The organism is Pseudomonas sp. BN515 (genome assembly GCF_029873155.1).
In the GTDB taxonomy this organism is placed as follows: Bacteria; Pseudomonadota; Gammaproteobacteria; order Pseudomonadales; family Pseudomonadaceae; genus Metapseudomonas.
The window spans coordinates 167973-208480 of the sequence record NZ_SSOH01000072.1 but is presented as its reverse complement, the minus strand read 5'-3'; the positions used below and the strand labels follow the sequence as shown (position 1 = coordinate 208480).

The following is a 40508-nucleotide window of genomic DNA, read 5'->3' as shown; positions in this document are numbered from 1 at the left end:
CTGCTGGACGTCGACCAGATCTCCGAGATCATCGCCGTTGAAAGCGCCGACACCTTCAAGCGTCCGATCTACGCCGGCAACGCCATCGCCACCGTGCAGTCCTCGGCTGCCGTGAAGGTGATCACCGTGCGTACCACTGGTTTCGACGCCGCTGCCGCTGAAGGCGGTTCCGCCGCTGTTGAAGCCGTGGGCACCGTGTCTGACGCCGGCAAGTCCGCCTTCGTTGGCGAAGAACTGGCCAAGTCCGACCGTCCGGAACTGACCGCAGCCAAGATCGTCGTCTCCGGCGGCCGCGGCATGCAGAACGGCGACAACTTCAAGCACCTGTACGCCCTGGCCGACAAGCTGGGCGCGGCTGTTGGTGCGTCCCGTGCCGCCGTCGACGCCGGCTTCGTGCCGAACGACATGCAGGTCGGTCAGACCGGCAAGATCGTTGCCCCGCAGCTGTACATCGCCGTGGGCATCTCCGGTGCCATCCAGCACCTGGCCGGTATGAAAGACTCCAAGGTCATCGTCGCGATCAACAAGGACGAAGAAGCCCCGATCTTCCAGGTGGCTGACTACGGCCTGGTGGCTGACCTGTTCGAAGCCGTACCGGAACTGGAAAAGCTGCTGTAATAGCGCTTTCCGGCTCGCTGTACTGAAAACCCGCTCTTCGGAGCGGGTTTTTTTATGGCTATGTCTGAATTAGCTGCAAGAGCCTTGTAGGAGTTAGCTTGCCAGCGAAAAGGGACCATTCGCTGGCAAGCCAGCTCCTACGGGCAATACAGCTACTTGTAACCCTTAATGCAGACACAGCATTTTTACTGTCTGTCAGCCACGGCTAGCGTCGAGGAACGCCTGGTAGTGACGGGCGGTTTCCTCGGGCCGCTCGATCATGGGCGCGTGGCCGCAGTCCCGCATGATCACCACACTGGGTTTCTTCAGTAGCGGCTTCATCACCTCGATGCTGGACACATCCAGCACCCGGTCGCGATCGCCCCAGAGCAGCAGGGTAGGGGCTTCGATTCGCGGCAGTTCGGGCTCCAGCGGAACGTAGCGCTCGCGAAGCTGGCGGAAGACTTCGTCGTAGTGGGCCTCGTTGGCCATGGACTGCTCGGCCAGGTAGGACTTCACCGACTCAGGCAGGGGCGGCGGCTCGACGAAGACGAAATCCAGCATGCGCTGGAAGTCTCCGGCACTGCGCACCACCAGCGGATTGGGCTGGCCGCTTTCGATCAAGTTGAACAGCTCGCTCTTGTTCGGCGCCGTGATGCCGCCGTTGTCGAACATTGCCAGGCTGCGCACCTGCTGCGGGTAGCGGGCCGCGAAGAGGCCGGCGATATGGCCGCCCATGGAGTTCCCTACCAGGTGCACCTTGCCCAGCTCCAGCGTCTTGATGAAGGACTCCAGGCGCTCGGCCTGGGTGCCGACGTCGTAGCTGCCTGCTGGCCGGTCGCTGTCGCCAAAGCCGGGCAGGTCCAGGGCGATGACGTGATAGCGCTGGGTGAAATGGCGGGCGAATCGCAGCCAGTTGTCCTTGTTGGCGCCGAATCCATGAATCATCACGATGGTTTCGCCCTTGGCCGGGCCGCCCTCGTAGTAATGGATGCTAAGATCGCCCAGCGCGACCTGCCGCTCCGACAAGCCGGCGAGCTGGCGTTCCACCAGGCGCACGCTGGCGGTCAGCGTAGCGGGAGAGAAGTAGAGGGTTGCCGCCGCAGCCGCCAGCAGCATGACGACTACGATGATGAATTTCTTCATGGCCTGTCCTTATCACGAATAGTTCTAGAAGCCGCCTGTACGCTAGCATGAAGCTCGTTCCAGGCGATGCCGCCCACGCTGCGGCCAATCGAATGTCCAGTCCGGGAAACCTCAGATGCCAAGATTCCACCGCTCGTTCCTTCTCCTCGTGCTGTGCCTGCTTCCTGGACTCGGGCAGGCGGCCGGGAAATGCGAGCGCCTGGTGGCCACCGGCAATCCCGAGTACCCGCCCTACCTCTGGCGTGATCCGGAGAACCCCAAGCAACTGATAGGCGCCAATGCCGACCTGCTCAAGCAGATCGCCAAGGAGCTCGGGCTGAAGGTGGAAATCCTCTACACCGGTCCCTGGTCCCGCGCCCAGGATGAAGTCCGCACCGGCCGGGTCGATCTGATCGCCGGAGCCTTCCTCACGCTTCCGCGCCTGGAAACCATGGACTACGTGCATCCGGCGTTTCTCGAAACCCAGAGCGTCGTCTGGGTTAAGCGCGACAAGGCATTCCCCTACAGCGGCTGGGACGACCTGCGCAGCCACACCGGTGGCACCCTGGTGAAGAACAGCTTCGGCCAAGCCTTCGACCAGTTTGCCAGGGAAAACCTCAAGCTCGAGGAGGTCCCCAGCCTGACCCAGGCCTACCAGAAGCTTCTGCTTGAGCGCACCGAGTACGTGCTCTATGAGCGCTACCCCGGCCTGGTGCTGGCCGACACCCTTGGCATGGCCGACGATCTGGTCGCCCTGGAACCGCCGATTTCCAGTGAAGGTCTGTACCTGACCCTGTCCCACAACTCGGCCTGCAACGATCCCTGGCTGCGCGGACAGTTGGCCAAAAAGATGACAGAATTGGTCGCCGCCGGAGTGCCGGAAACCCTGCTGCAGCGCAACCTGGAACGCTGGAAGGCACTGCAGATGCAACCGGTCGCCACGCCCGAATGATTAGGAACCCTCTAGTGAGCAAGACACCCCTGTTTGCAGCCGGCCTGGCTGTGCTGGCCCTGGCCGGCTGCGCCAACGACCCGGCACCCATCGAACAGATGCGCCTGACCCACAAGGCGGTGGAGCAGGCCACGGCCGTTGGCGCCACCGATCAGATCGAGGAAATGAAGCTTGCCCAGGAGAAGCTCGCCCTGGCCGAGAAGAACATGGGCGAGCAGGACTACAAGCGCGCTCGCATCCTCGCCGAGGAAGCCGAACTGGACGCGCGCCTGGCCGAGGCCAAGGTACTGACCAAGAAGAGCCAGGACCAGTTGGCCGAGCTGACGTCGCGGATCAATCGCCTGCGCAAGCAGTTGGGAGATGTGCAGTGAAGCGGACTCATGCTTTGACCGCCGGCCTGTTGATCGGCCTCGGCCTGCTTGGCGGTTGCGCCAACCAGCAGCAGACCGAACAGAGCCTGGAGCAGGCCCGGCAGATGTTCCAGAAGGTCAAGGAGGACCAGAGCGTCCTCAGCGCCGCACCCAAGGACGTGATCCGGGCCGGCGAATCCCTGGCCCGCGCCGAGCGACTGTCCAGCTACTGGGGCAACGATGTCGACGTCGTCCATTACGCCTACCTGAGCCAGCGCTACAGCGAAATCGCCAGCCAGAACAGCGAGCAGAGCCAGAACCAGGCCCGTGCCGCCAAGCTGCAACTGGAACGCGAGCGCCTGCAACTGGCACTGCGTGAAGCCAAGATGCTCAGCGTTCAGCAGCAGGGCAAATGGCTGGAAGAGCAGATGATCGCCCTGGCCGCCACCGAAACCGATCGCGGACTGGTGATGACCCTGGGTGACGTGCTGTTCGATACCGGTCACGCCGACCTCAAGGCTTCGGCCAACCGCACCGTGCTCAAGCTGGTGCAGTTCCTCCAGCTCAACCCGCGGCGCGTCGTGCGCATCGAGGGCTACACCGACAGCAGCGGCACCAAGCCGGATAACCTCAGGCTTTCCGCTGACCGCGCGCAAGCGGTGGCCGACGCCCTGGTCGACCTCGGCATCGATGCCAAGCGCATCCAGGTCCAGGGCTACGGCGAGGCCTTCCCGGTGGCGGAAAACGCTTCCAACCGGGGCAGAGCGCAGAACCGTCGCGTGGAGATCGTCTTTTCCAACGAGAAGGGCGAACTCGGCCCGGCACGCTGATGCCTGAAACGAAGGGCCCCGGTTGCCGTTCGGCACCGGGGCTTTTTAGTGCCTGGACAAATTCACTGTAATGCCCACAATTTCCCGATCTGTACCGGTGCAGTTACAGAGTGTTCGGATAGTGTTTCGGTCCAGTGATACAGGTGCCGCCTACATGACCAATCTGTTGCTTTACCAGCGCATCGCCCAGCAACTGGCCGATGACATTCGCCGTGGCGTCTACCAGCCCGGCGAACGCGTACCCTCGGTGCGCAAGCTCAGCTCCCAGCTCAATGTCAGCCACGCCACGGTGCTGCAGGCCTACGCCAGCCTGGAAGACCAGGGGCTGATCCGCGCTCGCCCGCAGTCCGGTTTCTACGTGCACCAGACGCCGGCCCTGACCGCATCCACCCCGGATATCGCCCGTGTCGAACGCCCGGGCCTCGTCACCCGTGCCAGCATCATCCAGCAGGTACTGGCCGAATCCCGCCGCGAAGGTGTGTTCCCACTGGGCGCGGCGGTTCCCCATGTCGATTACCTGCCGGTGCGCACCCTGCACCAGCAACTGGCCAAGGTCACCCGTTTCCATAGCCCGCGCGCCTTCAGCTACATGTTCAGCCCTGGCTTCGAACCGCTGCGTCGCCAGGTGGCCATCCGCATGCGCGATGCCGGCGTGGTGGTGGACCCGAGCGAAGTGGTGATCACCCACGGCTGCGTGGACGCCCTGCAGATGAGCTTGCGGGTGCTGACCCGTCCCGGCGACCTGATCGCCACCGAGTCGCCGACCTATTACGGCCTGCTGCAACTGGCCGACCTGCTCGGTCTGAAGGTGATCGAGATTCCCAGCGACCCCACCACCGGCATCAGCCTGGAGGCCCTGCAACTGGCCGCCAACCAGTGGCCGATCAAGGCGCTGGTGTTGACTGCGCGGCTGAGCAATCCCCTGGGTGGCACCATCCCCGAAGAGCGCCAGAAGCAGCTGCTGCGCCTCTCCTCGGACTTCGACATCCAGATCATCGAAGACGATATCTACGGCGAGCTGATGTTCGACCAGGGGCCGTCCAAGGCGATCAAGGCCTACGACCTCGATGACCGGGTGATCTACTGTTCCAGCTTCTCCAAGACCCTGTCGCCCGGTGTGCGCATCGGCTGGATGATCGCCGGCAAGTACCAGGCGGAAATCCAGCGCCTGCAGACCTTCAGCACCCACTCGGCGTGCAGCGTTACCCAGATGGGGGTGGCCGCCTACCTGGAGAACGGCGGTTACGACCGGCACCTGCGCTACATCCGCCAGGAGTACCGGAAGAACCTCACCGCATTCCAACTGGGCGTGCAGCAGTACTTCCCCGAAGGCACCCAGATCACCCGTCCCAATGGCGGCTTCATCCTCTGGATCAGCCTGCCGGCCAAGGTGAACACCAAAGACCTGCACGTGCGCGCCCTGCAGCAGGGCATCAGCATTGCGCCGGGGCTGATCTTCAGTAACACCGAGCAGTTCAACCACTGCGTGCGGCTGAACTGCGGCATCCCGTGGAACCGTGAGGCCGAACGGGCCATCATGACCCTCGGCATGCTGGCCAAGCAGCTCTGCCAGGAGGCCGGTCTGTAGGGGCGAATTCATTTGAACCTGGGAAGCCACGTCCTGAGAACGTGGTCATGAGTCATCGGCTCTGCCTGTGACGATTCAAATGCTCGGACTGGCAGGATGACGCCGATCCGGTAGGGTGCGCCGTGCGCACCAGCGGTTTGGTGCGGTGCCGAAGGTGATTCTGAAGTCGGTGCGCACAGCGCACCCTACGATCCAGACCGAGTCAAAGAGGTCGGCCTTGTGTTTGGTAGGCTCGCCCCCGTTCAAGAATCCACGCAGCCTTAACCCGTTTGGCAAGGCGCCTCCGTCTACTGGTGCGAATGGCTCATTCGTTCCCAGGAGGCGTCCCATGTCCAGCCACAGTTTCCTTCAGCACCAACCCCTGGCCGCCGGCTTCACCGCCGGCCTGCTGCTGGCCCTGGCCGCCTGCAGTGCGCAGGATGCGTCTGCACCCGCCAGCGGCAAGGCCGAGGCGCCGCCGCCCGCATCGATCCAGGTCGAGCCTGAACTGCGCGAGGAGAGCAAGGCCAGTGCGCCGGCATCCATGGCCAAGCGCGCCGATTACGCCGCCGAGGTGCAGCAGATGCCCATGATCGCGCCCGCCCCCATGACGGATGCGTTGCAGCCGGGCTATCGCGATGTTCCTCGCGAGCAGTACCAGCATCTTCCCGATAACCCGGTCCACGTGGTTGTCAGCGATCCGGTATCCACCTTCAGCATCGATGTCGACACCGGCAGCTACGCCAATGTGCGGCGCTTCCTGAACGGCGGGCAGCTGCCGCCGGCCGATGCCGTGCGGCTGGAGGAGATGGTCAACTACTTCCCGTACCACTATCCGCTGCCGGAAGGCGACGTGCCCTTCGGCATCGGTATCGAGCAGGCGCAGACCCCCTGGAATCCGCAAACCCGCCTGTTGCGCGTGGCGATAAAGGCCTCCGACAGCAGCGTCGAACAACTGCCCCCGGCCAACCTGGTATTCCTGGTGGACGTCTCGGGTTCCATGGACCGCCGCGAAGGCCTGCCCATGGTGCAGGGCACCCTCAAGCTCTTGGTGGACCAGTTGCGCCCGCAGGATCGAGTCTCCCTGGTCACCTATGCCGGGGAGGCGAGGGTGGTACTGGGCTCCACGCCCGGCAACGAGAAGGCGAAGATCCGCGCGGCCATCGAACAGCTGAGCGCTGGCGGCTCCACGGCGGGCGAGTCGGGCATCCAGCTGGCCTATGCCGAAGCGCAGAAGGGCCTGATCCCGGAAGGCATCAACCGCATCCTCCTGGCCACCGACGGCGACTTCAATGTTGGCATCAGCGATTTCGATAGCCTCAAGCAACTGGCCGCGCAGAAGCGCAAGGGCGGGGTTTCCCTGACCACCCTGGGCTTCGGCGTGGACAACTACAACGAGCGGTTGATGGAGCAATTGGCCGACGCCGGCGACGGCAACTACGCCTACATCGACAACCTGCGCGAAGCGCGCAAGGTGTTGGTGGACCAGCTCGGCTCCACCCTGTCGGTGGTGGCGCGGGACGTGAAACTGCAGCTGGAGTTCAACCCCGCTGAAGTGAGTGAGTACCGCCTGCTGGGCTATGAAAATCGTGCTCTGAAGCGGGAAGACTTCAGCAATGACAAGGTGGATGCCGGCGAGATCGGGGCCGGGCATACCATCACCGCGCTCTACGAGGTCGTGCCCGCCGGTGCCAAGGGCTGGCTGGAGCCGCTGCGCTACCAGAGCGCCGCGAAAGCCGAAGGCAAGGCCGGCGAGCTGGCCTGGCTGCGGGTGCGCTACAAGGCACCGGGCTCGGAGCAGAGCCGCTTGCTGGAGCGTCCCATCGCAGCCGGCAAGGCCATCCCGCTGGAGCAGGCCAGCGAGGACCTGCGTTTCGCCGCTGCGGTTGCGGCCTTCGCCCAGCAACTCAAGGGTGGTCAGTACACCGGCGACTTCGGTCTGGCCGACAGCGCCGGGCTGGCCCGTGGAGCCCGTGGCGACGATCGCTTCGGCCTGCGCGGCGAGTTCGTGCAACTGGTGGAACTCGCGCAAAGCTTGCAATGATCGCCCGTGCTACCATCAGATTTTACAGCCCTGTCTGATGGTGGCTCCCCATGCCCTATGCCGTGCCGTACCTACGTTTCAGCCACGTTTCCCAGCGGGCGGGATCGACTGTAGAGCGTCAGGAAGAAATGATTGGTAAGTGGCTGGCGGCGAATCCTGACTACACGCTGTTTACGCAGACGTTCAAGGACTTAGGCCGCTCTGGCTTCAAGGGCGCCCACCTCAAGCACAACTTCGGCAAGTTGCTACAGGCTGTCCGCGATGGGGCGATAAAGCCCGGTGATGTGATCCTGATTGAAGCCATTGATAGGGCAGGGCGCCTTGAGCCTCTGGAGATGTTCCCGCTTTTCTCAGAAATCGTGTTGGCGGGTGTCACCATCATTACGCTGGACGATGGCGCCCGGTACGACAGGGAATCGGTGAATAATCACAACCTGTTCCAACTGATCGGCAAGATTCAGCAGGCTTACAACTACAGTGCCACGCTGTCCCGCCGTGTACGGGAGAGCTACGTAAGTCGCCAGAAGAAAGCGAAGGATGGCGAGAAGGTCAAAATCCGCACGCCGATATGGCTCGATAAGGATGGCAAGCTGATCGATGATCTGGCCCCCCTGATTCGCCAATCCTTCGAAGACTTCGCCACGGGGATTGGCGAAAAACGCATTCACGCGCGTATCGCTGACAAGCATCCGCTGTTGGCCAAGCTGGACCCCACCACAATCCGCCGTTGGATGGGCCTGAAGGTTGCCATTGGTTATTGGGGCGATATCCCGGACGCTTTCCCGCCTGTCATTGATAGGGAGCTGTTCTACCGGGTACAGCAGCGGCTGAAACCTAATGCCAACGCTCCTACACCCGCAGCAGCGAGGAAGTATCTGCTGGCTGGCTTGGTACGGTGTGGCGTGTGTGGTGCGAATGCCACGGTGAAGGCTAACAAAGGCAAGGGGACGTTCTTCGTTTGCGGTAGGCGCCACCGCATTGGCCAGTTAGGTTGCACCAACAACACGTCGGTTCCGTATCTCCTATTCGATCAAATACGAAAATGGACCTCGGTTCCGTACGTGCAGGCGGCACTCAAACGTCAGCAGCTTTCAGAAAGTCAGAAGCAGGCCATCGTGGTCCGTGGTGAGTTGGATGATATCAACCAGCGTCTCGCCAACCTGTACGAGCTTGCGGAGCTTCGTATGACGGACCAGTTAAAACGTCGTATTCAGGTGTTGGTCGAAGCTCAGGATGAGAAGCAAGGCCGATTGAATTTCTTGGAGAGCGATAGCTCGCACATTGAGCCGGTCTTTGCACATGACGTAGGCGTATCTTTGGAATTTCTCGACGGTATGCGGCTGAACGCCATGCTGAAATCGGTGGATTACGCCATCGGTTTCTTCCCTGATGGCAGCATCACGGCCCCCAGCCCAAGCGGGGAAGACGTCATCAGTTACGCATACGCGGGGTATGCCCCTAAGCCCGCCATGTATCTGCTGGACACACCAGACGGGCGCCGGGAGTTCCCCAATCCATCCTCCAAGAAGCACCAGCCAAAGCCAAAGCTTGACGCTGCCGAGCCTCCCGAGTCGTAATGAAGGGCAGGGCGTTCATTGATAAAAGCCTATCGAAATGTATAGACAGATCTGTCTATTTCGTGCTACCCTAGGATTCCCCGCCAGCGTTAGCGAGGGGTAGGGAGTAGACCTGAATTCGCCCCGGCTGGGGCCAGTCCTCCCGGCTGCTAGCCCCCATCCTCTCCAATCTGCTTACAGTCAGTAGCCACAGGCGTTCCAGCCCGTTTCGCTAAAACGCAGCATAATTATCAACGTTGTATCAACGCCCCTGCGGGGATACCCCAATAGACAATTTAATAAGCCGTGGCTACGGCCAGTCACAGCCTGCGGCTAGCCGCTGTTTCTATGAATAAATACATTCCTGTATAAATTCATGCATTCCAGTTTCTATTAAAAATAAGGCTGCCAGCAGCATGACAACTGGCCGTGGCCACGGTTATTAACGTAAACTTCTAAACAATAAAAAAGTTAGAAAATAGTTGCTTTGTTTGCGTAATAATGATTGACAAATTGCACTTCTCATGCGAGAATATACATATGGGCTGGAGAAAAGTTTAAACAACTTCCTAGCCTCCTTCCGTAATACCAGCCCCACTCCGGGGCAACTCTCCTAGAATGAATTCTACAACCGGGCTTAATTCGGCCTCCATAGCACTTCGCCTGTAGTGCGGTTGGTAAATAGGTAGGGGAACTCCTTAGCGTGCCTTTATCAGCGGCATTCCCCGTAGCTGATAAACAGACCTGCGGTTAGCTCCGTCAGAACAACCCCGGCTGTGGTTGGGTCAAAACAGCGTCTAACCCTTCAACCGATACAAACCGGACATAGTTTGTAACTCCGCCGTGGCAAAACAAAAAGGGCACAAATGCGTGCCCTTTTTGTTCGTCTGGAGATTATGTAAATACATATTAAATAATTCAAAGGAGCCGTATATGGCCGTAGTAGTAAAAAATTGTGCATGCTGCGGGAAGCCAATTATAGCCCGTCGCAGCACGCGTAAGTTCTGTTCAACTTACTGCCAAGTTAAAGTGTTTCGTCACGAACAGCGTAAACGTAAATTGGCTGATGAAGCGGAGCTAATCCGCCAATTTGAAGAATCCCAGCTTGCAGGGGTAACAAATGGATAATTACCCCCGCTATTTGGTGATTGATCGATCTACCGGCTATGTAACCCATGCCATCGTATCAACCACAGTTCCAGTAAATTCCCCGTCCACATTGTTTGTATTAGCGGACTACGTAATGTTGCATCGCTTCAATGATGCAGTGGAAGCAGGGGAACAGATACATATAAACAAAATTCAACCACACACAATCTAACCAATCCCTAAGCGAGAGAGATAATATGACCTATACATAGAGAAACCCATGGCAAGTTATTTTCATATAAATTCACCCTCGAATTTAATCGTTGGCGTAATCGCCAGCAGCTACACCCCCACAGATACCAAAGTTGATAGGTTTATCCTAGCCACTGACAAGGCTCTGGATAAATACTACAAATGGTTGAAAACCAATTCCGAAGTCCTTCCCGATCTTGGCGAACTGATGATTATGTCGCCAACTGTTCACGATGCTGTGATTGACGGTAGGTCCGCCAAAGTAACTCCGCAAAGAATTTCTTACAGAGCGCCACAGCCTGAACGTGTAATTGATCGGGCTGCGTCCATCGCCAAATTTATTGCTGATAATCCCGGCTGCGATGAACACGAGTTACACCACGAATTCAACTGTGGATTGGTAGCTGGTCGTCAGTATCTCGCCCAATACGCTTGAACGTATTTCCTAGCTTACCGAGTCTTAAAACATGCAGTCCAAGGGGTTGCCCATCCTGCAAGTTTTACACGTCTACAAGCCCCGGATAACGGGGATTTAAACCTCGGAATTTGACGATTCCCCGACTATCTTGGAGTAAAACAATGAAGAAACACTATTTAGTGTATTCCAGTGTGGGAAGTGTTTACTTCGTACATTTGGAAGTAAAAGGCCGACACAGCATCAAGGACGTTGAAGATATGGTGTTGCACGTAGGCCCACGCTTAGGCACACGCCTAGAAGTGGTGGAGGTTAGTAAATGGCAGATTGCCGAATACTATTATCTAAAACAATTTTACGGAGACGATGGCGTTCCCGTTGAAATCTTGGCGATTCCTGATAGTCGCCCAAAATTAAGGTTAGTGAGATGAAATCCCTGACAACGTATTTGATTAAACACGTTCTCAGCGGCTGTTATGTTGCTGTAATCGAATCGCTCTTACCGCCAAAGCCTAGGGACGATTACGAATACATCGCTGTAACCCCTGAAACTGCCCGTAAATTCCAGAGACTCCAAGATAGACGTGGTAATGCTTGGATTCAACCTGACCAATTTTTAATTAAACCAATTTATACACTTTATTCTATTTAAGGAAATTCCTATGACACTTGTAAATTTCAACTTTGACGCTAATCAGCTCAAAGCCCTGCAAGAAACCGCCAAACTGAACTATCTAACCGATGAAGACAGCCCTATCAAAAAAGGGGCAATCGTAATTTGCTCCGGCGATTACGGGCAGCAGTTCCTACAAAAATATGCCAACATGATTAAGGCGGGCTACACCATTCCCGAAGGGAAACTAGCTGAACTATTCACTGTTTCCCACGGCTATAGTTACTGCTACCTGATTAAACCCCAGAAACTCCAATCCGCAGACCTGAAAGTAATTTATGCGGCAGTGGAAGAGGCTTACCGGGCTGAATTGGTACAGAAGAAAGCAGAGCATGTTGAACAGGTAGCCCGTGCCTCTGTGGCAATGAAGCTTCGCCAGCGTGAAGAAGAGAAAGCACGTCAGGAAGCCGAAGAGTTAGCCGCTGCAAGGGCAGAAGTCGAAGCCCTGTACGCCGAAGAATTGGAAGCGGCTAAAGCGGCCATTGAAAGCGAAGCTGCGTAATGGACGTTAAAGAAATCCTGCTGGCTAAATATGGAAAGCCAGACAGCGTGAACAAAGGGCCGGAGAAATCCGGCCTTGTTGTTAAAGCAGTCGATATTCCAAGGATTCAACTTGTAATGTCGACTGACGATTTTACGGCAGAAGAAATTTTCAAAGCATGTGGTGAATTCAACAGGGCTAACCCTAGATACATGAATAGCAGCTACACATTATTAACAGATTGGACATTGCCCACAGGCCACATTTTGAAGGCCGGTAGTTGGGTGTTTAGGTTAGATAATTTATGAGTTTAGAAAAAAATATTGCAACGCTAACAGGCACGCTAAAGTTCCACATCGACCAATCTGGTTTACAACGTTATCAAGTGATGCTGAATCAGCTACAGCAACGCATGGTTGGTATTGGTCATCTAGCTAAAAAGCTGGAGCGTCAGCTAGGGATTTTCCCGAAGTTAAATCTACAAAAGCAACTCCAGCAACAGCAGCGGTTAACCCGTGAGCAATTTCAGGCCACTTTACAAAACGGTAAGTTACAGGCCGTCCAGCAACAGCAAGCGTTAAAGGCCGCTGAACAACAAGCCAAGTTGGCAGAGCGTCAGCATAAAGCCAACATCGCGGCTGGCAAGGCAGCGGCACAGGAACAACGTAACGCGGCCCAGCAGCAGCGATTTAGCCTACAGGCCGAAGCCCAGCGTTTACGTATTGCCCAAGAAGCCCAGCGCCTCCAAACACGACATTCCCAAGCAGCAGCCGCAGCCAGTCGGGCCAGCGTTGCCCACCTTCGGGCAGAGCAAGCCTTACAGCGTGCCAATGCTCTTATTCAACCGCGTGTAAACGCCCTTACAAGCCGTTTAGGCGTGTTTGGCCATGCTGGGGCTGGTGGTGGTGTAGGGGCCGGCATTGGCGGCATGTTAGGCGGTTTCTCCGCCGCACAGGCCGGAGCTTTGGGGCTAGCCGCAGCATTCTCCACCGCCGTCATTGGCTTGAAGGCGTTTACAGATGCCGCCGTGGATGCTGGCGGTAAAGGCGCCGCTAGAAAGGCGCAATACAACGCAATTTTTAACAACGACAAGGGCCAGATTGAAGCCGCTGATAAGCGATTTATGGAGCTTGCCGACTTCCTTGGGGTGAATGCCCAAGAGCTTTCCCCTTCGTATACGTCCAGTCTCCAAAATATGACGGACGCGGGTATGACTGCCGATAAGTCGCAGGGCTTCCTAGGCGGACTATTAAAGTTTGCGAAAGGCTCCAACGTCAACACGGAAAGCCAGCAGTTAATCCTGAAAGCCATCGGCCAGAGTTTGAGCAAGGGACAGCTTATGTCCGAAGAGTGGAAATCACAGGTTGCTGAATCTCTTCCCGGTTCCAATAGGTTAGCGGCGCTCTCGTGGCAGGATGTACAGGGTGGTAAATTGACGGGGCAAAGAGCCGCTAAGGCATTCTCCGATGATATGGAAGACGCCAAGATTAAGGGCAACAAGCTTTTAGAATTCTTGGATGCACTGGGTAAACGCCTTGAGAAAGAAGCTAATCGAGGCGGAAAACTCGACACTGCAAGAAATAGTCACGAGTCGTATTTAAATCGTCGTGAGAACGCCAAGAATGAAGCCCTTGAGGCCGCATACAAGTATAACGACGGCCAGTTGGCCAAGAGCCGTAAACAGCTTGATGAAAGCATGGTGAAACTTTGGAAAGAAGCCACACCGTTTATCGAAAGAGCTGGGGCCGCTGGCGCCAAGCTTCTAGATAGTATGGACGGGACAACACGTATTGTTTCGGAATTGCTGGCATATTTTAACGGTAAGCCAAACGCTTTTAGTGACTTCCTAGCACCAGAAGACGCGGAACGCCTACGCGGTCTGTTGAATGAAGTAGTTGGTTTGTCCCGTAACCTTGGCGTGTTGGTTGGTGACATTGCGAAGGGCTGGCAGTTAATTTTCCAAGAAATGGAGAAGGCTGGCGTATTCGACACAATGTTGCAGAGTTTGCAAGACAGCCTAACCGCTACAAATAAAATCTTGGAAGGTTTACACGCCATTACGGAAGGTAAGTGGGAAATTGGCTTTAAGATAGTTATGGAGAACTTCAAAAACTCTCCCGCCAATCTGGTAAACAACCAAGTCCAATCCGCTAAGGCTAATCCGTCTACAAGCTTCGCTGAGCGTCTTGGTAAAACAGATTGGGCACAGCGTGTATTCGGTGGGGCTAACGTAATGCCACATATGCCAGAAGATGAGCAGACAAGCCGTAGTGATAAGCTGACGCAGTTTATTCAAGAAATCTCGCAGAAGTCTTTCCAGCTTCCACCTAACGTAGCTGCCAATATGTCAAGGGTGGAACAGCCATCGCCGCTATTGTCTCCAGTACCTACAGCTACCAGCAATACTACAACAAATAACTTTGGCGATATTGTTGTGAATGTCGAAGGCTCCGGCCTGAACGAACAGCAGCTAGCCCAAGCGGTTAGGTCTGGTGTTCACGGTGAAATGCAGAAGGCATTTAGGGGCTTGCAACAATGGAACCCCGAAGACGAATAAAACCGGGTAGGGGATACGTGCAGTATCCCCGCCCCTTCTCCATGGAATAAAAAATGAATTATTTGAAAATAGCCTTGCTCTGGCTTGCGTTGGTAATTTGCCCGCAACTTATTACGCTAAAAGTCGCAACATTCGTTTTCTCTAGCGAGTCCCACAGTCTGTATCGGCGTGTAGAGTTATTAATCGCTAATAACAATGAACAGCAACGCAATAGGCTAGCCACCATCAGCCAAATGGAAGCAAGGCTAGTAAAATACGATGGCGAATTGCTTGAAGAAGTTGATAAGCGGATTGCTCTGGCAATTCAGCGTCACGAACGAAACAAATATGAGGATTTGAGATGAAACGTTGCACATGCCGCACTTGTGGAGTGCTGTTCTACGTAACCAAAAACCGCCCGTTCTGTTCGGGCAACTGCCGTATGAATTTTAATGAAAAAGGAGCCAACCGTGTCGGGGCTACCAGCGAAGAAACAAACAGCCAGTAAACCACGCAAGAAGTTAAACACTACCAAAAAGTGTAAATCCTGCCGTAAGACTTTCCGTCCATCCACCGCATGGCAGGTGTATTGCAAAGCAGAATGTAAGTCCACACGAAAAGCCACTGATAAACGCAAAGCTATGGATGATTCCAGATTGGAACGCTTCCAGACAAGCGCCTTTGCGTATTACATGGCGGCAGAAGCCCAGCGAGCCGGAACATTAGATATTTTCCACGGCCACACTGTAGAAAGCTTGGTGGAGCTATACGATGTTTATAAATATTATCTGCGGGCTAATGGGTTTGGTGGTGAGGGGCGTTTGTATGCACTGGCCCACGTTCACCCGGTAAAACCAAAAGACAGCGATTACATCGGGCTAGTACATTCTGAAAATATATTTGTGTGTCCAGAACATCCAAACAAAAGCCATGGCAATAAATACTTTGGATATGGCAAGTGTATTCATCGCTCTAAAACGTCCGCTGCTAACTTTGTGTCCGAAGACGAATCCCGTAAAGGCATTATCCGCCGAATCATTCGCTATTTTGGTGAGGGTGTAGTTACAGAGTTTGCTAAGAGAGCCAAGGTACAGCCGACACAGCGTATTAAACGCATTACACAGCTAGAGCTATTCCTTGAAGAACTTGGCCTAACGCTAGACGAACTGCACGAATGCAGCACGGTAAAGCTTGGCCAGCTTCAAGCCCTGCTATCCGGGAAAGAAGTTTATAATTTCTCTACTAGCGGCCTAAGCCAAATTAGCGTGCTTATCCATGAGTTGGAGCGTCATGCTACATCCCGTCCTGATGATATTGCCGCTCTGGTTCCCCTGCTTGAACAATTACAAGAATTTGAAGCTGCTGCATTCATGGTAAATACAGTTCAGGTTCCCCAATCCGTAATCGATAAAGTGGCTATCTTTGGCTGGAAGGTAATGCACGGCCAACAGATGGATTTAGAATATGTACGGGACTTGCTCAAGCCATATTTGAAAGGGATTTGATGAAGGCGAAGCAGGTGTGTAGTAGAGACTTCAATCACAGAACTTTTCAAATACATGCCTCAACGCCAGTAATGGCGGGGCTTCCAGCATATTTGCATGTGTACATTCTGTGGTAGTTCTCTACTCGATTATATAGCGATGGCCATCGCCAGCCCCCTTCATTCAGGAATCATCCATAAGCTACAATGAGCCTTTCCATAGGGAGGGGGCGTTATGGACTTCAACGTATACAGTCGTAAAGGTTGGTTCCGGCTGTGGGTTGTACTTTCTGTTCTGTGGGGGGTATGGCTAGGATACATTGGGTACGCCGAGTTCCCCACTCTCGCCAAAATTGATGCCGCGTACACACGAGACAAGATCGCCATTAATAATGAATGGCAGCGTACTTTGAGCAAGCATGGAGGCCATGACCCGGTGCTAGAATTCGCAGAGAAGCAAGTTGACGAGACTAGGCGATTGGCGGTTCAGAATCTTCAGTCCAATCAGATTGAATATTGCGTAAAGTATCTGGCAATATGGATTGCAACATCCATTGCAGCTTATTGTTCTGTGCTATTATTCGCATGGATCATTCGTGGATTCAGAAAGCAGCAAGCGTAAACAATAAGCCCCGGCCTTGAGTCGGGGCTTTCAGAGGTTTTAACCCTCAAAAATCTGTCCCGCCTTTCGCAATCGTATCAACTACTGATCGTATAGCGCTGGCCAGCGCCTTACTACTACAAGCTGCGACAATGACAAGCCCCGGCCTTGAGCTGGGGCTTTTTTCATTCGGCGGTGTACTTATCCTTAATCATTAACAAGAAAGCTTTTGCGCCTTGGTTGGGGAAGAAGAAGGGAATCTTACTAATGTCCCAGTCTGTGGTTTTTATTTGTGATAAGGCATCCGGTTCTTCTTCGGGCCAGTTTATAAAGCTGTAAATTGCATAAACCGAATTTGGCTCAAGTTTATAGCCTATATAGAAAGTGGGAGCTTTTGAGGCTGAGAAGATTTTTTCAGGATCAAATAGGTCATAAAACTTTCTACGCCAGTGCGCTAACTCGCTGCCATACATCGCTTTGAAGCCGTCCGACTTAATCTTGGTGCCTAACTCTTGGGCAGCCAGTAGTAGCCTTGCACAATCAATCCAAGCTTGGCGGTTAGTTTTGGGGCGGGCGTATTGGTCATCCGTAATCGCTTCAAAAGCCCGCTCCAAACAGACGATGGCTTGCCGGTTGTAGCTTTCATCGTCCCGAAGCTGCCACTCCTTCCGCATAGCTTGGTTTTGCTGAATCACGTTCAACATCAGGCCGCCGAAGCTAAGGGCCGCAAGGATCGTTGCCAAGGTTCCGCCGATGTAATCACCAAACTGGCCCCAATGGGCGGGGTCGTCGCTCCATAAGTGATTATGGAAGTTCAAAATCCACGGCAGGGCAGTTACAAGTGTGGCCAGTACCAGAACGCCAAGGCCAATCCAAATCCAAGTTCGTTTGTTTTCCATCCCTAATCCTTATCAGCCGTGGAACAGGGCTCCACTGTCCCTGTAAACATTCGCCATGGTAGCCGGGAGCTAGTACGCAGCCCAGCGTTTACGGGAGCTGGTGTAGCGGATTGCCCAGCTTGGGCGTGCTTTTCGCAGTTAATTTTCAAAATCGCTCCAGATAATCCAAACGCATCCCGATTTGCCGAAAACACTGTTGCTCAAAAAAAGAACAGCCCTAGCCGTCCTACATGACAACGGCAGGAATGGGGGCGATAGCTGAAAGGGGGAGGTTGCTAGCCGTTATCTGTATGCATTGGGGTAAACCCTGACGACTACACACGGCTGAATACAAAGTCCGTATTCAATAGAGTTGATTTTGGAAATGAATACAGCCATACTCGCCACATCTAGAGGCAAATGAATACAGGGGGCAGGGAAATGGCACAGGTCGGATATGTACGGGTTAGCTCGGTAGACCAGAACACGGAACGTCAGTTGGATGGCGTACAGGTTGATAAGACATTCACGGATAAGGCATCCGGTAAAGATGTAATCCGCCCCCAGCTTCAAGCCATGCTGGAATACGTTCGGGAAGGGGACACTATCCACGTCCATTCGATTGATCGTCTGGCCCGTTCCCTTGCCGATCTACTGTCCCTAGTCGAATCCCTAAATGCCAAGGGCATCCACATCCGCTTCCACAAAGAACAGCTTGAGTTCACAGGGGAGAACAGCCCTATGCAAAAGCTGATGTTGTCGATGATGGGGAGCTTCGCAGAGTTCGAACGTTCGATGATTCGGGAACGCCAGCGGGAAGGCATCGCTAAGGCCAAGGATGCTGGCGTGTACAAAGGTCGCGTTAAGAAGGTGGATGATGATGCTATCCGGGCTGCTATCGCTGGTGGTTCGTCGTTCCGTCAGGCTGCGAAAGACTTGAATGTAAGCCTGTCCACAGTACAGCGAGCAATGAAGGGATAAGCCCCGTTATACGCCCCACAGAAGGCCGCCAGAGTGTGGCCTTTGTCATTTGTAGTATCCCTGAGTGGGGAAGACGTTCCACGTCTTCTAGACGCCTTCCAAGGCCGCTCACGCCTGTCGATATTATGAGAAAACAAACGTTTCCATTGGCCCCCTTTGCGGGGTGTTAAGCGCCTAGGAGAGAGCCTTGATACTTTTCCGGCCTGAATTCCAAACGCTAAAAAATGGGGCTGTTTTCTGCCGGGGCGGGACAAGGAATTTGCCGGGGAAAAGGGGGTTAGGTTTGGCAGGGGAATGCCCGCTGTAGGGCAAAAAACACAAGGGCGCCATCATCGTGATGAAGTTGCTCGGGGTTCTCCGTCATGAATTTCACAACAATTCTCGCCACCTGTATCCCTGATACTGGTTGCTCAGGTAGACAAGTCTGCGCCCTTTTGGGAAGGCCCGGATTGGTTAGCCCGCGTAGGGATGTCACGCCATTGATTACTCCGAGGCAATACCCTGCACTAAACGAATCGCCTTCCGCCCCGTTGCTATCCGTAAAGCGAATCATGGACTGACAGTGTTGGAGTAACTCGTTCCCATCCGCCATTGCCCCGGTTGCCCACACCAGCCCAACCAACCCTGCAACAATTCCTTTCATCTGCTGTCTCCTTGATGGTGTAGTGATTTCAGTGTGCCAGCCGGTCACAGGGGGCAGCAACACGGACGTTAACCCGTTCTGTCACCATGCTTCGTCTCAAAGGAAACGGTGTTTCAGGGCGGTTTTATGATTGGTAGTAACAGCGGCGATTATTGGTTGCAAACTCCTGCCCCATCCCACGCGCGGAAGGAATGACGTGAACGCGACTCTCACGGATGACGACGCCGCCTTGCTGCGGCGTTACCGGAATGGCGATGCCGAGGCCTTTGGCGTGCTTTACGCGCGCCATCGCCTCGGCCTCTACCGTTTTCTCTGCGGCCTGTGCGGCGACGGCGCGCTGGCCGAGGAAATCTTCCAGGAGACCTGGCTGAACCTGATCCGCAGCGAGTCATCGCCACTCGGGCAGGCCAGCTTCAAGACCTGGCTCTACCAGATCGCCCGCAATCGCCTGATCGACCATTGGCGCAAGCACGGCCGCCTCCAGGGCCGTGAAGAAGCCTTCGATGAGACGTTGCACGGCGAGGCGCTGCCGGGAGAGAGCCCGGACCCCGAGCGGGAACTTTCCCTCAGCCAGGACCAGCAGCGCCTGCGCGCGGCCCTGGACGAACTGCCGGGTGAGCAGCGCGAGGTATTCCTGCTGCGCGCCCACGGTGACCTGGAACTGACCGAGATCGCCGAACTTACCCGCACCCCCGCAGAGACGGTGAAGAGCCGTCTGCGCTATGCGTTGCAGAAGTTGCGTCGGCTGTTGGCCGACCCGGCTGCGGCCGAGGAGGTATCCGCATGAACCAAGACCCGCACAAGCCGGACGCCATGGAACGGGAACTGCTCGAACACTATCGCCGCCACAGCCACGATGAACCGTCGGCGTCGCTGGACCAGCGCATCCTCGCCGCGGCGGCTGCCCAGGCCGCCCAGAACCGGCCTGAACGTCGCCCGTCGTTCGGTGAGCGTCTGCACACCTGGCTGTTTGGCGCTGGCGGCCGGCAGCGTTGGACAGTCGCCGTGGCCGGCTTCGCTACCCTGGGCATTGGCCTGAGCCTGACCCTGCGCACCCAGGACGAGGCCCAGCAGCGCTTCGACGCGCCGCCTGCCAGCCCCGCGCAGTACTCCGCGCCGGCCCCGGCCGCCGCGCCCATGTCCAGAGCCGCACCGGCCACGCTCGCCAGCCCCCCGGCCCAGGCTGAGAAGAAGGCGTCGGCCATGGCCGATAGCGTCAGTGAAGAGGCTCGGCAGGCGGAGTCCATGCACCTGGAGAAGGCGGCACCCAAGACGGAGATGGCCAAGGCCAAGGCGGCGGCGCCTGCCGAACTCGACGCTGACCTGCGCCGCGTGCTGGAACTGGAGAAGGCGGGTAAGCGCGAGGAAGTGCACAAGCTGCTGGACGAGCTGCAGGCGCGCTATCCGCAGCGAGATATCGCGGCAGAACTGCGTGCGCTGGAAGGGGAGCGTTGAAGGCGATCACGGCGGACTTGCCACGATGCTGGCCAAGGTGGAGCATTGCGCCATCTTCGCCCTGGCAAGTGCTTTCATGCGTTCGATTCATCTGCTTTGTGCCGCTGTGGCACTGACCCTGCTGGCGGCCTGCGACAAGGAAGCGCCGTCCCAGCCCCAAACGCCTCCGGCGCCGCCGCCGCTGACTTCCAGCCCGGCGCCGGAGCCGACCGCGCCCGTGGAGCCGCCGCCCGCGCCTGAGTCCAAGCCGACTCCACCGCCGCCCGCGCCGACACCGAAACCCGCGCCAACGCCTCCCGCCCCGGCCAAGCCGGCCGAACCGGCGGCAGAGTCGGCTGCCACGGCCCCGCTGCCCGCAGCCAAGCTCGACCTCAGCCTGCCGAAGGATCTGGTGGATCAGTTGCAGCCGACCGAGGCAGCGGCCGACCTGCCTGACCAGCAGCTATTGCCGCAGATGTTCGTGGAAAAACCCGTCCCGGAAAGCCCGTTCCAGCTCAATGGCAAACTGATCACCAATGAGCGGGAAGACGATTACTGGCGTTCGGTGGAAGGCGCCGAGCTGCAGTTCGAGTTCAAGCGCTGATCGCGTGGTCATGCCTGGCTTTTGAGTAGGAGCGAGCTTGCTCGCGAAAGGCCAGGCTCAAAAGCTTCGCGAGCAAGCTCGCTCCTACAAAATCGCAACTCCCTTCAGCCTCGTAGGGTGGATGGCGCTTTTCCATCCACCAGCGTCGCATTGCCGGGCCGCGAATGGTGGACCGGTGAAGCGTGCTCCGCTCTACGGCTGGGTTTTGAGTAGGAGCGAGCTTGCTCGCGAAGAGGCCAGGCCCAAAGGGTTCGCGAGCAAGCTCGCTCCTACAGAATCACAAAACCCTTTTCAGAAACGATAGTCTCCGCGCTGGATCGCCTGATACAGCGGCCCGTCCAGCGGGCGGAAATGGGCTTCGCCGGGCAACCGGGCGAAGAGGGGCTCGTTCACCGCATCCGGGTCGTAGGCCTGCTTCTTCAGGTCCGTCTTCCTGTACTTGAAGGTGCCCGTGGTCTCCACTTCCGCCAGCAGGCGCACGAACAGCGGTGAGGCGTAGGCCGGCAGTTCGCGATCCAGGTGAACGGCCAGGGCCTGGCCATCCAGCTGCGCGCCACTGCCCAGGCGCAGGGCGGCCATGCCGCAACGACCGTTGGTGCCGGGAATCTCCACGCCGTAGACCACCGCATCTTCCACGCCGGGGAAGGCGCCGAGGGCGTTTTCGACCTCGGTGGTGGAGACGTTCTCGCCTTTCCAGCGGAAGGTGTCGCCGAGGCGGTCGACGAACTGCGCGTGCTTGCAGCCGATGCCGCGCATCAGGTCGCCGGTGTTGAACCAGGCGTCACCCTTCTTGAACACATCCCGCAGGATCACCGCTTCGCTCTTGGCCGGGTCGGTGTAGCCGTCGAAGGGCCACTTGTCGCTGATTTCGCTGATCAGCAGGCCCGTTTCGCCCTTGCCGACTTCTTCCATCAGGCCCCGGTGGTCCCGTAGCGGACGGTCGTTTTCCAGGTCATAGCGGACGATGGCGAAGGTGGCCGGCGAAAAGCCCACCGTATTGTCGAAGTTGAACACGTTGGTGAAGCCGATGTTGCCCTCGCTGGAGGCGTAGAACTCCATCACCCGTTCGATGCCGAAGCGCGTCTTGAACTCGGCCCAGATCGACGGGCGCAGGCCGTTGCCGATCATGCAGGTCAGGCTGTTGCCCTGTTCCTCGGGGCAGGGCGGCTGGTTCAGCAGGTAGCGGCAGAGCTCGCCGATGTAGCCGAAGCAGGTGGCCTGATAGCGGGCCACGTCCTTCCAGAAGTTGCTGGCGGAGAACTTGCGGCGCAGGGCGATGGCGGCGCCACCGGCCAGCACCGAGGCCCAGCTCACGGTGACCGCGTTGTTGTGGTAGCAGGGCAGGGTCAGATAGAAGACGTCGTTCTCGCCGAGGCCCAGGCCCGAGTGGCCGAAACCACCGAAGGCCTTGATCCACTTGCCATGGCTGAGGATGGACGCCTTGGGCAGGCCGGTGGTGCCCGAGGTGTAGATGTAGAAGCAGGCGTCCTTGAGGCGGACCTGGCCGGTTTCCACCGGGTTGTCGCTGGACTGACCCAAGGCCAGGCGCATCAGGTTCTGCCAGCCGGGTGGGGTGTCGCCGGGGGCGGTCAGGCAGTCACCATCGGCCACCCAGTAGCAGCGGCGGGCATCCTCCAGTTCAGCGCGGACTTCGTCGAAAGCGCCGCGCAGTTCCTCCCCCACCACAAAGTGCCGGGCCTTGACCAGGTTGAGGCTGTGGCTCAGCACCTTGCCGCGCTGGGTGGTGTTCACCAGGGCGGCGATGGCACCCAGCTTGGCCAGGGCACCAAGAACCGCCAGCACTTCGATGCGGTTCTCCAGCATCACCGCCACGACGCTGCCGTGTGCCACGCCTTCGGCTTTCAGGGCGTGGGCCAGGCGATTGCTCCAGGCATTGAAGTCGGCATAGCTGATCCGGCGTTGTTCATCGATCACGGCCGGGCGCTCGGGGTACAGCCGCGCAGCGCGTTCCAGAGCCCAACCCAGGGACAACGCCTTTTCGCGGTTGCGGATGCCGGTGTAGTAGAGGCCCAGCACCATGCGCGGCAAGCGCGGAAGGTTGGCCGGCAGGCGGGCGATGAAGCTCAGCGGAGAGATCAGATCGACTTGGCTCATGGTTCTCGCGTGTTGTCGTTGTTGTACGCAGATGTGCCCCTGACTCTAGAGCGGTCGACCGGGCCCCGCCATGACCCTGGCGCGGCGGGGGAAGGGCAGATGGGCAAATGGTGGTGGCGGTGGCGAACAACTGTTGTAGGGGCGAATTCATTCGCCAAACAGTCCGCAGGACTGCCCGGCACGGCATGGGGCTGCTGCGCAGCCCTTGGCGAATGAATTCGCCCCTACAGGCTCATCGGCTGCCGCGCGGAATCAGTCCAGGAACAGATCCGGCACCAGCGAGCCGCCCTGCGGGTCGTAGCGGTACTGCTCGAAGTCGGTCTGGCCCTGTTCGCGCAGGATTTCTTCGTCGATCAGCAGGCGGCCAGTGATGCTGCGACCCTGGCTTGCCAGGATGGCGTAGGCGGCGTCGGCCATGATCGCGGGCGTGCGTGCGCGCTTGAAGGCGTCGCGGCTACCCAGTTCGAACTCGATGGCGGCGGTGGCGATCATGGTTTGCGGCCAGAGCGAGTTGACGCTGATACCGTACTTCTTGAACTCCTCGCTCATGCCCAGCGTGAGCATGCTCATGCCGTACTTGGTGACGGTGTAGGGGCCGTGCTGGGCAAACCATTTGGGTGCGAGGTTGAGTGGTGGTGAAAGGTTGATGATGTGGCTGTTGGCGCTTTGCTTCAGAAAGGGCAATGCGGCCTGGCTGCAGACCATCACCGCGCGGGTGTTGATCTGATACATCAGGTCGAAGCGTTTGGGGTCCAGGCGTTCTACGCCCACCAGCTTGATGGCGCCGGCATTGTTGATCAGGGCATCGATGCCGCCGAAGTGTTCGGCGGCCTTGGTCATGGCCTCGCGCACGGCGTTCTCGTCGCGCACGTCCAGTTGCAGGGGCAGGGCCTTGCCGCCGGCGGCGTCCACTTCCTCGGCGACGCTGAAGATGGTGCCGGGGAGTTTCGGATGGGGCTCGGCGCTTTTGGCGGCGATGACGATATTGGCGCCATCGGCGGCGGCGCGCAGGGCAATCTCGCGGCCGATGCCACGGCTGGCGCCGGTGATGAACAGGGTTTTGCCGGAAAGGGACATTGCGTTGCTCCTGTTGTGATTCTTATTTTGTTCAGGGGGCAGTTCGCGAGCAGAGCTCGCTCCTACGGAAAGCATTCGGTTACAGGGCTTCCTCGACTTCCACCAGCAACTGGCGGCTCTTCACCTGGTCGCCGCGGCTGACCTGGACGCGGCGGATCACGCCGTCCACGCCGGCCTTCAGCGGGTGCTCCATCTTCATGGCTTCCAGCACCACCAGCAGTTGGCCCTTGCCGACCCGATCACCCTCGCTCACCAGCACCTCGACGATGGCGCCATCCATGGGCGCCTTCACCGTGCCGGAGGCGGCGCCGGCCTGTCCGCCAGCGGGCTCGTGGGTGATGTCCTGCAGTTCCAGGTTACCGTTCTGGCCGAACAGCCAAAGCTGCGTGGCCTGTTGGTGGTAGGCGACGCGGCGACGGATGCCGTCCAGTTCCATCACTGCCCAGCGGCCATCGGCGCTCACCAGGCGGACTGCAACTTCGGTGTCATTCACCCTTGCCAGCAGGCGCGGTTGCTGGCCGGCGTCTTGCACCGCCAGTTCCACGCCGTGCTTCTGCTCGCCCTGGCGCAGAACCAGGCGCCAGGGCGCGCTGCCGGCGCTGCGCCAGCCGGCGAGGCCACCCTGGTGGGCACTGGCGGCGGCAGAGGTCTGGTAGAGCAGGGTGGCGGCCATCGCCAGCTCGGCCGGAGATGCTGCCTGCGGTGTCAGGCTCGGGTCGGCGCCGAAGGTTTCGCCGATGAAGGCGGTGGTGGCTTCCCCGGCGGCGAACTGCGGGTGGCGCAACAGATTGGCGAGGAAGCGCTGGTTGCCCTTCACGCCGAGGAGCACACAATCCTCCACGGCGCGAGCCAGCTTGCGCCGGGCTTCCTCGCGGGTAGCGCCCCAGGCGATTACCTTCGCCAGCATGGGGTCGTAGAAGGGCGTCACGGCCTGGCCTTCCACCAGACCGTGGTCGATTCGGATTCCCTCCAGCTCAGCCGGCTCCCAGCGCAACACGTCGCCGGTCTGGGGCAGGAAGCCCGCAGCCGGGTCTTCGGCGTAGAGGCGCACTTCCATGGCATGGCCGTTGAGGCGGATCTCGTCCTGCTTCAATGGAAGCGGTTGGCCCTCGGCCACGCGAATCTGCCAGGCGACCAGGTCCTGGCCGGTGATCAGTTCGGTCACCGGGTGCTCGACCTGCAGACGGGTGTTCATTTCCAGGAAGTAGAAGGCGCCGCTGGCATCCAGCAGAAATTCCACCGTGCCGGCACCCACGTAGCTCACTGTGCGTGCGGCCTTCACCGCGGCTTCGCCCATGGCCTGGCGCAGTTCGGGCGTCATGACCGGGCAGGGGGCTTCTTCGATGACTTTCTGGTGGCGACGCTGCACGGAGCAGTCCCGCTCGCCCAGGTAGACGAGGTTGCCGTGCTGGTCGCCGAACACCTGGATTTCCACATGGCGCGGCCGGATCACGGCCTTTTCAAGGATCAGCTCGGCGCTGCCGAAGGCATTCAGCGCTTCCGAGCGGGCCGTGCGCAGTTGCGTCGTCAGCTCATCCGCGCCGTTCACCAGGCGCATGCCGCGTCCGCCGCCGCCGGCGCTGGCCTTGATCATCAGTGGGTAGCCGATGCGGGTGGCTTCGCGGGCCAGCGTGGCGTCGTCCTGCTCGGCCCCTTCGTAGCCGGGAATGCACGGCACACCAGCTTCGAGCATGGCCAGCTTGGACAGGCGCTTGCTGCCCATCAGGTGGATGGCATCCACAGTGGGGCCGATGAAGATGATGCCGGCGGCCTCGCAGGCGCGGGCGAATTCGGCGTTCTCGGAGAGGAAGCCATAGCCGGGGTGAACGGCGTCGGCGCCGGTCTTCCGGGCCGCTTCGAGGATGGCTGCGACCGACAGGTAGGATTGCCCCACGGGCGCCGGGCCAATGCACACCGCCTCGTCCGCCAGTTGCACATGGCGAGCGTCGGCGTCGGCTTCGCTATAGACGGCAACGGTGCGATAGCCGAGCGCCCGGGCGGTGCGCATTACCCGGCAGGCGATCTCGCCGCGGTTGGCAATCAGGATCTTGTTGAAGCTGGGCATATTCTCTGGCTCCTCGGATTCTATTCCCCGCTCCCCTTGGGGGAGGGGCCAGGGGTGAGGGAACCACCTGCGCGCGGCGGGATTCCCCTCACCCCAACCCTCTCCCGGCGGGAGAGGGAGTAAAGGCTCACTGCGCCCAGGTGGGCTTGCGCTTCTGCACGAAGGCCAGGGTGCCCTCGGTACCTTCGGGGCCGGTGACGGCAGCGGCGAACTGCTCGGCGGCATGGTCCAGCAGGGCAGCCAGCGGCTCGTCTTCGGTGGCCAGCAGCAGGGCCTTGGTCCGGGCATTGGCACCAGGCGCGCAGCGCCGGATCTGTTCCAGGCTCTCGGCCAGGCGCTGCTCCACGCCGACCGTATCGGCCTCGGCGAAGTGCACCAGGCCCAGGCTCAGGGCCTCGGCGCCATCGAAGCGCGCCGCGGTGAGCGCCAGGCGGCGCGCCTGGGTCAGGCCGATGCGCTTGACCACGAAGGGCGCAATCTGCGCCGGCAGTAGGCCGAGGCTGGTTTCCGGCAGGCCGAACTGGGCGCCGGCGTGGGCGATAGCGATATCGGAGACGCAAGCCAGGCCGAATCCGCCGCCCAGCACCGCGCCTTCGAGCACCGCCACCAGCACCTGGGGCTGCGCCTGGGCTTCCTCCAGCAGGCTGCCGAAGGCACGGTTCAGGTTGCGGTAGGCGTCGTTGCCAGCCGCTCGGGCGCTGGCCATGTCCTTGATATCGCCGCCGGCGCAGAAGTGCCCGCCGGCACCGCGCAGCACCAGGGCGCGCACATCGGAGTCGGCGCGCACGGCAGCCAGAACTGCACGCAGTTCCTCGACCATGGCCAGGCTCATGGCGTTGCGACTGTCCGGCCGGTTGAGGGTGATGTGCAGCACGCCGGCGGCCTGTTCCAGCAGCAGGGTTTCGCAGTTCGGCAATTCATTCATGCCGGCATCCTCGTCAGGGTGTTGCAGGAGCCAGCTTGCTGGCGAAGCTTTCGCCAGCAAGCTGGCTCCTACGGTTCACGATCAACCTTTCTTCTTCCCAGGCAGGGTGCCCATCAGCTTGCAGATGATGCCCAGCATGATTTCGTCGGCGCCGCCGCCAATGGACACCAGGCGGGTATCGCGATAGGCGCGCGATACGTGGTTGTCCCACATGAAGCCCATGCCGCCCCAGTACTGCAGGCAGGCGTCGGTGACTTCGCGGCCGAGGCGGCCGGCCTTGAGCTTGGCCATGGAGGCGAGGCGGGTGACGTCCTTGCCGGTGACGTACAGCTCCACCGCCTGGTAGACCAGCGCGCGCAGGGCTTCGATCTCGGTCATCAGCTCGGCCAGGCGGAAGTGGATCACCTGGTTGTCGATCAGCGGGTTGCCGAAGGTCTTGCGTTCCTTGCAGTAGTCGATGGTGACGTCCACGCAGTGCTCCAGGCCCTTGATCATGTTGGCGGCGCCGAACATGCGTTCTTCCTGGAACTGCAGCATCTGCATCATGAAGCCCGCGCCCTCGTGGCCGATGCGGTAGCGCTGCGGCACCCGGACGTTGTCGAAGAACACCTGGGCGGTCTCGGAACTGCGCATGCCGAGCTTGTCGAGGTGGGCGCTGAGGGTGATGCCAGGGGTGTTCATCGGCACCATGATCAGCGACTTGTTGACGTGCGGCTTGTCGTCCGAGGTGTTGGCCAGCAGGCAGATGAAGTCGGCGCTGGGGGAATTGGTGATCCACATCTTGCTGCCGTTGATCACGTAGTCGCTGCCGTCCTTGCGGGCGGTGGTCTTCATCCCGGCCACGTCCGAGCCGGCGCCCACTTCGGAGACGCCGATGCAGCCGACCATCTCGCCGGCGATGGCCGGGCGCAGGAACTCCTCGCGCAGTTCATCGGAACCGAAGCGCGCCAGGGCCGGGGTGCACATGTCGGTCTGTACGCCGATGGACATGGGAATGCCGCCGCAGTGGATGGTGCCGAACTCTTCGGCAGCGACGATCGAGTAGCTGTAGTCCAGGCCCATGCCGCCGAACTTCTCCGGCTTGGAAATGCCCAGGAGGCCCAACTCGCCCGCCTTCTTGAAGATGTCGTGGATCGGGAAGCGGCCTTCCTTTTCCCACTGGTCGACATGGGGGTTGATCTCCCTGTCGACGAAATTGCGCACCGTGCGGCGAAGCTCTTCATGTTCCTGAGTGAAGATCATCTTTGTTGTTCTCCTTGTAGGGTGCGCCGTGCGCACCAAGATCTTGGGTGGTGCGCGAGGCGCACCCTACCGTCAAAACCGGGCAACGCCGAAGCTGTTGGCCTTGAGTGGACGCACGTCCGCCTCCGCGCAGATATCCAGCAGATAGCCCAGCAGCCGGCGGCTGTCACGGGGGTCGATCAGGCCGTCATCCCAGAGGTTGGCGGTGCCGTAGAGGGCAGTGGACTGGCTCTCGAGCTTCTGCGCGGTCACCTGCTCCAGCATGTCGAGCATCTTCGGGTCGGCCTCCTTGCCCTCCTTGGCGTGTTTTTCCTCGGTGACAATGCGCAGCACCTTGCCGGCCTGGGCGCCGCCCATCACCGCTGTGCGGCTGTTGGGCCAGGCGAAGATGAAGCGCGGGTCCAGGCCACGACCGCACATGGCGTAGTTGCCGGCGCCGTAGGAACCGCCCACCACCAGGGTGATTTTGGGTACACGGGCGTTGGCCACGGCCTGGATCATCTTCGAGCCATGCTTGATCACGCCCAGTTGCTCGGACTCGGTGCCGACCATGAAGCCGGTGGTGTTGTGCAGGAACAGCAGCGGCACGTTGGTCTGCTCGCAGAGCTGGATGAATTGCGCCGCCTTGGCTGCGCCCCGGGGCGTGATGGGGCCGTTGTTGCCAATCAGGCCGCACGGGCGCCCTTCGATACGCAGGTGGCCGCAGACGGTCTGGCTGTCGAATTCGTTCTTGAATGCGAGGAACTCCGAGCCATCGGCGATGCGGGCGATGATCTCGCGTACGTCGTAGGGCTTCTTCGGATCGGCCGGAACCACCCCCAGCAGTTCTTCGGCGCTGTACAGCGGTTCGCGCCATTCGCCCTTGCGCTGGGGTGGCAGTTGCGCGTTCCAGGGCAGCATCGCGAGGATCTCGCGGGCCAGGCGCAGGCCGTCGGCATCGTTCTCCGCCAGGTACTCGGCGGTACCGGCCACCTGGGCGTGCATTTCGGCGCCGCCCAGTTCTTCGTCGCTCGCCACTTCACCGGTGGCGGCCTTGAGCAGGGGCGGGCCGGCGAGGAACATCTTGGCCTTGCCGCGAACCACGATGACGTAGTCCGACAGGCCCGGCTGATAGGCGCCGCCGGCGGTGCTCGAACCGTGCACCACAGTGACCTGGGGGATGCCCATGGCGGAAATCCGTGCCTGGTTGGCGAAGCCGCGCGCGCCCTCGACGAAGATTTCCGCCGCGTAATTGAGGTTGGCGCCACCGCTTTCGGTGAGGGCCACCAGCGGCAGCTTGTTCTCCATGGCGATCTGCTGCAGGCGCAGGGTCTTCTTCAGCCCGGTGGGGGAGATGGTGCCACCCTTGATCGCACTGTTGCTGGCGCTGATCAGGCAACGAATCCCGGAGATGTAGCCGATGCCGGCGATGATGCCGCCGCCGGCCTGGGTGCCGTCCTTGTCGTCGTGCAGCTTGTAGCCGGCCAGGGAGCAGAGTTCGAGGAAAGGGCTGCCCGGGTCCAGCAGCAGGTTCAGGCGTTCGCGGGGCAGCAACTGGCCGCGCTTTTCGAACTTCGGCCGGGCTTCGGCGGCCTTGTCCAGCACCTTCTGCTCTACCTCGCGGAAACTCGCGATGGCGCTGAGCATGGCTGCGCGGTTCTTCGCGAAGTCGTCGCCCTGGGCATCGAGTTGGGATTGGATCGCGGTCATTACTCTTGATCCTTCAACACGTCGGGCAGGAATGCCCGGTGGAACCCGTTGTAGGCCTTGCTCTGGCCGGGCTTGGCCTTGGCCAGGGGGAAGGCACGGCTGCCCTGGCTGGCGGCGCCGTCGATGCGGATGGTGTTGCCGCTGATGAAGGCGGCGCCGGGGGAGAGCAGGAAGACGATGGCGGCGGCCACTTCCGACTCGCTGCCGATGCGCTTGAGCGGCACGTGCTCGCGCAGGGTGGGGATGATGGCTTTGAAGGCGCCTTCGTAGGTGTCCATGCCACTGGAGGCGATCCAGCCGGGCGCCACAGCGTTGACCCGGACTCCCGCGTAGCCCCACTCGATGGCTGCGGTCTTGGTGAAGTTCTCCATGCCGGCGCGGGCGGCGCCGGAATGGCCCATGCCGGGCATGCCGCCCCACATGTCGGCGAGCATGTTGACGATGCTGCCGCCCGTCTTGCTCATCGACTGGTTGAACACCTCGCGGGCCACCAGGAAGCCGCCCACCAGGTTGGTGCGAACCACGGTCTCGAAGCCTTTCTGGCTGATCGAGGCCAGTGGCGCGGGGTACTGGCCGCCGGCGTTATTGACCAAGTGATGGATCGGCCCGCGCTCAGCCAGCACGGTGGCGACCATGGCTTTCACCGCCTCTTCGTCGCGGATGTCACAGGCCTGCCAGCTGGCGCTGCCGCCGTCCTCGCAGATTTCGCCGGCGGTCTTCTCCAGTTTTTCCGCCTTGCGGCCCACCAACACCACATGGGCGCCCAGGGCCGCCAGCTCATGGGCGGTACAACGGCCGATGCCACTGCCGCCACCGGTGACCATGATGGTCTGGCCGCTGAACAGGCCGGGCTTGAATACCGAATCGTATGCCATGGGTTGCGTCCTCAGAGGCTGTCGGCCAGGGCCTGGGGCACCGGCACCGGGAATTCCAGGAGCTGCTGGGCGAAGGCCTTGCCTTGCGGGTCGATGCGCAGGCTGGCCACGCCACCGCCGCCCAGGGCGTTTTCCAGCAGGAAGTTCAGGCTGTGGCTGCCAGGCAGGTACCAGCGCGCCACACGACCGATCTGCGGGTCGAGTACGTGGCCCATCCAGTCGACCACGGCTTCGGGGGTCAGGGCTTCGGCGATCCAGGGCAGGTACTCCGGTTTGCGCGCCATGACGCCGATATTGCTGTGGTTGCCTTTGTCGCCGGAGCGCGCAACCGCCAGTTTCACCAGGGGCACGCTGGCGCTGGCCTGGCCTTCGGCGGCTGGAGGCGCCAGGTCGTCGGCCAGGGCTGTGACGTCGAAGCCGTGCAATTGCGGCAGGTCGCAGGGGCTGCGCTGGCTATCCATTTCCACTTCGAGGTGGCAGGCGGATTTGTCCACCAGGAAGGAAAACAGCCGGATCACCGGGTAGACAGTGGGGCGGCCGCCGACGATGCCGGTCAGGCCCGGCGCCATGCCGGTGGCCGCCTGGGCGATCTCGCGGGAGAACAGCACCAGGGCGTCTTTGCGGCTATGGCTGACGGCGATCTTTATCACCACCTCGCGGCTGTCCTGGCGCTGGCCGTGGGGACCGTAGGTCGCTTCGCTGCCCAGCAGTTCGACGTTCACCTCGCGATAGCGGCCCCAGCCGCGGTCGGCGAAGAGTTCTTCAGTCTTGGCGATGATGGCGCGGCTGACCCGCTCGGCCTTCTTCACCGCGTCGATGCCGGCCAACAGGCAGCTGGCGGTGCAACGGAAACCGTCGGGGTAGGTGGCGCTGACCTTGTATTGCGGCGTCGGCGGCAGGCCACGGGCGCCGAGCACGCGCACCCGGTTGGCCCCGGCCTGTTCCAGGCGGACCTGGGTGAAGTCGCAGACCACGTCGGGGAGCAGGTAGGCGCGCGGGTCGCCGATCTCGTAGAGCATCTGCTCGCCGACTGAGAAAGGCGTAACCAGGCCGCCGGAACCATCCGGCTTGGTCACGCAGAAACTGCCGTCGGCTTCCACTTCGATGAGGGGGAATCCGATGTGTTCGTAGTCAGGCACCGATTCCCAGTCGGTGAAGTTGCCGCCGGTGCACTGGGCGCCACATTCGATCAGGTGGCCGGCGAGGGCGGCTTGGGCCAGCTTGTCGTAGTCGCTCCAGGACCAGCCGAACTCGTGGACCAGGGCGGCGCTGACCACGGCGCTGTCCACCACCCGGCCGGTGATGACGATGTCCGCGCCCTGTTCCAGCGCGGCCACTATGCCCGGCGCGCCCAGGTAGGCATTGATCGAGACGCACATGGGCGGCAACGGGGCGTCGCTGAACATTTCGCGGATGCCGGCCTTGGCCAGTTCGCCCAGCCGTGGCTGCAGGTTATCGCCATGCAGCACGGCGATCTTCAGCGTCACGCCGGCCTTCTCGCAGGCGGCGGCCAGGGCGCTGGCGCAGGCGACCGGGTTCACTCCGCCGGCATTGCTGATCACGCGGATCTTCTTCTGCGCGATGGTCGGCAGCAGGGGCGCCAGGACTTCGACGAAATCGGTGGCGAAGCCGGCGTTCGGGTCCTTCAGGCGAGCGCCGGCCATGATCGACATGGTGATCTCGGCCAGGTAATCGAAGACCAGGTAGTCCAGTGTGGCGCCATGCACCAACTGGGCAGCAGCGGTGGAGGTGTCGCCCCAGAAAGCGGAGGCGCAGCCGATGCGTACGGTTTTTGTCATTGGAGTATTCCGCAGCACTGTTGGGTGATGGATGGAACACTACCAAGCAAGCGCTTGGTTGAAAAGTGGGGGTTCGGTTCTTTTTCACCCGAGCGCTTGCTTGGGCGGATCACCCGGCATAAATTTCGTTAATCAAGACAGAGACTTGCGGACCATTCTTAAGTTGGAATGGCTGACTGCAGTGGGGATTCCAATGAGCCTTGACGACGAAAAAGCCCAAGCGGTGATGCAGGAATTGGTTGCCAGCGGCCAGATCACCGACCCTGAAAGCGCCCGCGGCAAGCTGCTGCAGACCGCCGCCCACCTGTTCCGCAGCAAGGGCTACGAGCGCACCACGGTGCGCGATCTCGCCAGCGCCGTCGGTATCCAGTCCGGCAGCATCTTCCATCACTTCAAGAGCAAGGATGAGATCCTCCGCTCGGTGATGGAGGAAACCGTCCTCTACAACACCGCGCTGATGCGTGCCTCCCTGGCGGACGCCGGCAACTTGCGCGAGCGGGTGCTGGCGCTGATCCGCTGCGAACTGCAATCCATCATGGGCGGTACCGGCGAAGCTATGGCCGTGCTGGTGTACGAGTGGCGTTCGTTGTCGGAGGAAGGGCAGCAGTACATCCTTCAGCTGCGCGAGGCATATGAGCAACTCTGGCTGGGGGTTCTGGGTGAGGCGCGCGCCGAAGGGTATTTCACGGCCGATCCGTTCATCCTGCGGCGTTTCCTCACTGGTGCCTTGAGCTGGACCACCACCTGGTTCCGCCCGGAGGGTCCGATGACGCTTGACCAACTCGCCGAGCAAGCGCTGTCGCTGGTGATCAAGGACGCCTGACGGCAAATGTGATGTCCGTCACGTCGCGTTCTGGAGAACGTGGGTAGTTGCAACGTTAATCACGTACTCTGCGGCGCAGTGCCGTAACTGCAGGGAGCAGCTGTAGAGATGGAAGTTTGCAGGGGGTTGTCCCTGAAGGCGTTGTGGGTTGCCGTAGTCCTGCTGATTTCAGCGCCTGTGGTGGCGTCGCAGACCGTCCAGGTCGCCGGCGCGCATTTCCCTCCCTATGTGGTCAAGCCTGAGTCGGCCGAGGCCAGCGGCTTGCTTCTGGACATGCTCGCGGCGCTCAACGCGTTGCAGACGGACTACCGCTTCGTCGTGCGTCCTACCGCCATTCCCCGGCGCTTCCGGGATTTCCAGGAAGGGCGGATCGATCTGGCAGTGTTCGAGAATCCGGACTGGGGTTGGCAAGGCATCCCCGGGGCGCGCATCGACATGGGGCTGGCCGATGCTGAAATCTTCGTCGCCAAGGCCCAGCCCGGGCGCAGCCAGCATTACTTCGGCAAGCTGGCCGGCAAGCGCCTGGCACTCTACAACGGCTATCACTACGGCTTTGCCGGCTTCAATCCCGATCCCGAATTCCTCCAGCGCGAGTTCGACGCGAAGCTCACCTATTCCCACGACAGCAACCTGCGGATGCTGCTGCGCGAGCGCGCGGATATCGCCCTGGTGACCCGTTCCTATTTCAATGCCTACCTGGAGCGAAACCCGGAGCAGGCGGGCAGTTTCCTCGCCAGCGACCGGATCGATCAGAGCTACCACCACTACGCCGTGCTGAGACCGGGAGCTCCCATCAGTGCCGAGCAGTTTTCCGCACTGCTGGAGCGGCTGCGCGCCGGAGGTCAGTTACAGCAGATCTTCGGGCGCTATGGCGTGGTAGTCAGGCCAGCCGCAGCGGGTAGCTCAGCAGCAACAGATGGCAGGAATTGACCGCCAGGTGCAGGGCCACTGCCACCGACAGTCGGCCGCTGTAGTGAAAGGCCAGTCCGTAGCCCAGGCCAGCCAGCCCCGCGACTAACGCGAACAACGGGCTGAACGGCAGGTGGACGGCTCCGAAGATCGCCGCCGTGAGCAGCACGCCATTGCGTGCACCGAGCCGGGAGACCAGCGCCGGTTGCAGCAATCCGCGAAATACCAGTTCTTCCGCCAGCACGGTGACCAGCAGGTTTACCGCCAGCCATTCCCAGATCATCTCCGGCCATTTCGGCTGCCAGCCCACCAGGCCGATCGCCAGCGCCAGTACTGGCACCAGCAGCAAGGTGGCGAGGGCGGCGAGCCAGGCGTTGCGCGGCGCAGGCGCAAGCGCTCGCGGTGTCGGGCGGCCCAGCCACCAGGCGAGCAGGGTCATGCCTACCAGAAGCTTGTCCCAGGAAACACGCAATCCGTAGGGCGGCGCGTCAGGGCCGAGGCGCTGTGGTTCGCCCAGGGGAAATGGGCTGAAGCCCGGCAGCAGGTGGGCGGCGAGGGCGACGGAAGAGAGCAGGGTGACCGGCAGCCAGAGCCGCGCCGGCAACTGCCGATCGGCGAAAACCCAGCCGGCATAGGAGACGCCTGCCAGCAGGGCGATCACCTGTACGCCGCCCAGCCCTTGGCCAAGGGCAAGGACGATCAGCGGGAACAGCAGTTGCAGGTGGAGCGGCATGACGCTTCTCAGCGACGCTGCCGCGCTTTGTTGTTCGGGGTAAGGCACGGGGTCAGCGGTCCTTGGCTTCCTTGGCATCCATCTCGGCATTGCGCTCGCGGATGCGTTTGAGCTGTTCTTCGGTCAGCGGCAGTTTCTTCGCCGTGTCGCGCAACAGCATCAGGCTACCGACTATGGAGCCGATGGCCAGGACCAGTATCAGCCAGGCATACCAGGGCATGATGTTCTCCTGCGAAAAGGGGCCACTACTCTATTCGATTGTGCGCGCCTTTCCACGTTCCCGGGAGCCCGCGATTACCGTGCGGCTCAACGGGCGCTGCAATCGGCAGCGCCCTCGGCCCGGCCTTCCACCAGGCGGGCACGCAGGGTGTCGTAGGTCCAGTTGAACACCAGGGTGTAGGGCAGGAAGAACAGCAGCAGCCCGATATCCAGCACGAAGGCTTCCACCAGCCCGATCGACAGCCACCAGGCCGCCAGCGGAACCAGCACCACGATCAGCCCCAGCTCGAACAGGACGGCGTGGGTGATGCGCACCGACAAGGTGCGCTGGAAGCCGAAGCGCTGCTGGGCGCGGTCGAACAGGCTGTTGAATGCCATGTTCCAGAGCATCGCCACGGTGGAGAACATCAGCGTGAGCGCGCCCATGTGCGCCAGCGACTTGCCCAGTACCAGCGACAGCACGGGCGCGGTCAACAGCACGGCCAGGCCCTCGAAGGCCAGGGCATGGAAAACCCGCTCCTTGATGGATTTGTTCAGGGCGGCAGTGGTGGTCAGGGTCATGGTGCTCTCCTGGCTCCTGATGAAGACATGCCCTGTATTCTCATCGGTCGATGGGATAGGGTTAAGTGAGATGCCATCGGGAAAACCGATATGAACTACTCCCCTGAATCCCTTGAAGCCTTCGCCCAGGCAGTCGCCCTTGGCTCCTTCAGTGCCGCCGCGCGCAAGCTGGGCAAGAGCCAGTCCACCGTCAGCGAAGCCATCGCCCGGCTGGAAATCGACCTTGGGCTGGAACTCTTCGACCGCAGCAGCCGACAGCCGCAGCTGACCGACGCCGGCCGGGCCCTGCTGGGGCGGGTCGATGAGATCCTCGCCGCATCCGACCGCTTGCAGCACGCTGCGGCGCAACTGGCTGGCGGGCTGGAGCCACGGGTCAGCCTGGCGCTGTCGGACGCCTACCAGTCGGCGCAGTACGAAGAGCGCCTGACGGAACTGGATCAGCGCTACCCCGACCTCGAGTTCGAATGCCTGATCGCCGAGCATCACGACGTGATCGAACTGGTCGTACAAGGGCGCGCCACCCTGGGCCTGCTGGCGGCACAGGGCAGTTACCCGCCGGAGGTGGGCTCGGCGACTGTGGCCGAGCGTGCGGACTTCGGCTTGTTCGCGGCCCGGGAGCACCCGCTCGCGCAGTTGGCCGATGTACGGGAGAGCGACCTCGCCGGCTGGCGGTTGCTGCGTCTGAATACCGTGGGCGACGCCATGGCCCTGGATGACGGGCTGCCGTTCAGTGGCGGCCGCTGCTGGTCGGCGCCGAGCTACCTGATGCTGCTGGATATGGCCAGCAACGGTTTCGGCTGGGCAGAGCTGCCGCGCTGGCTGGTCAGTGGCTACGCCAACGGACGCCTGAAGGAATTGCAGGTGCCCGGCTGGCCGCGCAGCCAGGCCGTGGATGTGGTCTGGTCCCGCCAGCGTCCGCTGGGGCCGGCGGCGAGCTGGTTGCTGGAGCGCCTGCTGGACCGTCCGGCGGCACGCTGAGACCGTTCTGGTAGCCTTGGCCCCGGTTATTCAAGGAGGAAGGACATGCAGATTCCCGTCACCATCCAGGCCGGCCTCTGGGGCTGGCTGGCCGCCAGCAGCCTGCTGATCGGCGCCGCCATCGGCTTTTTGGTGAAGCTGCCGCAGAAGGTGGTGGCCTCGATCATGGCCTATGGCAGCGGCGTGCTGGTCGCTGCCCTCTGCTTCGGCCAGATTCCCGAAGCCGAACGCATCGGCGGTCTCTGGCCAACCCTGGCGGGCCTGCTGGCCGGCGGTGCCGTGTTCGTCCTGGCCAGCCAGTACATCGATCGCCTGGAACGGCACCATCGCGGCAAGAGCAGCAACGGCGGCAGCGGCATGGTCGCGTTGCTGATCGCCGTCGGTGCCTTTCTTGATGGCATTCCCGAATCCCTCGGCCTGGGGTTGGGGCTGCTGGACGGTGGCGAGGTCAGCCTGCTGATGCTGGTGGCGATCTTCCTGGCCAACCTGCCCGAAGGTCTGGCCAGTGCTGCGGGCCTGCGCGAGGAGAAGCGCAGCGGCTGGGTGGTGTTCGCGCTCTGGGGCGTGATCGCGTTGCTGTCTGGACTGGCGGCCATGGCAGGTCCCGGGCTGTTCGCCGACCTTCAGCCCCATTGGCTGGCCTTCGCATTGGGCTTCTCGGCGGGGGCGGTGCTGTGCATGCTGGTCGATACCCTGATTCCCGAAGCCTTCGAAAGCACCCATGCCTGGACGGGGCTGATCACACTGGCGGGGTTCATGACCGCTTTTGCCCTCGATCATCTGGTCTGAGAGCCTGCCTACGCGCTGCTGCGCGTCTGAAATACTGCGTTGAAAACGGCCTCGAAATGCTCATTTACAGCTCGTAGACTCCGCTTTCTCAACCGTTTTCGCCTTGTCTTTCCATAGCTCGCGAGCGCGTAAACAGGCTCCATGAGGCAGCGGCGCGCGCCGGCTTCCGCTACAATGCGCGCCGTTTCCGATTCGTATGAGATTTCCTCCATGTCCGCCTGTCAGACGCCGATCATTGTCGCCCTCGACTTTCCCACCCGCGAAGCTGCCCTGCGGCTGGCTGACCAGCTGGATCCCAAGCTGTGCCGGGTCAAGGTGGGCAAGGAGCTGTTCACCAGCTGCGCCGCCGAAATCGTCTCGACCCTGCGTGACCGGGGCTTCGAGGTCTTCCTCGACCTGAAATTCCACGACATCCCCAACACCACGGCAATGGCGGTGAAGGCCGCTGCCGAGATGGGTGTGTGGATGGTCAACGTGCACTGCTCCGGCGGTCTGCGCATGATGGCTGCGTGCCGCGAGACCCTGGACAAGTTCAACGGTCCCAAGCCGCTGCTGATCGGCGTGACCGTGCTGACCAGCATGGAGCGCGAAGACCTGGCCGGCATTGGCCTCGACATCGAGCCCAAGGAGCAGGTGCTGCGCCTGGCGGGTCTGGCCGACAAGGCCGGCATGGATGGCCTGGTGTGCTCGGCCCAGGAAGCCACCGACCTCAAGTCCGCCTATCCGCGCCTGCAACTGGTGACGCCGGGTATTCGCCCGGCCGGCAGCGCCCAGGACGACCAGCGCCGCATCCTCACTCCGCGCCAGGCCCTGGATGCCGGCTCCGACTACCTGGTGATCGGCCGCCCGATCAGCCAGGCCGCCGACCCGGCCAAGGCGCTGGCCGCAGTCGTCGCCGAACTGGCCTGACGCCGCTGGCGCGCTGCCCCGGGCAGCGCGCCTTTCGCGCCGATCAGCGCACTTTCAATACCAGCTTCCCGAAGTTGTCCCCGCTGAACAGCTTGCCCAGGGTTTCCGGGAAGCTTTCCAGCCCCGTCACCACATCTTCCTTGCTCTTCAATTCGCCACTGGCCAGCCAGCCGGCGATGTCCTTGACCGCCTCGCCGAAGCGCGGCGCATAGTCGAACACCACCATGCCTTCCATGCGCGCGCGGTTGACCAGCAGCGCCAGGTAATTGGCCGGACCTTTTACCGCTTCCTTGTTGTTGTATTGGCTGATGGCGCCGCAGATGACGATGCGCGCCTTGCGATTGATGCGGGTGAGCACGGCATCGAGGATGTCGCCGCCAACGTTGTCGAAGTAGACGTCCACGCCCGTGGGGCATTCGCGCTTGAGGGCGGCGTGGAGGTTCTCGGCCTTGTAGTCGATGGCGCCATCGAAGCCCAGTTCCTCCACCAGGTAGCGACACTTGTCGGCGCCGCCGGCGATGCCCACCACGCGGCAACCCTTGATCCGTGCGATCTGCCCGGCGACGCTGCCCACCGCGCCGGCGGCCCCCGAAACGACCACGGTTTCCCCGGCTTTTGGCTGGCCCACGTCGAGCAGGGCGAAGTACGCGGTCATGCCGGTCATGCCCAGGGCGGAAAGGTAGAGGGGCAGGGGAGCCTGGTTCGGATCCACCTTGTGGAAGTCGCGTGGCTCGCCCAGGAAGTAGTCCTGCACGCCCAGCACGCCGCTGATGTGATCGCCCACCTTGAAGTCCGGATTTCCGGAAGCCACTACCTTGCCGATACCCAACGCGCGCATCACTTCACCGATGGCCACCGGGGGGATGTAGGAGCGTGCGTCGTTCATCCAGCCGCGCATGGCCGGGTCCAGGGACAGATAGAGGTTCTCCACCAGCACCTGACCGGAGGCGGGCTCGCCCACCGGGGTTTCCACGTAGGAGAAGGTCTCCCGGGTGGCCGGGCCGACCGGACGCTGGGCAAGGAGGAACTGGCGATTGAGCGTGGACATGGCAGGAACTCCAGAAGGGAAAGCTCTGGTGATAGTCGGCCAGCCGGGGAGGGGCAAGTTCGGTGATCGGGCGGAATGTCCCGTCATGGATGGCAATGATCTGGTGGCGAATGTTTCATCAGCGTTCTGGATGGTGTGTTCACCAGAGCCCTGATGATGCTGACGTTGCACACAGGCGACTGAATAGACTCCGTCCCAGTTTCCACTCCCGTCGAGGATGCACAGATGAGCATGAAGTTCTCCGGCCAGGTCGCCCTGGTAACCGGTGCCGCCAACGGTATCGGCCGCGCAACCGCCCAGGCGTTCGCTGCCGAGGGCCTGAAGGTGGTGGTATCCGATGTGGATGCTGCCGGGGGCGAAGGCACCGTGGAGCTGATCCGCGCCGCCGGTGGCGATGCCGTGTTCATTCGCTGCAACGTGACCCGTGACGCCGAGGTCAAGGCGCTGATGGAGGGCACCCTGGCCGCCTACGGCCGCCTCGACTACGCCTTCAACAACGCTGGCATCGAGATTGAAAAGGGCAAGCTGGCCGATGGCGACGAGGCGGAGTTCGACGCCATCATGGGCGTCAACGTGAAGGGCGTATGGCTGTGCATGAAGCACCAGATCCCGCTGATGCTGGCCCAGGGCGCTGGTGCCATCGTCAACACCGCTTCGGTGG

The 40508-nt window shown here is 60.6% G+C and carries 40 protein-coding genes (1 of these 40 only partly in view); 26 read left to right on the top strand and 14 right to left on the bottom strand.

All coding sequences use genetic code 11. The annotated features are described in order from the left end of the window. Positions 1 to 618 (top strand): FAD-binding protein (locus tag E8E91_RS19030; protein ID WP_280377801.1); only part of this gene is annotated, 618 nt, incomplete at its 5' end. Positions 619 to 813: 195 nt separating this feature from the next. Here the strand turns inward: E8E91_RS19030 and E8E91_RS19025 are convergent. Beyond that, positions 814 to 1743, bottom strand: a complete 930-nt coding sequence (locus E8E91_RS19025) for an alpha/beta hydrolase (RefSeq protein ID WP_280377798.1) — start codon at positions 1741 to 1743, stop codon at positions 814 to 816. A 115-nt stretch (positions 1744 to 1858) separates the two neighbouring features. Here E8E91_RS19025 and E8E91_RS19020 point away from each other — a divergent pair, with 115 nt between their 5' ends. From E8E91_RS19020 to E8E91_RS18950, 15 genes are all read left to right on the top strand, one after another. Next, the gene (locus E8E91_RS19020) at positions 1859 to 2674 is read left to right on the top strand and encodes a transporter substrate-binding domain-containing protein (protein ID WP_280363844.1); all 816 of its coding nucleotides are present in this window, start codon (positions 1859 to 1861) and stop codon (positions 2672 to 2674) included. A 14-nt stretch (positions 2675 to 2688) separates the two neighbouring features. Further along, positions 2689 to 3045 (top strand): DUF4398 domain-containing protein, encoded by a 357-nt coding sequence (locus E8E91_RS19015; RefSeq protein ID WP_190829810.1) that lies wholly within the window; start codon positions 2689 to 2691, stop codon positions 3043 to 3045. Next, positions 3042 to 3854, top strand: coding sequence for an OmpA family protein (locus tag E8E91_RS19010; RefSeq protein WP_280377796.1), 813 nt, complete (start codon positions 3042 to 3044; stop codon positions 3852 to 3854). Before E8E91_RS19015 ends, E8E91_RS19010 begins: the two co-directional genes overlap by 4 nt. Before the next feature lie 154 nt (positions 3855 to 4008). Next, entirely contained in the window at positions 4009 to 5442 is a 1434-nt protein-coding gene (locus E8E91_RS19005) for a PLP-dependent aminotransferase family protein (protein ID WP_226282285.1), read from the top strand. A 328-nt stretch (positions 5443 to 5770) separates the two neighbouring features. Next, entirely contained in the window at positions 5771 to 7465 is a 1695-nt protein-coding gene (locus tag E8E91_RS19000) for a VWA domain-containing protein (RefSeq protein WP_280377793.1), read from the top strand. A gap of 50 nt (positions 7466 to 7515) precedes the next feature. Beyond that, entirely contained in the window at positions 7516 to 9042 is a 1527-nt protein-coding gene (locus E8E91_RS18995) for a recombinase family protein (protein ID WP_280377790.1), read from the top strand. A gap of 912 nt (positions 9043 to 9954) precedes the next feature. Beyond that, positions 9955 to 10149: a hypothetical protein gene (locus E8E91_RS18990; protein ID WP_280377787.1), complete on the top strand. Its 195-nt coding sequence runs from the start codon at positions 9955 to 9957 to the stop codon at positions 10147 to 10149. A 241-nt stretch (positions 10150 to 10390) separates the two neighbouring features. After that, on the top strand, positions 10391 to 10798 hold the full coding sequence (locus tag E8E91_RS18985) for a hypothetical protein (RefSeq protein ID WP_280377785.1): 408 nt from the start codon (positions 10391 to 10393) through the stop codon (positions 10796 to 10798). A 143-nt stretch (positions 10799 to 10941) separates the two neighbouring features. Beyond that, positions 10942 to 11208: a hypothetical protein gene (locus tag E8E91_RS18980; protein ID WP_280377782.1), complete on the top strand. Its 267-nt coding sequence runs from the start codon at positions 10942 to 10944 to the stop codon at positions 11206 to 11208. 231 nt (positions 11209 to 11439) lie between these two features. Next, positions 11440 to 11952 (top strand): hypothetical protein, encoded by a 513-nt coding sequence (locus E8E91_RS18975; protein WP_280377779.1) that lies wholly within the window; start codon positions 11440 to 11442, stop codon positions 11950 to 11952. Beyond that, positions 11952 to 12239 carry a hypothetical protein gene (locus tag E8E91_RS18970; RefSeq protein WP_280377777.1) on the top strand — a complete coding sequence of 96 codons (288 nt, stop codon included), beginning with the start codon at positions 11952 to 11954 and terminating at the stop codon, positions 12237 to 12239. Before E8E91_RS18975 ends, E8E91_RS18970 begins: the two co-directional genes overlap by 1 nt. Continuing rightward, positions 12236 to 14488 carry a tape measure protein gene (locus tag E8E91_RS18965; RefSeq protein ID WP_280377774.1) on the top strand — a complete coding sequence of 751 codons (2253 nt, stop codon included), beginning with the start codon at positions 12236 to 12238 and terminating at the stop codon, positions 14486 to 14488. The genes E8E91_RS18970 and E8E91_RS18965 overlap by 4 nt, the downstream gene beginning before the upstream one ends. A gap of 53 nt (positions 14489 to 14541) precedes the next feature. Continuing rightward, on the top strand, positions 14542 to 14832 hold the full coding sequence (locus E8E91_RS18960; protein WP_280377772.1) for a hypothetical protein: 291 nt from the start codon (positions 14542 to 14544) through the stop codon (positions 14830 to 14832). Positions 14833 to 14919: 87 nt separating this feature from the next. Continuing rightward, complete coding sequence (locus E8E91_RS18955) at positions 14920 to 15972, top strand: hypothetical protein (protein WP_280377770.1); 1053 nt, start codon at positions 14920 to 14922, stop codon at positions 15970 to 15972. Positions 15973 to 16185: 213 nt separating this feature from the next. After that, on the top strand, positions 16186 to 16572 hold the full coding sequence (locus E8E91_RS18950) for a hypothetical protein (protein WP_280377768.1): 387 nt from the start codon (positions 16186 to 16188) through the stop codon (positions 16570 to 16572). A 164-nt stretch (positions 16573 to 16736) separates the two neighbouring features. Here E8E91_RS18950 and E8E91_RS18945 read toward each other — a convergent pair whose 3' ends face one another. Further along, positions 16737 to 17450: a hypothetical protein gene (locus tag E8E91_RS18945; RefSeq protein WP_280377766.1), complete on the bottom strand. Its 714-nt coding sequence runs from the start codon at positions 17448 to 17450 to the stop codon at positions 16737 to 16739. Between the two features lie 420 nt (positions 17451 to 17870). On the opposite strand from E8E91_RS18945, the gene E8E91_RS18940 reads away from it, so the two are divergent. The 4 genes from E8E91_RS18940 to E8E91_RS18925 all read left to right on the top strand — a co-directional run bounded on the left by E8E91_RS18940 (position 17871) and on the right by E8E91_RS18925 (position 21091). Further along, the gene (locus E8E91_RS18940; RefSeq protein WP_280377763.1) at positions 17871 to 18410 is read left to right on the top strand and encodes a recombinase family protein; all 540 of its coding nucleotides are present in this window, start codon (positions 17871 to 17873) and stop codon (positions 18408 to 18410) included. Between the two features lie 839 nt (positions 18411 to 19249). Further along, positions 19250 to 19840, top strand: coding sequence for an RNA polymerase sigma factor (locus E8E91_RS18935; protein ID WP_280363833.1), 591 nt, complete (start codon positions 19250 to 19252; stop codon positions 19838 to 19840). Next, complete coding sequence (locus E8E91_RS18930) at positions 19837 to 20508, top strand: hypothetical protein (RefSeq protein WP_280377761.1); 672 nt, start codon at positions 19837 to 19839, stop codon at positions 20506 to 20508. Before E8E91_RS18935 ends, E8E91_RS18930 begins: the two co-directional genes overlap by 4 nt. A 25-nt stretch (positions 20509 to 20533) precedes the next feature. After that, positions 20534 to 21091, top strand: a complete 558-nt coding sequence (locus tag E8E91_RS18925; protein WP_280377759.1) for a hypothetical protein — start codon at positions 20534 to 20536, stop codon at positions 21089 to 21091. 291 nt (positions 21092 to 21382) lie between these two features. Here the strand turns inward: E8E91_RS18925 and E8E91_RS18920 are convergent, their stop codons facing one another. The 8 genes from E8E91_RS18920 to E8E91_RS18885 form a co-directional block, all read right to left on the bottom strand. Further along, positions 21383 to 23206 (bottom strand): long-chain-acyl-CoA synthetase, encoded by a 1824-nt coding sequence (locus E8E91_RS18920; protein ID WP_280377756.1) that lies wholly within the window; start codon positions 23204 to 23206, stop codon positions 21383 to 21385. A gap of 252 nt (positions 23207 to 23458) precedes the next feature. Beyond that, positions 23459 to 24283, bottom strand: coding sequence for an NAD(P)-dependent oxidoreductase (locus E8E91_RS18915; RefSeq protein WP_280377754.1), 825 nt, complete (start codon positions 24281 to 24283; stop codon positions 23459 to 23461). 79 nt (positions 24284 to 24362) lie between these two features. Then, the gene (gene atuF / locus E8E91_RS18910; protein WP_280377753.1) at positions 24363 to 26348 is read right to left on the bottom strand and encodes a geranyl-CoA carboxylase subunit apha; all 1986 of its coding nucleotides are present in this window, start codon (positions 26346 to 26348) and stop codon (positions 24363 to 24365) included. A 127-nt stretch (positions 26349 to 26475) separates the two neighbouring features. Next, positions 26476 to 27273 (bottom strand): isohexenylglutaconyl-CoA hydratase, encoded by a 798-nt coding sequence (gene atuE, locus E8E91_RS18905; RefSeq protein WP_280377751.1) that lies wholly within the window; start codon positions 27271 to 27273, stop codon positions 26476 to 26478. 81 nt (positions 27274 to 27354) lie between these two features. Then, positions 27355 to 28515 (bottom strand): citronellyl-CoA dehydrogenase, encoded by a 1161-nt coding sequence (gene atuD, locus E8E91_RS18900; RefSeq protein WP_280377749.1) that lies wholly within the window; start codon positions 28513 to 28515, stop codon positions 27355 to 27357. Between the two features lie 72 nt (positions 28516 to 28587). Then, positions 28588 to 30204 (bottom strand): geranyl-CoA carboxylase subunit beta, encoded by a 1617-nt coding sequence (gene atuC, locus E8E91_RS18895; RefSeq protein WP_280377747.1) that lies wholly within the window; start codon positions 30202 to 30204, stop codon positions 28588 to 28590. Continuing rightward, positions 30204 to 31079, bottom strand: coding sequence for an SDR family oxidoreductase (locus E8E91_RS18890; protein ID WP_280377744.1), 876 nt, complete (start codon positions 31077 to 31079; stop codon positions 30204 to 30206). Before E8E91_RS18890 ends, atuC begins: the two co-directional genes overlap by 1 nt. Before the next feature lie 11 nt (positions 31080 to 31090). Then, positions 31091 to 32878, bottom strand: coding sequence for a DUF1446 domain-containing protein (locus E8E91_RS18885; RefSeq protein ID WP_280377742.1), 1788 nt, complete (start codon positions 32876 to 32878; stop codon positions 31091 to 31093). Between the two features lie 193 nt (positions 32879 to 33071). On the opposite strand from E8E91_RS18885, the gene E8E91_RS18880 reads away from it, so the two are divergent. Then, complete coding sequence (locus E8E91_RS18880; protein WP_280377739.1) at positions 33072 to 33701, top strand: TetR/AcrR family transcriptional regulator; 630 nt, start codon at positions 33072 to 33074, stop codon at positions 33699 to 33701. A 108-nt stretch (positions 33702 to 33809) separates the two neighbouring features. Then, complete coding sequence (locus tag E8E91_RS18875; RefSeq protein ID WP_280377737.1) at positions 33810 to 34631, top strand: transporter substrate-binding domain-containing protein; 822 nt, start codon at positions 33810 to 33812, stop codon at positions 34629 to 34631. On the opposite strand, the gene E8E91_RS18870 is transcribed toward E8E91_RS18875, so the two are convergent. The 3 genes from E8E91_RS18870 to E8E91_RS18860 all read right to left on the bottom strand — a co-directional run bounded on the left by E8E91_RS18870 (position 34582) and on the right by E8E91_RS18860 (position 36123). Beyond that, positions 34582 to 35343, bottom strand: a complete 762-nt coding sequence (locus tag E8E91_RS18870) for a CPBP family intramembrane metalloprotease (RefSeq protein WP_280377735.1) — start codon at positions 35341 to 35343, stop codon at positions 34582 to 34584. The genes E8E91_RS18875 and E8E91_RS18870 overlap by 50 nt on opposite strands. 52 nt (positions 35344 to 35395) lie before the next feature. Then, entirely contained in the window at positions 35396 to 35563 is a 168-nt protein-coding gene (locus E8E91_RS18865) for a DUF2897 family protein (RefSeq protein WP_151135083.1), read from the bottom strand. 86 nt (positions 35564 to 35649) lie between these two features. Next, positions 35650 to 36123: a multidrug/biocide efflux PACE transporter gene (locus E8E91_RS18860; protein WP_280377734.1), complete on the bottom strand. Its 474-nt coding sequence runs from the start codon at positions 36121 to 36123 to the stop codon at positions 35650 to 35652. Positions 36124 to 36213: 90 nt separating this feature from the next. Here E8E91_RS18860 and E8E91_RS18855 point away from each other — a divergent pair, with 90 nt between their 5' ends. The 3 genes from E8E91_RS18855 to pyrF all read left to right on the top strand — a co-directional run bounded on the left by E8E91_RS18855 (position 36214) and on the right by pyrF (position 38799). Then, positions 36214 to 37101, top strand: coding sequence for a LysR family transcriptional regulator (locus E8E91_RS18855; protein WP_280363695.1), 888 nt, complete (start codon positions 36214 to 36216; stop codon positions 37099 to 37101). Positions 37102 to 37146: 45 nt separating this feature from the next. Next, on the top strand, positions 37147 to 37890 hold the full coding sequence (locus E8E91_RS18850) for a hypothetical protein (protein ID WP_280377732.1): 744 nt from the start codon (positions 37147 to 37149) through the stop codon (positions 37888 to 37890). A 210-nt stretch (positions 37891 to 38100) separates the two neighbouring features. Next, positions 38101 to 38799 carry an orotidine-5'-phosphate decarboxylase gene (gene pyrF / locus E8E91_RS18845; protein ID WP_179062067.1) on the top strand — a complete coding sequence of 233 codons (699 nt, stop codon included), beginning with the start codon at positions 38101 to 38103 and terminating at the stop codon, positions 38797 to 38799. Between the two features lie 43 nt (positions 38800 to 38842). On the opposite strand, the gene E8E91_RS18840 is transcribed toward pyrF, so the two are convergent. Continuing rightward, positions 38843 to 39847, bottom strand: coding sequence for an NADP-dependent oxidoreductase (locus E8E91_RS18840; RefSeq protein WP_280377731.1), 1005 nt, complete (start codon positions 39845 to 39847; stop codon positions 38843 to 38845). A gap of 225 nt (positions 39848 to 40072) precedes the next feature. On the opposite strand from E8E91_RS18840, the gene E8E91_RS18835 reads away from it, so the two are divergent. Beyond that, positions 40073 to 40508, top strand: the 5' portion of a protein-coding gene (locus E8E91_RS18835) for an SDR family oxidoreductase (protein WP_280363702.1). The gene runs 326 nt beyond the window's last position; the window shows 436 of its 762 coding nt (coding positions 1–436); the start codon lies at positions 40073 to 40075; its stop codon lies beyond the right edge, outside the window.

What these genes read in the sequence shown, in the direction of transcription:
- E8E91_RS18955 (WP_280377770.1), top strand. Translation starts at nt 14,920, where the DNA reads ATGAAAAAGGAGCCAACCGTGTCGGGGCTACCAGCGAAGAAACAAACA.
- E8E91_RS18985 (WP_280377785.1), top strand. Translation starts at nt 10,391, where the DNA reads ATGGCAAGTTATTTTCATATAAATTCACCCTCGAATTTAATCGTTGGC.
- E8E91_RS18850 (WP_280377732.1), top strand. Translation starts at nt 37,147, where the DNA reads ATGCAGATTCCCGTCACCATCCAGGCCGGCCTCTGGGGCTGGCTGGCC.
- E8E91_RS18915 (WP_280377754.1), bottom strand. Translation starts at nt 24,283, where the DNA reads ATGTCCCTTTCCGGCAAAACCCTGTTCATCACCGGCGCCAGCCGTGGC.
- atuE (WP_280377751.1), bottom strand. Translation starts at nt 27,273, where the DNA reads ATGAATGAATTGCCGAACTGCGAAACCCTGCTGCTGGAACAGGCCGCC.
- E8E91_RS18940 (WP_280377763.1), top strand. Translation starts at nt 17,871, where the DNA reads ATGGCACAGGTCGGATATGTACGGGTTAGCTCGGTAGACCAGAACACG.
- E8E91_RS18890 (WP_280377744.1), bottom strand. Translation starts at nt 31,079, where the DNA reads ATGGCATACGATTCGGTATTCAAGCCCGGCCTGTTCAGCGGCCAGACC.
- E8E91_RS18860 (WP_280377734.1), bottom strand. Translation starts at nt 36,123, where the DNA reads ATGACCCTGACCACCACTGCCGCCCTGAACAAATCCATCAAGGAGCGG.
- E8E91_RS18975 (WP_280377779.1), top strand. Translation starts at nt 11,440, where the DNA reads ATGACACTTGTAAATTTCAACTTTGACGCTAATCAGCTCAAAGCCCTG.
- E8E91_RS18875 (WP_280377737.1), top strand. Translation starts at nt 33,810, where the DNA reads ATGGAAGTTTGCAGGGGGTTGTCCCTGAAGGCGTTGTGGGTTGCCGTA.
- E8E91_RS18885 (WP_280377742.1), bottom strand. Translation starts at nt 32,878, where the DNA reads ATGACAAAAACCGTACGCATCGGCTGCGCCTCCGCTTTCTGGGGCGAC.
- E8E91_RS19000 (WP_280377793.1), top strand. Translation starts at nt 5,771, where the DNA reads ATGTCCAGCCACAGTTTCCTTCAGCACCAACCCCTGGCCGCCGGCTTC.
- atuF (WP_280377753.1), bottom strand. Translation starts at nt 26,348, where the DNA reads ATGCCCAGCTTCAACAAGATCCTGATTGCCAACCGCGGCGAGATCGCC.
- E8E91_RS18925 (WP_280377759.1), top strand. Translation starts at nt 20,534, where the DNA reads ATGCTGGCCAAGGTGGAGCATTGCGCCATCTTCGCCCTGGCAAGTGCT.
- E8E91_RS19020 (WP_280363844.1), top strand. Translation starts at nt 1,859, where the DNA reads ATGCCAAGATTCCACCGCTCGTTCCTTCTCCTCGTGCTGTGCCTGCTT.
- atuD (WP_280377749.1), bottom strand. Translation starts at nt 28,515, where the DNA reads ATGATCTTCACTCAGGAACATGAAGAGCTTCGCCGCACGGTGCGCAAT.
- E8E91_RS19005 (WP_226282285.1), top strand. Translation starts at nt 4,009, where the DNA reads ATGACCAATCTGTTGCTTTACCAGCGCATCGCCCAGCAACTGGCCGAT.
- E8E91_RS18930 (WP_280377761.1), top strand. Translation starts at nt 19,837, where the DNA reads ATGAACCAAGACCCGCACAAGCCGGACGCCATGGAACGGGAACTGCTC.
- E8E91_RS18965 (WP_280377774.1), top strand. Translation starts at nt 12,236, where the DNA reads ATGAGTTTAGAAAAAAATATTGCAACGCTAACAGGCACGCTAAAGTTC.
- E8E91_RS18960 (WP_280377772.1), top strand. Translation starts at nt 14,542, where the DNA reads ATGAATTATTTGAAAATAGCCTTGCTCTGGCTTGCGTTGGTAATTTGC.
- E8E91_RS18855 (WP_280363695.1), top strand. Translation starts at nt 36,214, where the DNA reads ATGAACTACTCCCCTGAATCCCTTGAAGCCTTCGCCCAGGCAGTCGCC.
- pyrF (WP_179062067.1), top strand. Translation starts at nt 38,101, where the DNA reads ATGTCCGCCTGTCAGACGCCGATCATTGTCGCCCTCGACTTTCCCACC.
- E8E91_RS18865 (WP_151135083.1), bottom strand. Translation starts at nt 35,563, where the DNA reads ATGCCCTGGTATGCCTGGCTGATACTGGTCCTGGCCATCGGCTCCATA.
- E8E91_RS18870 (WP_280377735.1), bottom strand. Translation starts at nt 35,343, where the DNA reads ATGCCGCTCCACCTGCAACTGCTGTTCCCGCTGATCGTCCTTGCCCTT.
- E8E91_RS18840 (WP_280377731.1), bottom strand. Translation starts at nt 39,847, where the DNA reads ATGTCCACGCTCAATCGCCAGTTCCTCCTTGCCCAGCGTCCGGTCGGC.
- atuC (WP_280377747.1), bottom strand. Translation starts at nt 30,204, where the DNA reads ATGACCGCGATCCAATCCCAACTCGATGCCCAGGGCGACGACTTCGCG.
- E8E91_RS18980 (WP_280377782.1), top strand. Translation starts at nt 10,942, where the DNA reads ATGAAGAAACACTATTTAGTGTATTCCAGTGTGGGAAGTGTTTACTTC.
- E8E91_RS18920 (WP_280377756.1), bottom strand. Translation starts at nt 23,206, where the DNA reads ATGAGCCAAGTCGATCTGATCTCTCCGCTGAGCTTCATCGCCCGCCTG.
- E8E91_RS18880 (WP_280377739.1), top strand. Translation starts at nt 33,072, where the DNA reads ATGAGCCTTGACGACGAAAAAGCCCAAGCGGTGATGCAGGAATTGGTT.
- E8E91_RS18990 (WP_280377787.1), top strand. Translation starts at nt 9,955, where the DNA reads ATGGCCGTAGTAGTAAAAAATTGTGCATGCTGCGGGAAGCCAATTATA.
- E8E91_RS18995 (WP_280377790.1), top strand. Translation starts at nt 7,516, where the DNA reads ATGCCCTATGCCGTGCCGTACCTACGTTTCAGCCACGTTTCCCAGCGG.
- E8E91_RS18945 (WP_280377766.1), bottom strand. Translation starts at nt 17,450, where the DNA reads ATGGAAAACAAACGAACTTGGATTTGGATTGGCCTTGGCGTTCTGGTA.
- E8E91_RS18950 (WP_280377768.1), top strand. Translation starts at nt 16,186, where the DNA reads ATGGACTTCAACGTATACAGTCGTAAAGGTTGGTTCCGGCTGTGGGTT.
- E8E91_RS18970 (WP_280377777.1), top strand. Translation starts at nt 11,952, where the DNA reads ATGGACGTTAAAGAAATCCTGCTGGCTAAATATGGAAAGCCAGACAGC.
- E8E91_RS19025 (WP_280377798.1), bottom strand. Translation starts at nt 1,743, where the DNA reads ATGAAGAAATTCATCATCGTAGTCGTCATGCTGCTGGCGGCTGCGGCG.